The sequence below is a fragment of the Azorhizobium sp. AG788 genome, assembly GCF_943371865.1.
Lineage (GTDB): Bacteria > Pseudomonadota > Alphaproteobacteria > Rhizobiales > Xanthobacteraceae > Azorhizobium.
This window is the reverse complement of record NZ_CALRWL010000017.1, coordinates 56,298-105,156: the sequence shown is the minus strand read 5'-3', so window position 1 is coordinate 105,156 and position 48,859 is coordinate 56,298. Positions and strand designations below refer to the sequence as shown.

The following is a 48,859-nucleotide window of genomic DNA, read 5'->3' as shown; positions in this document are numbered from 1 at the left end:
ACCACCGGGGTCGCGGATTCGAGCACATCGGCCTCGAAGCTCTGATCGGACACTTTTTCGACGGCCATGGCACACCTCGTGGGAAATCGTGGAAGGATCCACTGGATCTTGGTGCCAACGTAAGAACCCCCTCCCCCCCGCGTCAAGGCGCGTCACGCCACCGTGACGCTGGAGAGCACCTCCGCCAACACCTGCGCGAGGCGATCGGGCGGCACCACGTGCACCACCGGCCCGCGCGTGTAGACCAGGCGCGCCTCCAGAGTGCGCCCGGGAAACACCTTGGCCAGCACCGCGCTATACAAAGCCAATTGCGCCAGATAGCCCTCGCCAATGCGATCAAGGCCCCGCGGCGGGGTGTGATCGGTTTTGAAGTCGGCGAGAATCAAGCGATCGGGCAGCACCGCCAGCCGATCCAGCCGGCCATTCACCGCCAGCAGACGACCGTCGGAGGCCGCGATCCGGCCCACCACCGGAACCTCACTTGCGCTATGGGCGCCGAACAGACCTGCCAGCGGCGCATGGCGCAGCACACCTAAAACTTCGTCCAGCACCTCGGCCCGGATCACCTCCGGCAGGCTGTGCGCCACATGGTCCAGCAGCCGGGTTCCGGCCGCCGCCTGCTGTCCCGGCTCCAACTGGCCCAGACCGGCCAGAAGCCGATGCACCAGATCGCCGCGCACAAGCGGGTCCAGACCCGCGGGATCAGCCGCGCCGGTGCGCGTGGGGACGGAATCCACCCGGGACGGCCGCACCGCTCGGGGCGGGGCAGCAAGCGCCACCAGAGGCGGCAGCAGCAGGGGCATGCGCGGCACGGCTTTCGCCGGCGCCGCTCCCGGCATGTCCGCATGGCCCAGGGTGGCGCCGCCTTTGCTCCAACGCAGCACCTCCCCCTCCCAGCCCAGGGCCGGAACCCAGGTGGCATCGGGGAACAAGGCCGCATGCACCAGTTCGTACCAGCAGCCCTGCGGCCGGGCGTGATCCTTGTCCTTGCCGGCGGGGCGGGTCTCCGCGCCGCAGACGATCAGCGCATCCTCCGCCCGGGTCAAAGCCACGTAGAGCAGGCGGCGATATTCCTCCAGTTCGCGGGCGGTGGCCGCGGCGCGTGCGGTGGCCAGGGCTTCGGGGTCTTCCGGCTTGCGCGGCGCCAGCACCGGAATGATCGCCCCATCGGGCGCGGTGACGGAGAGAAGACCGCCCGACGTGCGGGCCTTGGGGAGATCCACCGTGTCCGCCAGGATCACGATGGGCGCTTCCAGCCCCTTGGCGCCGTGGACGGTCATCACCCGCACCTCGTCGCGGCCGCTCTCCATGTCGCGCTTGGTCTCCGCGCCGCCCCGCCGCAGGAAGGCCAGGAAGCCTGGCAAGGTGGCAGCCTCCAGGCTCTCATAGGTGCGGGCGAGCGCCATGAATTCGTCCAGCACGTCGGCCGCCTCGGGTCCGAGGCGCGCCAGCATGGCCCGGCGGCCGCCATCGCGGCCCAGCACGCGGGCATAGAAATCGAACGGACGCAGGCTGCGCGCCTCATCCCGCCACAAATCCAGCCGCGACGCTGCCGCGCCGTCGCCATGGGTCGCCAGCGCGGTGAAGAGCCGCCCCTCGCGGCCGGGGCACAGCGCCAGCAGATCGTCATCGGTGAGGCCGAACAGCGGGCTCTTGAGCACGCAGGCCAAGGCCAGATCGTCGTCGGGCGAGAGCAAGGCATCGCCCAGCGCCATCAGGTCGAGGGCCGCGATGTGCTGCGCCACAACCAGCCGGTCCGCGCCGGCCACATCCACGCCGCCGCCCGCCTCTTTCAGCGCCCGGATCACCGCCTCGAACAGGCGCCCCCGCCGCCTTACCAGCACCAGCACATCGCCCGCCCGCATGGGCCGCCCGCCCTTGGCGGGAATGGCGATCCGGGCGGCGATGCCGGCGCGGACGAAGCCGGCGATGCGCTCGGCCATGCGGTTGATGGGATCGTCGCCGGGCACCTCGTCCAGGGGCTTGCGCCAATCATCCACCTTGGGGCGGACCAAAGGTGTGGTGGTGGGCCAGATCTCCACCAAAGCAGGGGCATCGGCGCGGATGGCGGCATGGGGCGGCGCCACATTGTCGATGGTGAGCCCGGCGCTGGCCTCGTCGCGGGCAAAGATGGCATCCACTGCTTCCAGCACCCCCGGCGCCGAGCGGAAGGAATGGGGCAGTCGGATCTCGCGGAAATCCTCCGCGCCCGCAGCGGAGGCGAACGCCGCGCGCATATGGCCGAATTCGCGCGGGTCGGCGCCCTGGAACGAGAAGATGGACTGCTTCTCGTCGCCCACCACGAACAAGGTACGCTTCACCCCTTCGCGGGCGCCCTCGCCGGCGAAAAAGTCCGAGACCAACCCCTGCACCACCCGCCATTGATCGGGGCTGGTGTCCTGGGCCTCGTCCACCAGCACATGATCGATGCCGCGATCCAGCTTGTAATGCACGAAGGAGGCCGGCACCCGGCCCAGCAGATCGGCGGTGCGGGCGATGAGATCGTCGAAATCCAGCAGGCCCCGGTCGGCCTTCTCGGTGGTGTAGCGTCGGCAGGCTTCCGCCCCCAGCGTCAGCGCCGCCTGGGTGCGCTCGAGCGCCCGCACCGCGCGCAAGGTGTCCTGCAAGTCGGCGAGGCGCTCGCGTTCCGCTTCCAGATTGGACGCCAGTTCCGGATATTGCTGACGCAGGCCCTTGGTGAGCAGATCCTTGTCGCTGCGCGGATCGCCATCGGCCTTGAAGAACAGGTCGCGATAGGCTGCCAGCTTGCCCTGGGGCTCGGGCGCGGACATGGCCGCCCGCAGCGCCGCCGCCCGCTTGAGATCGTTGGCCTTGTCGGAGGTGAGGAACACCGCCTCCACATCGGCCCAATGCTCGGGCCGTACATAAGGACTATCCAGCATCTGCGCCTCGATGCCGGCGCGGGTCGCCTCCGGCGGCACCCGCAGGATCGCCGCCACCCGCGCCCGCCGCGCCGCCGCATCGCCGCCCAAGGCGGTGATGGCCGTGCGCGCGGCCACCGAGGCCTCCAGCAGATCGTCGATGCCGGCATCGGAGATTTCCTCCATCAGCCGCGCCAGTGCCTGGCCGAGCGGACTGTCCGGACGGCTGGTGGCCTCCACCACCAGAGCGGTGCGGATGCGCGACATCAGTTCGATGCGCCCGACCTCATCCAGTTCGCGGAAACCAGCGGCCACCCCGGCCTCGAACGGAAACCGATGCAGCAGGCCGCCGCAAAAGGCATGGATGGTCTGGATCTTCAACCCGCCGGGGGTCTCCAGCGCCGCAGCGAACAGCCGCCGCGCCTGGATGCGCAGGACCGGCGTGGGCGCCACCGTATCCGTACGCTGGAGCTCCGCATCCAGGGCCGGATCGTCCAGGGACGCCCAGCGGCTGAGGATGGAGAGCACGCGGTTGGCCATGTTGGCCGCTGCAGCCTTGGTATACGTCAAGCACAGGATGCGACCCGGCGCGGTGCCGTTGAGCAGCAGGCGGATCACCCGCTGCGCCAGCACATGGGTCTTGCCGGAACCTGCATTGGCCGACACCCAGGCGGACGTCTGCGGCGAGGAGGCTTCGCCCTGCCGGCGCGTGGCTTCCGCCTTGGCGCTGGAATTCTGCGGACCGCTCATTCCCCGCCCTCCTCTGCGCCCAAGGCCCATTCGCGCACCCGCGCCAGATGGTCATAGGCGCCGAACCGCCCCCGCCATTGCGGCGCCGCCAGGGAACGGTAGCCCTGCGCCTCATCATCGAAGGCGGTCAGCAGATCCTTGAGACGCTCCAGCGCCTCGTCGGCCATGGCGGTGGCGGTGGTCTTTTCATCCACGCCGGGCTTTTCGCGGCCGGGTTCGGCGCCGCCCTTCAATTCCACATAGGCAAAGTCCGCCACCGGGGCGGCCGGCACATTCGCGAACGCCCCCCGCGCCGCCATGGCCGCCTCCAGAGGCAGTTGCGGCGAGAAGGTCGCGCCCTGCTTGGTGGAGGGCGCGGTGCCGGTCTTGTAGTCCAGGATCGCCAGTTGGCCATCGGTGCGCAGCTCGATGCGGTCGGCGCGCCCGGTGAGATAGAACGGACCGCCGGGCAGGTGCAGTTCCAGCCGCCCGCCGGTCTCGGCCACCACCTTGCGCAGACTGGCGCGGCGCTCGCGCTCGAACTCCACCACAAAGCCGGCCACCCGCTCGAACCGCGCCCACCACACCGCGTGCTCGGCGGGGAACACCTCCAGCTTGGCAAAGGCCGTGCGCCCGAACGCCAGCAATTGCCCCAGCGCGTCCTCCGGCAGGTCTTCCGGGAAGGCGATGGCAAACGCCCCCAGCGCATCATGCAGCGCGCTGCCGCGCTCGGCGCCACCGGGCATGGCATCAAGCGGATCGAGGGGCTGGAGGTTCAGGACGTGGCGAGCGAAAATGGAATAGGGATCGCGCAGGAAGGTCTCGATCTCCGTCACCGACAATTTCCGCGGCCGTAGTGCCAGCGGCGGCTTCGGCGCCGGCTGGGTGAAGCGGGCAACGCGGGGACCGGCGTCCAGATCCGCCGCCGCCAGACGCCACGCCTCCCCGCGGGCTTTCGCCGCCGTCCATTCGGCTTCGCCCGCCACGGTGGCGAGGCGTTGCAGGAAGCGGGAGGGCACGCTCTGGGTGCCGCCCACCTTGCCCGGATAGGTCAGGACCACCTCGCGGGCGCCGAACGCCTGCACGAAGTCGTGGGCGGACAGGCCGATGCGGCGCTCGGGCTGGTCGAGCCCCAGTTCCGCCCGCATGGGCCGGCTCAGCCAGGGATCGGTGCGAGTCTCCGGCGGCCAGGAGCCCTCCACCAGACCGCCCAGCACCACCAGATCCAACGCCACGAGCCGCGCTTCCAGCGGCCCGAGAATGCGCACCCGCTCTTCCGCCTGCGCCCGGGGCCGCACCATCCGGTCCGCGAACAGAGCGGAGATGGCGTCGGCATAGGCATCCAGCGTCAGCGGCGGTCCGGCCGCGGCGCCGCTGGCGATCTCGGTGAAGGCCACCGCCAGAGCGGCGGCGGCGGGGTCGTCCGCGTCGGGATCGAGAGGGCCGGACAGGGCCTCGAAGGCGGCCTTGTGGCCCTCCACCAATTCATCCAGCGGCACCGCCGCGCCATCCGGCCACGCGCTCAAGGGTGCAAGAGCATCATCGAGGCGCGCCACCAGATCCGCCGCGGCGTCCAGCGCCTCGTCCGACAGGCGGCGGCGCGGGTCGCGTCCGTGCAGATCCTCGCGGCGAAAGGCGGCCACGGCCTCCGACAAGCCTTGCACCCCGGTGCGCGGGCGCGGACCGCGCAGAGCCACCAATTCCAACGCCGCCACCGCCTCCCGCAGCGCCTCCGGCTCCAGGCCGAGATGCACGTCCGGATGGGTCAGAAGCGCGAACACCGGCACTGGCGCACACCCCTCCCCCACCGCCTTGGCCAAGAGCCGCGCCAAGCGTCCCGGCGCGGTCTCGGCCAGGGGTTCGCCGGCGGAATCGTCAATGGCGATCCCGAAGCGCAGCAGTTCCGCCGCCACCCGCCGCGCCAGATCCCGATCTGGCGTGATCAGCGCCGCGCGCCGGTCCGCATGGCCCAGACTGGCGCGCAATTCCAAGGCGATGGCCAACGCCTCTTCACGGGGATCCTGGGCCGCGATTACCCGGATGTTGGCGAAAGCGGCTTGCTTGCGCGCTGGGGGCAAGCGGGTCGCCAGGGTCGCCCAGAGCTCGGCGGTTTCCGACTGGCGCAGCGCCTCGCTCAGCAACAGCTCGCGGCCATGCGGCGCGCGGACGCCGATCTCGACCACATCCCGACGCTCCAGTTCCAGCGTGCCCAGCAGGCGGGCGAGGCCGAATTGCGGGTGATCCGGCGCGCTGGTCGCCTCCGCCGTCAGCAAAGCGAAGGCGGTATCCTCCATGTCCAGATCCAGGCCGGGCAGCACCACCGCGCCTTGCGGCAGGCGGGCGATGGCCTTGAGCAGGCGCGCGGTGGCGGGCAGCGAGCCGGTGGAGCCGGCGGCGATCACCGGGCCGGCCTCTGGGCCTAAAGCCGCAAGACGGCGGACTTCCGCATCCACCAGGCTGTCGCGCCGGGCAGCAGGGTCGACGGCGCCCTCCTCCACCAGATGGGCATCCCAGGCCCGCCGGGCGATGCGCAGAAAATCCAGGCTGATCTCGAAATAGGCGTCGTGTTCCTCCGGCACGAGGCCATCGAGCCGCGCCCAATCCACGCCCGCCGTACTCATCTGGTCGAACAAGGCGCCCAGTTCATCTGCCAAGGCGATGGTGGCGGCGGGGCCGGCGGCCACCATCGCCTGGCCCTCGCCGGCGGCCAGCGCATCGCGCCAGCGGGCCACCAGCCCGGCCAAGGCGATGCGCCGATGCACGCCGGTCACGGCGCGGGGCGGCGCCAGCAGAGCGGCATCCTCGGAAAAGGCGAGCGCGTCCTCATCCACATCGCCGAGAGGGACGATGTGCGGCAGCAGCAGCGCCTCGCCGCCGCTGGCCTCCAGCAGCGCCTGGGCGAACAGGCGCCCGGCACGGCGGGTGGGCAGATAGATGGTGGCGGCGGCCAGCGCCAGCGGATCGCCGCGCGGCGCAAAGCCCGGAACGAGGTCGCCGTCCAGCAGCGCATGCGCTAGCGTCGCCAGGAACGGCGCGGAGGACGGGATCGAGAAGGCCCGCGTCATGGCATCCGCCTCCGCATCAAGTGGTGCTCAAGGGCGAGACGGCGCGGAGCTGCCCGACGGGTCGTCCCGTGCGACACCCCACCTCTCGAAATCGTGTTCAGTCGCTGGACCGGCGGATGGCCTCTTCCGCAGCGGGAATGGCCTCCGGCGTGCCCACATGCATCCATACCCCTTCCAGCCGGATGCCGAACAGGCGACCGGCGGCGATGGAGGCGTCGAAAATGCGCGTCAGCGAGAACGGTCCATCGGGCATATCGGCGAACAGGCTGGGCTTGAGCACGCAGGCACCCGCATAGACGAACGGCGTGATCAGTCGCTCGCCGCGGCGCTCCAACCGGCCGTAAGGATCCATTGAGAAATCGCCGCGGCCGTCGTAGCCCACCGAGGTGGCGGTGCCGGCCACCAGCAGCAGGGCATCCATGGTCTGCGGATCGAAATTTTCCGCCAGCCGCAGCAGGTTGGGGCGCACCCCCTCGATCCAGATGGTGTCGGCGTTGATGGCGAAGAACGGCTCATCATGAAAGAAATGCAGCGCCTTCTTCGTGCCGCCGCCGGTCTCCAGCAAGCCGCCGCGCTCGTCGGAGATATGGAGGCGGGGCGGCGCCGAGCGGCGGGCGAGATGCGCTTCCAACGCATCGGCATGGTGGTGCACATTCACCACCGCCTCGTCCACGCCCACCGCCTCCAGGCGGTCCAGCACATGGTCGATGAGCACCTTGCCTTCCACCTCCACCAAGGGTTTGGGGCGGGTATCGGTCAAAGGGCGCATGCGGGTGCCCATGCCGGCAGATAGCACCATGGCGCGATGAAGCGTCGTCACGTGTGAAAATCCCTCGATGGCAGCACTGCCTCGTACCACATCCGCAGCGATCCAAGCTCAGGATGGGACAGGCACCGGGCGAGATACCGCCTAATACGGGGAAGATGCCGGAGATAGTGCGGTTTGCCGTCGCGGGCATTCAGCCGGGCGAAAATACCCAGGATCTTGGTCGCCCGCTGCGCGCCCATCAGCGCGTAGAGATGGCCGAAGCGCATGGCATCGAAGGTGGGCTCCGCCTCCTCCCGAAGCCGCACATAATGCGACAGCAACTGGGCCTCGAGCGTTTCGGAGACATCCACCCGCGCATCCTGCGCCAGGGAGGCCACGTCATAGGCGGCGGGCCCCAGCACCGCGTCCTGGAAATCGATCAGCCCCACCTTGGCAAGACCCTCGCGGTCCTTCAGCCAGATCAGGTTGGGGGAATGAAAATCCCGCAGCACCCAGGTCTGAGGCGCGTTGAGCACGGCACTGAGGGCGCTGCGCCACAGCAGCAGGAATTCCTCCCGCACGATATTGTCCACCTGCGCCCCACGGAACGGCAGATACCAGTCCAGCAACAGTTCCAGCTCGATCAGGAAGGCTTCCAGCGTATAGGTGGGCAGCACATATTCCACCTGCGGCGCGATATGCAGCACGCTGGGCAGGGAGCGCCCGTGCAACGCCGCCAGCACCTCGATGGCCGCCTCATAACGCTCGCGGATCGGCTCCGGCGGCGTGCCGGAGACGACACCGTCCGCCCCCAGATCCTCGAGCACCAGCAGACCGCGCTCCAGATCGGCCGCATAGATCTCCGGCGCGGACAGGCCCTCGGCGCGCAAGGCGCGGGCCATGGCCACGAACGGGCGCACATCCTCGGCCAGATGGGCGAGGCGGCTATAGGGCAGCCCCCGCCGCACCGGCGGTCCATCGGGGCGGCGCGGCGCATTCATCAGCACCGCCGAACGCGAGCCGCGCACCAGGCGGGCATAGGAGCGGCTGGACGCGTCCCCCTGGAGATAATGCCGATCGGCACCGGCAAACCCGCTGGTCTCGATGAGAAACTCGGAAATGTGCAGACGGTCCAGCCGCTCCACGAAGGCGCCCGAACCCACCAGAACCGCCCGCCGTGCATCGGGGCCAAGATCCGGGGCCAGTTCCAGCGCGATATCCAGCCGATCGGCGGGCATCCGCTCTTCGGCGCGATCGGGCCATTCCACCAGGAGAATGGCGTCCTCGCTCAACTCGTCCCAGCCGATTTCTTCCAGTTCGTCGGGATCCTGCAAACGGTAGAGATCCGCATGGGCCACCTTGCCGCGACCGAACTCGTAGCCGATGACCAGCGAAAAGGTGGGACTGGGCACCTCCAGCGCCGGATCGCCGGACAGGGCTCGCACCAAGGCGCGGGCGAGCGCGGTCTTGCCGGCACCGAGATCGCCGGACAGGGCCACCACATCACCGGTGGAAAGCCAGGGGGCCAGCATGGCGGCCAGTTGTTCGGTCGCCGCAAGGTCCTGCAGGACCAGCTTGAATGCCGGCACGGCCCCGGGAATGCGCTCCAGCACCAGGCTCATTGCGAGGCCTCGCTTTCAGGTCGGTCTACCGGGAAGCGGCAGGTGGCGATCGTTCCTCCCCCGGTGGCGGGCGACAGGGTGACCGAACCACCGTGCAGTTCCATGAACGAGCGCACGATGGACAGGCCGAGGCCAACCCCGCGATGACGGGTGCCGCTGACCTCGAAGCGTTGGAACACATGCTCCAGCATCTCCGGCGCGACGCCCGGGCCATGATCGCGCACGGTGAGCACCAGCGCATCCGGACCGCGCTCGGCCCGCAGCATTACCGCGCTGCCGGTGGGTGCAGCGGCGATGGCATTGGACAACAGGTTGAACAAGATCTGGCGCACACGCCGGCCATCGGCGACGAAGCTGCCGGCGTCTCCGTCCGCCTCGATATGAAGCGTGACCCCGGCCTCTTCCAGCAGGTCCCGCACCGCCTCATGGGCCGCCTCCAGGGTGGCGCGGACATCCACGTCCGCCAGATCGAGGGTCATCGCCCCGGCATCGATGGTCGCCAGATCGAGGATGTCGTCGATCAACGCCCGCAAGGCATCGGAGGACTGGCTGACATGGGCGAGGAACTCGCTCTGCCGCGGGTTCAGCGCACCGGCGGTGCCCTCCGCCAGCATGTGCGCGTAGCCGATCAGCGTGTTGAGCGGCGTGCGCAGATGGTAGGAGACGTGCCCCACGAACGCATTCTTCAGCGCGTCCGCGGCCTCAAGGGCCTCGTTGCGCTCGATCAACGCGCGCTCCACCTTCACGCTGTCGGTGATGTCGCGGAAGGTCACCATGGTGCCGCCGTCCGGCAGCGGTTGGGCGGCCCCGTCGAGAATGCGCTTGTCGGCGCGCTCCAGGCGCAATGCCACCCCTTCCCGATGATCCAGGGCGGTGACCACATTGCGGATGCGCGCCCATGTGCCGCTCTCGCCGTGGTTGGGCCGGCACATGGCCGCCACCGCATCGATATGGGGACGATCCCCCAGGGACTGCGCGCTGAGCGACCACAGTTGCAGGAAGGCCTCGTTATAGAGGCGCAGCCGACCGTCCGATCCGAACACCGCCACCGCTTCGGCCAGCCCATCCAGGGTCTCGCCCTGGATGCGGATCAGGCTGTTGTAGCGGCTCTCCAGTGCCATGCGCTCGGAGAGGTCGTCGAACAGATAGGTGACGCCGCCTTCCGCATTGGGGGTCGCGACCACCCGCAGCATCTGCCCGCCCGGCAGGTGCCACCAGTCGTGCACGGGCTCCAGCGCGCGATAGGCCTCGCGCAATTGCTCGCGCCAGGCGCGAAAATCCGCCTGCTCCGGCACCTTGCGACGGGCGCGCAGGCTTTCCAGCACTTCGCTTTCGCTGGGACCCTTGTCGAGAAAGGCCGGGTCGAGGCCGAACAGACGCTCATAGGCGGAATTGTGGAACACCAGCCGCTCATCGCTGCCGAAGATCACCACGGCGGTGTTGAGCTGGTCCAGGGTGCGGCGGTGGGCGGCAATCCCGCGCTCATGCTCCGTGCGCCCCGCCTCCGCATCGGTCACATCAATGGCAAGACCCGCCGCGCCGAACGGCCCGGCTGCTTCCGCCACATCCAACAGCCGGCGCTTGCCCCCGGCCACCACTCGCACGCGAGCGGCATAGGGCTGGCCGGCGCGATGGGCGGCAGAGGCCGCCTCCCGCGCCGCCTGATCCAGCAGTTCCGCCGCCATGGCGGCATCCACTCCTTGCCCATCCGGCTGAACGGCGCGGACAAAGGCGGCATTTACGGCCACCAGACTTCCGCCCGCGCCCCGTCGCCACATGGGCACCGGGGCGAGATCGAACAGTGCTCGCAGGGCCTGCGCCTCGCCGTCGGCGGCGACGGCATCTGCCGCAGGCTCTCGCTCCCCGCCAATCGCATCCGGCACCCGGCGGACCACGAGGGTTCGAACGCCGGCCGCGGCCCGCGCCTCGACGTCCACGGGCGCGCCCTGGCTATCGCCGGTGCGCAACGTGAACGGCACGCCTCTCGCCTGAAAGGCCTCGAGCGATGGCGCAAGCGCCGTGGCAGCCTCCGACCCCAGCCACGATGCGACGCCACGGGAGAGCACGGAATCTCCGCCCGTCTCCGACAGCGGGAATGGGTGGAGGGCAGCCTCGCCAAAGAGGTCAGGGGCCTGGCCTTCCCGCCACAGCACCATGCCTCTGGCGGTTGCGCCCAGCAGCGCCTTGAGCGCCTGGAGATCGGCACGCATCTCAGCTGAACTGAGGGCCGCGAGTGTCTTCGCCTGCTGGGAGCGCGCCGCAGTCCAACTCGCAGCGCCCAGGGCGGCCAGCGCCACCACCGACGCCCCGGCGGTCAGACCGACCAGAACATTGAACGACAATGGAGCGTCCCAAGCCGCCGCGTGCGCGGTGCTGGAATAAACAAAAACCCCCACAGCGGGAAGGCGGGCGAAACGGCGCCAGTTGGGCCGCGTCAGGCGATGGATCGCACCAAGGGGAAAGAGATACGAAGCGCCGCCGGGCCCCCTCTCGCCGCCACGTGCGGGAAACAGGCGCCCGTCGCATTTCCGCGGCATGCCGATGCTCCGGCTCCGATCGGCCATGCGCCCCTGTTCCCTTCCCTTCGCAGAACCGCTCCTCATGAGCGCCGCGCCGCCTCTGCGAATCAGCGTTCGATCCTACTGGAGGCGATCGGGGGTTAGAAGCCCAGGCCACCCATTGCCACGCACGCAGCGCCGCGGCCATCGCGCAGACAAGACAAGGCCGCGGACGCTCAGGGATGCTGCGACCGCCTCATTTTCCGTAATAATCCTGCACGGTTTCCCAGGCGACGGTCTGGAGCAGGCGGACGGTGGGCTCGTCCAGCCCAGCACGATAGGCATTGCCCACGGGCGAGCGCCCGGTGAGGGCGGCAAAAATGACGTTGGCGGCCAGATAGCTCCCGGCGGGACTGGGATGGCGCTTATCGGGCGCATAGAGATTGAGGTCGGGCTGGCGCGCCCGCAGTCGCGCGAAGGCAAGGCCGGCGGGGATCACCAAGGCGTCATTGGCATTGCCCACAGTGGTATAAGCCTCGGCCAGCTCCGCCGTCATCTCCGGCTTGTCCGCATAGGCCCAGGACATGAACAGCACCGGGCGCGCCTCGTTCTGCCGCACAATGGCGCTGTCCTTCTTCACCTCGGTGGCGAAGGCGGTTTTGAGCTGGGGATGGATCGGGCACTGGCTGCAATCCATCATCACCGCGACGTCGAACATCCGTCCCGGCTTGTTGAAGACGACGTTGTTCTGATCATCGAAGGTATAGGCGCCGATGCCGCCCGGGCGGAAATAGCTGGCCACATCGTGCCAATCCAGGCCGGAGCCGCCGATGGTCACCATGGTGGCGCGATAGGCGGCCTTGTTGTCCGGATCGGCCGCGCGCTCCAGCGCCAGAACCTGACTGTGAATGCCGTTGTTGTAATAAAAGAAACTGTTGCCGATGAAAATCGCGCTCTTGGGGAAGTCCGGCCCCAGCGTGGTGACCTTCGGCCGGGTCTGGGCTGATACCGCCGGGGCGGGCGCCGCTTGCGGCGACTGGGGCGCGGATTGCGCCAGCGCAGCGGTTCCCCAGAGTTGCGTCCCCAGAACAAGCGTCGCCAGCGCGGCGATCAAGCGCCTCGTTTGAACCATCGGTCTTCCTCCCATGTCGCCGGCCTCTATGGGTCCGGTCGCATTGACGGGGAGGATACTGGCGGCTCAGGGCCCTTGGAGCAACCGACGCGGCCGCGCGGCGGCGAACGAGACACCGGCGCCAGAGCCGCGAGAGGGGCAGGCCCCTCCCGCGGGGGATCTCAAAGGCCTTCGAACAGGGCGGTGGAAAGATAGCGCTCGGCAAAGGAGGGCACGATCACCACGATATTCTTGCCGGCATTCTCCGGGCGGGCGCCAATTTCCAGCGCCGCGGCCACCGCCGCGCCAGAGGAGATGCCGCCGGGTATGCCCTCGTAACGGGCCAAAGCGCGCGCGGTATCGAATGCGGTCTGGTTGCCCACCGTCACCACTTCATCGATGACGCTGCGATCCAGAACATCCGGCACGAACCCGGCGCCGATGCCCTGGATCTTGTGCGGGCCGGGCTGGCCGCCGGACAGAACCGGGCTGTCTTCCGGCTCCACCGCCACCATGCGCAGGGAGGCCTTGCGGGGCTTCAGCACCTGGCCGATGCCGGTGATCGTGCCGCCGGTGCCGACGCCGGAGACCACGATGTCCACGGTGCCGTCGGTGTCGTTCCAGATTTCTTCCGCCGTGGTGCCGCGATGAGCGGCGGGATTGGCCTTATTCTTGAACTGCTGCGGCATCACCGCCTTGGGCAGTTCGCGGATCAGTTCCTCGGCACGGGTCACCGCGCCCTTCATGCCCAGATTGGCGGGGGTGAGGACCAGTTCAGCGCCCAGAAGCGCCAGCATCTTGCGCCGCTCCACCGACATGCTTTCCGGCATTACCAGGATCAGCCGCAGGCCGCGGGCCGCCGCCACGAAGGCCAAGGCGATGCCGGTATTTCCGGAGGTCGGCTCCACCATCACCGTGTCCGCATCCAGCACGCCAGCCTCCACCATGGCATCCACCATGGCGACGCCGATGCGGTCCTTGACGCTGGCGATGGGATTGAAGAACTCCAGCTTGGCAAGGATGTTGGCCTTCACGCCGCGCAGCTCGGGCAGGCGATGCAGGCGCACCAGCGGGGTATCGCCGACGGTCTCGGTGATGGAGCCGTAGATCCGCCCGCGACCGGGCCGATGGGCGGCCTGCGGGCCGGCTTTGGCAGCGCTGTGCGCCATGGAGCAGTCTCCTTGGATGTGCACCGGGCGCGCGGTCAGGGCCGGCGCCGGTCAGATGGTAAAATCGATGCGATCGTTGTCCGAGCCGTGGCCCTTGGTATCGGCGGCGCGGCACAGGTCCTCGAGGGTGACGGTGTCGAGAGCGGCGTCGAAGGTCTGCTCGGCGGCGGCAACCGCCGGCTGCACCACGTCCAGCACCAGAGGCGGGAGGATGATTTCTTTCTCCTCCTCGGCCCCTTCCACCACGCGGACGATCTCGGCGACGGAAACCCGGCGGCGTTCGCGGGCAAGTTCATAGCCCCCGCGCGGTCCACGGACCCCCTTCAGGACCCCCGCATGCACCAGGGCCTGCAGCACAGGCTCCAGCCGGCGCGGCGGCAATCCATGACGGGCAGCAAGGGATTTGGCGGCCACGGGCGCGCCGCGGGCATGGACGGCGACGTCCACCACGGCGGCAATGGCGAGCAGACTTTTATCGGATAAACGCGGCATGGGGCTGTGGCTATCTCGATCCAGGCGCGCCGTCGAGCCCTGTCGAGCCAAAACCACCGACGCCACGTGCAGTTTCACCTAATTTTCCGTTTTCTACCAGCTTTATTTGGTGAACCGCACCGACCACAAGCTGCGCGACACGTAGCCCGCGTGTGACGGTGAATTGCTCCGTGCCGTGGTTCACCAGCAGCACCTGCACCTCGCCCCGATAGTCCGCATCGATGGTACCGGGGGCATTGAGCACGGTCACGCCGAACTTCAACGCGAGACCCGAGCGCGGGCGCACCTGGCCTTCAAACCCCTCTGGCAGTTCCAGGCAGAGCCCCGTCGGCACCAGGGCGCGGGCGCCGGGGGCCAGCGCGAGCGGCGCATCCTCGGGCACGGCGGCGATCAGGTCGAGCCCGGCAGAGGCCGAGGTGGCGTAAGCCGGCAGCGGCAAGCCTTCGCCATGGGGCAACCGGACCACCGGAACATCCACCGGTAGCGGCACAGTCTCTTCGCAGGTCAAATCATCGTCTCCAGAAATCATCGCAACTGTAGCGTCGCTCACGGCGCCTCGCCGGTCAGGGCACCGGCAATCCGAACCACCAGGCGACGGGCAACTTCGGCCTTGCTGGCGGAGGGCCAATCCTCCACCCCGTCGGCGGTGACCAGATGCACCGTATTGGCATCCCCGCCCATGATGCCGGTGCCCGGTGACACGTCATTGGCCACGATCCAGTCGCAGCCTTTGCGCAGCCGCTTGTCCTTGGCATGGGCGACCACATGCTCGGTCTCGGCGGCAAAGCCCACCACCAGGCGCGGACGCAGGGTGGAATGGTGGGCGATGGACGCCAGGATATCGGGGTTCTCCAGCAGGGAGAGGTGCGGCGCGCCACCCTCGCCCTTCTTGATCTTCTGTTCGGAGGCATCCGCCACCCGCCAGTCGGCCACGGCGGCGGCGAAAATGGCCGCATCCATGGGCAGGTTCTCCTCCACCGCCGCCATCATCTCCTGCGCGGTCTCCACACGGACGACACGGACGCCGCGCGGATCGGCCACCTGCACCGGGCCGGAGACCAGCACCACCTCGGCACCAGCGGCGGCAGCGGCGGCGGCAATGGCATGGCCCTGCTTGCCGGACGACCGATTGGCGATGTAGCGCACCGGATCGATCGGCTCCACCGTGGGACCGGAGGTCACCAGAACCCGCCGCCCCTTGAGCAGCGGTACCGGGGCCTCGAACCGCGCCTCGATGGCGGCGAGGATCTCCAGGGGCTCGGCCATGCGGCCTTCACCGAATTCGCCCCGCTCCGCCATGGCGCCGGAATTGGGGCCGACGATGGCCGCGCCGTCTTGCTTCAGCAGCGCCAGATTGCGGCGGGTGGCCGGATGCATCCACATCCGCGGGTTCATGGCCGGGGCAAACAGCACCGGCTTGTCGGTGGCCAGCAAGGCGGTAGAGGCCAGATCGTCCGCGAAACCATTTGCGGCCTTGGCCATCAGGTCGGCGGTGGCCGGCGCCACCACCACCAGATCGGCCTCCCGCGACAGGCGGATATGGCCGATGTCATGCTCGGCGGTGAGGTCGAACAGATCGGTGAAGACCCGCTCCCCGGTGAGCGCCCCAACGGACAGCGGCGTCACGAAGTGCTGCGCGGCGCCGGTCAGGATCGCGCGCACGGTGGCGCCGCGTTCCTTCAGCCGTCGGATGAGATCCAGGCACTTATAGGCGGCGATGCCGCCGCCGATGATGAGAAGGATGCGTCGCTCGTGCAGCATGGCGGGTCTCCCTGCGGCGATGGACTAGAGCCGGATGCGTCCGGACGCAATGCGCCGTCCTTCTGGCGGGACGGATCCACCGGTGGACTTTAGCCTGTGCGCCCGCAATCGCCGGGGAAATTATTCGCAAGCAAGGCGAGCGTCCCGCCGCGAATTTTGGTGCAGCGCGACACCAGCGAATGCGACAGCGCCAGTGAGACATGCCAACATAAGCTCAACGGGACCAAAGCATAAGCTCCCACTGTAATGGCGTACCGGGAGTGCGACGTGAACCGAAGGACGGCGATATTGGGCGCGGCGGCCACCCTCGCAGGCACCGCCGCCATCGTTGCCGGAGACCGCCTCTGGGACAGCCACGAGGCCGGGGAGTGGCGAGAGGAAGCGCATCGGTTGCGTCGGCCTCCAACGCCGGGGCTCGCCGGTGCCGAGGCACGCACGGCCCTGATCCAAAGCGCGACGCTCGCCGCCACCAGCCACAACACCCAGGCGTGGCGCTTTGCCGGCGATGATGGCGGCATCACCCTGCTGCCCGACTTCACGCGCCGCACCCCCATCGTCGACCCGGACGACCACCATCTGTTCGTCAGCCTCGGTGCTGCAGCGGAGAACATGGTCCATGCGGCGCCGACGGTCGGGCTGATCGCCGATCCGCGCTTCGAAACAACCGGAGAGGGGCGGATCCGGGTGGCGCTGCGGCCGGGGAAAGTCGCGGTGACGGACCTCGGCACGGCAATTCCCCGCCGGCAATGTACGCGTGGCATCTATGACGGCCGCGCGGTGCCTGCGGCGGAACTGGCGGCACTGGTCGCAGCAGGCACCCGGCCCGGCGTTTCCGTGCGCCTGATCACCGAACGCCCGGCCATGACGGCGCTCACCGCATTGATCCTGGAGGCCAATAACCGCCAGTTGAACGATGCCGCCTTCCGGGCCGAGCTGAAGCGCTGGGTGCGCTTCAGTTATGCGGAAGCAATGGACACCGCCGATGGCTTGTTTGCGCCGCTCACCGGCAATCCGGAACTGCCGGAGGCCATCGGGCGGGTGCTGTTCGATCTGGTGCTGACCACCGACGCAGAGAAGGCCAAGGCGAAGGTGCAGGTGGAAAGCGCGGCAGGCCTGGCGGTGTTCATCTCAGATCAGAACGACCCCGCCCATTGGGTGGCGGTCGGTCGCGCCTATCAGCGCTTCGCCCTGCAGGCCACGGCGCTGGGCATCAAGCACGCCTTCCTCAACCAGGCGGTGGAGGTGCCGGAGGTGCGGCGGCAGGTGGCCGCCCATCTCGGTGTGGGCGCGCGACGGCCCGATCTCATCCTGCGCTTCGGCTACGGCAATCCGATGCCCTGGTCGCTGCGCCGCCCGGTGGCGGACGTTCTGGCCTGAGGGGTTAGCGCAGGGCGATGATCAGCAGGGCGACGGCAATCACCCACAAGGCGGCATTGCCCCAGAACGCCCGTTTGGCTTCGGCGCGGCCGATGCCTTCCAGGGTTCCCGGCGAGAGCTTGAATCCGTCGCGGGTGGCCTCGTCCATCTGCGTCAGCACGCGACCGGCGCGGGTGAGCAGAGCGGGCGCGTCCAGCACGAAGCGACCCACTTCACTGACGCCCGCGCCGGCCTGCTGCAACCGGCCCACGGGGCCGAGATTCTGCGCGATCCAGTCTTCCACCACCGGGCCGGCGGTGGTCCACATGTTCAGCTTCGGATCGAGCGAACGGGCGACCCCCTCCACCACCACCATGGTCTTCTGCAACAACAGCAGTTCTGGCCGGGTGGTCATGTCGAACAGCGCAGTGACTTCCAGCAGCAGTGACAACAGGCGGGCCATGGAAATCTGGTCGGCAGCACGGGAGTGGATGGGCTCGCCGATGGCGCGGATGGCCTGGGCAAAATCATCCACCGAATGGTGCGCCGGCACATAGCCCGCCTCGAAATGCACTTCCGCGGTGCGCTTCCAGTTGCGGGTGATGAAGCCATAGAGGATTTCCGCCAGGAAGCGGCGCTCCTTGACGCCCAGCCGGCCCATGATGCCGCAATCCACCACCACCAGCCGGCCCTGGGCGTCCACGAACAGATTGCCCGGATGCATGTCGGCGTGGAAGAAGCCGTCGCGCATGGCCTGACGCAGGAAGGACTGCATCACGATGCGGGCCAGAGCCTGCAAATCGTGGCCGGCAGCCTCCAGGGCCGCGCGGTCACTGAGCTTGATGCCGTCGATCCATTGGGTGGTCAGCACTTCACGGGCGGAGCGATCCCAATCCACCGCCGGAACGTGGATCTCGGCATCGTTCTGCACATTCTCGGCCAGTTCCGCATAAGCGGCGGCCTCCAGGCGCAGGTCCATCTCCATGGAGACCGAGCGCGCCAACGTATCCACCACGGTTTCCAGCCGCAGGCGGCGGGCTTCGGGCGAGACACGCTCGGCAAATGCCGCCACGCGGCGGAAGGTCTTCATGTCGGCGCCGAAGCGCCGCTCGATGCCGGGCCGCAGCACCTTTACCGCCACGGTGCGGCGGCTGCCGTCCGCATCCAGCACCACGGACTTGTGCACTTCGGCGATGGACGCCGCCGCCACGGCCGGGCCGAAGCTCTCGAACGCGTCCGCCAGCGGGCGGTCCAGCGCCCCGATGACGGTGGCCTCCGCAATGGCCTGTCCGAACGGCGGCATGCGGTCCTGCAAAATCTCCAGATCGCGGGCGACCGAGGGCCCCACCACATCCGGCCGGGTGGCGAGGAATTGCCCCAGCTTGATATAGGACGGCCCCAGCCGGCTGAGCGCCGCCGACAGGCGCGCTGCGCGGGTGCCCGCGTCCGGCCGCGCGATCATCTGCGCGATGCGCAGGCCGGGGCGCGCCAAAGGCGGCACCAAGGCGGGGTTCACCAGGGAGAGCACGCCTTCGCGTGCCAGCACATAGCCGGCACGGGCGAGACGGGCGGCATCGATCAGAACAAGAATCACGCGGATGCCCCTCGGCGACCGAACAGGACGGCCATCAGATGCGATAGCCCGAATGCAGCACGACCACGCCGCCGGTGAACGGGGTCGCCGTCACCCGGGCGAAGCCGGCGGTGCGCATCATCTGCGCGAACACCTCGGGGGGCGGAAAGCGGCGGATGGATTCCACCAGATATTGGTACGGCTCCGCATCGCCGGTGACTTGGCGACCGAGGGCCGGAATGACCCGAAACGAATAGAATTCGTAGATCTTGTCCAGCAGCGGCACATCCACCTGGGAGAATTCCAGCACCAAGGCCCGTCCGCCCGGCTTCAGCACCCGGCGCATTTCGCTGAGGGCGAGGGGAATGCGCGGCACATTGCGGATGCCGAAGGCGATGGTCACCGCATCGAACGACCCGTCCGGAAACGGCAGCGCTTCGGCATTGGCCTCGGTGAACTCCACGCGCTCGGACAACCCACGCTTTTCCGCCCGCTCGCGGCCCACCGCCAGCATTTCCGTATTGATATCCGCCACCACCGCCCGCGTTCCGGCGCCACCGGCGGACACGGTGCGGAAGGCCACATCCCCGGTGCCGCCCGCCAGATCCAGCAGGCGGAAGGGGCGATCGCCCTGGGGCGGGCGCAGCTTGGCGACCAGGTCGTTCTTCCACGCCCGGTGCAGGCCGCCGGACATGAGGTCGTTCATGATGTCGTAGCGCCGCGCCACCTTGTGGAACACGTCGTCCACCAGCGTCTGCTTTTCGCCCAGGGGGACGGTGCGGTAGCCGAAATGGGTATCGGCCGCGTCGGTGTCGGAGCGGAGCGTTGCGTCGCGTGGCATGGCGGGGTCCCGGCGGATCGTTTCGGCGCGACCTTATCGGACCTTGCCGGAAGACGCCACGCGGCGCGGCGGAGTGGCGCGGGGGCCTCCATGGGCTTGCCTAGTCCCCGAGCGCCATGAGGGCAAAAATCAGAGCGACGGAAATGGCGTGGTGAATCACGTGGGCCGCCACCGAAGCGCGAACGCTGCCGCAGTAATGGCGCACCAGGGAGAATGCGAGGGTGGAGGGGATCAGGGCCACAAGATAACGCCATTGGGCGTCGGGATGGAGCAACCAGAACGGCAAGGCTGTTGCCGCAATGACCACCGGAACCGACCAGACACGGCGGAGTGTCACCCACAACCACCCACGTAAGAACAACTCGTCTCCCAGCGGAACCAGGATCACCAGGATCACGGCATTGCAGACCGGCAGCAGCCATGGCCAGGCCGGCGCCACGTCAGCCCCTGCGCTTTCAAGCACGCCGGTCAGGTTCAGCGGGTCGGTGGCCCCCAATAGACTCGCCGTCGCCCAGGTCATGACGGTGGCGGAAAGGGCGAGGCCCAGCATGAGACCGGGGCGCTGAATCGGCACGTTGCCCAATCCGGCGCGACGGTCGCCCTCGCCCACCACGAACCCCATATGCAGGCTGGCGAGGATCAAGGTGATGGCGGAGATGGCAAGGGCGTTGGTCACGACCCACGGATAGTCGAACCCCAAGGATCGCACGTCATCGGGGTCCGCCTGCATGACCACCAATCCCGCCACCGTGCCCAGCACGACGGCCACAGCGGACACCAGCAGCCACCCGACCATGACCACCAGCGCGTGGAACGGGCCGCGCCGCGTGAAGGGCAACCGCGCCGGGCGCTCCGCGGGGACTGCGTCGTTCACACTCATGGCCATACCCACAGGGACGAAGGATGGGAGATGGTAGCGGCTCGCACGGCGATGGGCGGCGTGAGGCACTCAATCCAGATAGGCATAGGCGAACGCGCCGGCATTATAGAGCACATGGCACAGCAGCGACGCCCGCACGCTGCCGTCCATAGCGCGGACGAAGGACAGCCCGACCGCCCCCGGCACGGCGCATACCAGGATGACAAAGCCTCCCATACCATGGGCGAGAAGAAACAGCAGGCCGGTGGCGAGCGCTACGGCTGGGCGCCCCCAGCTCCGGCGCAGCTCCTCCCAAAGCCAGCCGCGGAAGAACAGTTCCTCGGCGACCGGGGCGACGATGATTGTTACAAGTCCAAGGCAAACCGGAAACAGCCAGCGCCGGATGGGCACGCCCCAAATCTCGGGATGCTCGAACAGCAAATGGTGCAAGGCGCGGGTTTCAGACCGCTCGAACAGCCAGGTGACGGCCTCAGCGGCGACCATCATGGCCACGGTAATTGCCAGTATCAGCCAGGGACGTCGCAGGTTTTTTTGGCCAAGCGCCGCTGCGGCGTCACCGTTTCCGAGCACCCGCGCCATATGCAGGCTGACGCCGAGCAGGACGAGGCTGAAGACCACCAAGCTGACCAGATACAGCCAGGGAGAGGACACCCCCTCGTTGAAGCGGTCGCCCGCAAGCTGGCGCAGAAAGAAGGTGGCAGTGGCGCTGATGGTCGCCAGCATGAAGGCAACGATGAGCCAGATCAGTGCCAGACCGAGCGCATGGATCGGGCCACGACGCGCGAATGCAATCCGCGCGGGAGAGTTCAGCGCCAGCCCCTCATTCGCGCTCATGGCCGGACAGGCACGGAACAGCGGGCGGTCGGGCCCTGCAAACAGGGGATCAGGTTCTGAAATCCGGTGGCCCGCGGGTTGCTGCACCGGCGAAAGCTGGGACGATGCGAACATGCGCCGCCCCGCGCGACATCCGCCACAGGCAGTCGGATTAGCCCCCAACAGCCAAGACGTTCAATGCTCGGTACGGCGAAATGATAACCGCATAGAGAAGCAGATATTTGCATGAGCCCCCGGCCACGCATCAGCCCAATACGGTTATAATTATTCACATCGGCCGAATTGACAATATCACTTGAATAAAGAAACGCGAAAATCGACCTCTTACATCGAACGCTTGCGATGTTTCTTTACGGGACGCCGAACACCTTCCAGTTCGTCCAGCGGCAGCATTTCCATTTCCAGGAAGCCGGCGGCATCGCGGGTCCGGCGCGTATCGCCCTTCGGCAGGCCCGGCAGCGCGAACAGGAAGCAAAGCCCTTTGCGGGCCTTACGGGCTTCGATTTCCTTCCGCATCGGAAAGACCGGCACATTAATGGTAAATGTCATGGCCATCTCCGCAAAAGTTAACGACCCGTTTAATGGCGTCGAAAGTCTCTGGTCTTCTTGGCGCGATCCAATGATGAAGCTTCGAAGACAGCCCCTCATCGCGCAGGTTCAATAAAGCCTGCGGAACGGGGCACGAATGGGGCGAGGAAGCGGAGGAAGCAGGATCATCCAAAGGCAATGTTCCACCTGTGTGGAACAGGCGGGAATATGGGGATGACCCCACTATTCCGCGGCGTTGCGCGACAATCGCGATTGCGCCAGCAGCGCGCGCAAGGCCGCCGGTTTCAGCGGCTTGTGCAACACGGTCATTTCCGCCGCCCGCGCCGCATCGCGCACCTTCCGGCTGCGGTCGGCGGTGATGAGCGCGGCGGGCAGCCGGCCCAGCTTCCAGCGCAAGGCCATCACCGCCTCGATGCCGTGGCCGGCATCCAGATGATAGTCCACCAGCACGAAATCCGGCTGAACCTTGGCGGCATGCACGCCCTCCAGCGCGGACGCCACATCGGCGGCCTTGATGACCCGGCAGCCCCAGCCGGACAGCAGCAGTTCCATCCCGTCCAGGATCGCCGGCTCATTGTCGATGGCCAGGATGGTGAGGCCCACCAGCGGGGCGAGGCTGCGCGGCGGCGCCGCCGGCTGCGTGCTTTCCTGCGGCAAGGGAACGGCGACCGGAAGCTCCACCGCGAACACTGAGCCCCGCCCGGCGGCGGAGCGCAGCGTCACCGGATGTTCCAGCACCCGGGCGATGCGCTCCACGATGGACAGGCCAAGGCCCAGCCCCCGCGCCTCCCGTGCCCCCTGGTCCAGGCGCTGGAACTCCTGAAACACCACCTTGTGCTTGGAGCGGGGAATGCCGACGCCGGTGTCGATCACCTCCACCATCACTTTGCCGCGGTGCCGGCGGCAGCCCACCAGAACGCGGCCCTTAGGGGTGTATTTCACCGCATTGGAGATCAGGTTCTGCAACAGCCGGCGCAGCAGCCGCCGGTCCGAGCGCACGGTCAGGCCACAGGGCACGAAGCGCAGGTCGAGCTTCTTCTCCTGTGCCAGAGGCGCAAACTCCAATTCCAGCTGCTTGAGCACCTCATCCAGCCGGAACGGGGCGACCTCCGGGCGCAGCACGCCGCTGTCCAGCCGCGAGATGTCCAGCAGGGCCACCAGAATCTCTTCCACCGCCTCCAGGGACGCATCGATATTGCCCGCCAGACGCGCGCCATCGGCCCCCTGGGCGCGTTCCACCAGGCTGGTCACATAGAGGCGGGCGGCATTGAGCGGCTGGAGAATGTCGTGGCTGGCGGCGGCCAGGAAGCGGGTCTTGGAGAGATTGGCCTCCTCGGCGTCCGCGCGGGCCTTTTCCAGGGCGCGGTTGAGGCGCTCCAATTCTTCGGTGCGCTCGCGCACCCGCCGCTCCAGGGTCTCATTGGCCCGCTCCAGCGCGGTCTCGGCCTCCACCGAGGCGGTGATGTCGGTGTAGGTCACCACCGAGCCGCCGTCGGGCATGGGATCGGAGCGCACTTCGATCACCGCGCCGCGCTGGCTGAGCCGCTCCAGCACCGCACCGCTGGCCGCGGTATAGCGGGCGGCACGGGCGGCATTGTCGAGGTCGGAGGGCGCATCCGGCGGCGCATTCGCCAGGATATCCGCCAGGGGAATGCCGAGGGCATAGCACTCCGGCGGCAGGTCCAGCATGGCACCGAAGCTGCGGTTCCAGCACACCAGCCGCGCTTCCTTGTCGAACACCGCAATGCCTTGGCCCACATGGTCGATGGCATTTTGCAGCAGGTCGCGATTGTATTGGATGGCGGCGGACGCATCATCCAGCAGTTGCAACGCCGCCTTGGTGGAGACCGTGCGCTTGCGCAGCAGCAGGGAAAGCACCAGCCGCGAGGAGGCAGCTCCAATGGCCGAGGCCAGGAGATGTTCCGCGAACCGCACCAGATGGGCGTCCGCCTCCCGCAGCGGGTCGAGCCGGATGCCCTCCGCCGCCGCGAACGCGGTAAAGGCGGTCCGCGCCCGCTCGTCGCCCAGATAGCGCGCCACGGTGACGATCAGTTCTTCCGTACTGACCGACGAGCGCCACCGCCGGAACGCCGGGCGCACCATGGCCTGATCGGTCGCCACGAACAGGCTCGCCTGCACCCGCTCGATGTCGCTGGGACGGGTCAGGAAGGACACCACCAGGAGGCTGAGGGTATTGAGGCCCAGACTCCAGGCCACCCCATGGGCGAGCGGCCCGGCCTCCAGGCCGAACAGTCCCTCCGGCCGCAGCCAGCTCAACCCGAATGGACCCGCCAGCAGGAAGTCCTGCGATACCAGCCCGGCGTCCGCCAGGCTCGGCACCATCAAGGTGTAGGCCCAGACCGCAACGCCCACCAGGATGCCGGTCACCGCCCCCTTGGCCGTCGCCCGCTGCCACAGCAGACCGGCGGCGAATGCCGGCCCCACCTGGGCAATGGCGGCGAAGGACAACAGGCCGATCTGCGCCAACTGCACCTCACCCGTGGTGCGATAGTACAGATAAGCCAGCAGCATGATGACGAAGATGGCCACCCGGCGCACCAGCAGCAGGGTTTCCGACATGTCGTGCAAGGTGGTGGGGCCATCGGCGGGCTGGCGGGCCCGGCGCCGCAGCAGCATGGGCACCACCAGGTCATTCGAAACCATGATGGCCAGCGCCACGGATTCCACGATCACCATGGCGGTCGCCGCCGACAGGCCGCCGATGAAGGCCAGCAACGCGAAGCTTTCGAAACCGGCCGCCAGCGGCACGGCCAGCACATAGACATCGCTGTCGACGGTGGAGAGCGGGAACAACGTCATGCCCGCCAGGGCCAGCGGCACCACGAACAGATTGATGAGGATGAGATAGAGCGGGAACAGCCAGCGGGCCCGGCGGATTTCCGCCTCGCTCTTGTTCTCCACCACCGCCACATGGAACTGACGCGGCAACAACACGAAGGCGCCCGCCGAGAGCACGGTCATGGTCACCCAGTTTTCCAGGCTGATCCCGCGCTCGAACGGCTTGGTGACGCCGGCCTCCTGCGCCGCATGCCAGAGGGAGACCGGGCCGTCGAAGATGATGAAGGTGACGAGGGCGCCCACGGTCAGGAACGCCACCAGCTTGACCAGGGACTCGGTCGCGACCGCCAGCATCAGGCCGTTCTGGTGCTCGGTGGCGTCCGTGTGCCGGGTGCCGAACAGCACCGCGAACACCGCCATGGCAAACGCCACGAACAGGGCCATGTCCCCGCCCACCGGCAATTGCACCGGCTCGCCCGCCAGATGGCCCAGCACCGCCAGCAGGGACGCGGACACGGCCTTCAATTGCAGTGAGATGTAGGGGATCGACCCCACCACAGCCACCAGCGCCACCAGCGCGGCGATGCCCTGGTGCTTGCCGTAGCGGGCGGCGATGAAATCGGCGATGGAGGTGATGTTATGGGCTTTGGCCAGCCGCACCACGCGCATGAGCACGGGCGTCCCCACGGCAATGACGATCACCGGGCCGAGATAGATAGTGAGAAAGTCGAAGCCCTGCGCCGTGGACAGGCCCACCGAGCCGTAGAAGGTCCAGGAGGTGCAATAGACCGCCAGCGAGAGCGAGTAGATGAGCGGACGCGAGGCGGACAGCGTCCGGCCCAGGCGCAAACGATCCCCGAAGCTCGCCACGGCAAACAGGGAGCCGATATAGGCGAACGCAAGGATGATGACGACCCAAGCTTGAAGCATGTCCTCCCTTCCGCCCGTTCTGTCTGCCGTGGCAACCGGCATGCGCGGGCGCATCTGTGGGATGCAAGCTCAACAGGGACCAGGCGCCTTGTCCAGCATTGGGTGCGGACGAACCGCTCATCCCTTGTACGAAGCGGGCCTTTGCCCGTGCCGCGTCAACCCGCTGCCGCGGCCGCGTCGCCCCTGGCCGCCACCTTCTCCCGCCGGCGCTGCACCGACGAGGGGATGTTCATGCTCTCGCGATACTTCGCCACCGTGCGGCGGGCGATGTCGACGCCGTCTTCCTTCAACTTCTGCACCAAAGTGTCGTCGGACAGCACGTCGTCCACGGTCTCCGCCTCGATGAGGGTCTTGATGCGATGACGCACGGCCTCCGCCGCATGGGCCTCGCCGCCCCCGGATGAGGCAATGGAGGAGGAGAAGAAGAACTTCATCTCCAGCACGCCGCGGGGGGTGGAGATGTATTTGTTGGAGGTGACGCGGGAGACGGTGGATTCATGCATGCCGATGGCGTCGGCCACGGTGCGCAGATTCAGCGGCCGCAGGTGGCGCACCCCATGCACCAGGAACGCATCCTGCTGCCGCACGATCTCGCTGGCCACCTTCAGGATGGTGCGCGCGCGCTGGTCCAGGGAGCGGGTGAGCCATGACGCGGACTGCATGCAGTCCGCCAGGAAGGTCTTCTCCTGCGGCGAGCGCACCGCCTTGGCGACCGTGGCGTGGTACATCTGGTTCACCAGCACCCGCGGCAGCGTGTCCGAGTTCAGCTCCACCAGCCAGGAGCCATCCGAGGCCTCCCGCACAAAGACGTCCGGCACCAGGGGATGAATGACGCCGCCGCCATAGGCGAGGCCGGGCTTGGGATCGAGCCGGCGGATCTCGGCGATCATGTCCGCCAGGTCTTCCGCATCCACGCCGCAGATGCGGCGCAGGGCATTGCGGTCATGGCGGGCGAGCAGTTCCAGATTGTCCAGCAGGGCCTGCATCGCCGGATCGCAACGGTTGCGATCACGCAATTGCAGCGCCAAGCATTCCGACAGCGAGCGCGCGCCCACGCCGGAGGGCTCGAAGGTCTGGATCACCCGCAGCACATCCTCCACCTGCGCCCGGGTGGTCCCGAGCTGGGCGGCCACCGCGTCAAGATCGCCGGAGAAATAGCCGGTCTCGTCAATGAGGCCGATGAGGTTGAGCCCGATCAGACGCCGCACCGGATCCGGCTCGGCCACCGCCAACTGGGCCTCCAGATGATCGGCCAGCGTGGTTTCGGCGGCGAGAAAGGCTTCGGGATTATAGTCTTCGCCGCGATCGCCACCGCCGCCCCACTCCGCCGTGGAGCCGCCGCCGGTCTGGCCCGGCGTGTTCAGGCGCTCGGCCGGTCCTTCATCGGGAAAGACGTTGCCGAGATCGGTGTCGAGCCGGGTCTCGATGGCTTCGCGGGTGGGTGCGAGGTCGGTCTCCAGCCAGTCGCCCGACACCGGCGCGCCGGTGTCGATGGGCGCGGGCGGCTCGTCATGGGGGCTGGGCAGATCATGCTCGGCGCTGTCCGGCTCGCTGGCGCGCTCCAGCAGCGGATTGCGCTCCAGCTCGGCCTCCACATAGGCCACCAGCTCCAGATTGGAGAGCTGCAGCAGCTTGATGGCCTGCATCAGCTGCGGGGTCATCACCAGAGACTGGCTCTGGCGAAACTCCATCTTTGGGCTCATCGCCATGGCGAAAACCCTCCTGCGCGCCCACTCCGCGTCGCCCAAAGGGACGGAAAGCGGCGCGCCTCTGTCACAGCCGGAACTCTTCGCCGAGATACAGCCGCCGCACATCGGGGCTGGCCACAATGGATTCGGGATCGCCTTCCATCAGCACCGTGCCGGAATGGATGATGTAGGCCCGGTCGATGAGCCCCAGGGTCTCGCGCACATTGTGGTCGGTGATCAGCACGCCGATGCCGCGGGTGGTCAGGTGACGCACCAGCGACTGGATGTCCCCCACCGCGATGGGGTCGATGCCGGCGAAGGGCTCGTCCAGCAGCATGTAGGCCGGACGGCTCGCCAAGGCGCGGGCGATCTCCACCCGCCGCCGCTCACCGCCGGACAGGGCGATGGAGGGCGACTTGCGCACATGGGTGATCTTGAACTCTTCCAGCAGCGCGTCCATTTCCTCCAAGCGCCGCTTCTTGTTGGGCTCGCGGATTTCCAGCACCGCCAGGAGGTTGTCCTCCACCGACAGGCCGCGAAAAATGGAGGCTTCCTGCGGCAGGTAGCCGATGCCGAGGCGGGCGCGGCGATACATGGGCATGGGGGTCACGTCGTGCCCCTCCAGCTCGATGCGGCCCTGGTCCGCCTTCACCAAGCCGGTGATCATATAGAAGACGGTGGTCTTGCCGGCGCCGTTGGGGCCGAGCAGGCCGACGGCTTCGCCACGGCGCACATCAATGCTTACGTCCCGGACCACCTTGCGGCCGCCATAGGACTTGGCGAGCCCGAAGGCCGCCAGCGCACCCTCGCCGGTGGCCGGCTGGTGGTCTCCGGCGTCATCCCAGGCATCGTCCCCGTCCTCTTCGTAGCCGCGCACGTCAGCGGGTACAGGAGAGGCGGATTGCGTACGTGTGGTGTTTCTACCGAACATGGACAGGACGTTCATCCCGGGCTCCGGTTCGCAGCCCCCAGCTTTGGTTTAGTCCTTCCAAATCGCTGATGCAATGCAACATGCAAAAAATGGGCCGCAACCAAAGTATCAGCGACGCTCAAGCTGCCGCACGGGCCGGTTCGGCCCGCGCGTGACCGCTGGGCCAATGGCCTCAGCGGCGGGGCGCGGCCGGAGCTGCGGCAGGGTCCTGCTTCATGCTGCCAGGAACGATCAGGCTTTCCACGCGGCCGCCCTCGAATTTCGAGACGCCCGACGTCAGGTCCACCACCAGCCGCTGGCCACGGATGACGTTCGGCCCCTGGGTCAGAACGACGGGCTTGCCGGTCATGGTCACCGTGTTGGTCTTCATCTCGAAGACGCCGGTGTCGCCGGTGGCGGTCTGGTCCTTTGTCTGGACCACGACACCCCCTGTCGCTTCCAGCTTGCGGATCTTGCTGGATTCCGACGGCGCACCCGTCTGCACGGCGGCCACGTCGCCGTCGTAATAGACGAACAATTGCGGGCTGCGCAGGGTGGTGTCGCCCTGGGTGACCACCACATTGCCGGCGAACACCGCGATCTTTTCCTTGTCCCGCACTTCCAGGGTGTTGGAATTGATGCGGATCGGCTCGTCGCGATTGCGGGCAAAGCCCTGCAGCGCATTGGGCGGGCCGCTGGGCGCGGCAGCGGGGGCGGCCGCCGGCGGTGCGGCGAGCGCCTGGAGACCAAGCGCGGCAAGCAGAGCGGCGGCGGCAAAGCCGGTGGAAAGACGCCTCATGGCTTCACAATAGGTTGGGGCGCCGGGGCGGCCGGGGCTTCTGGCTTGGGAACGTTTGCGAGGCGGAAGTCCAATTGTACGTTCCCCTCAAACAGCGCACGGCTGCCACGATCGGTGATCCGCATGCGGTCCGCCACCAGGCGACCGTCCATATAGGTCAGGACCGCGTGATGATCGGTGGTGACCGTGCCGGCCTTCACATCCACATCCGCATCCTGCAGCTTGCCGGCATAACCGCCATTGGTCGCAAGGTCTACCCCGTCGGAAAGGGTAATGAACTGGGTCTTGGTGTCCAACGTGCCGGAGTGGGACTTCACCGTCGCCCAGCCCTTGTTGGCCAGTTCCAGCCGCGCGAACACCTCGGTCAGACCAATGATGTCCGGTCGCGTCACATCCTGGGTCGCGGTTTCCGCAGTGATGTTGTAGGCGCGATTATCATCGGTAAAGCCGGACAGCTTCGGCGCTTCCATGGTCAGGCGCGTCCCGCTGAGGCTCAAGGTGCCGAGGCTGAACGGCAGCTCCATCTTCATGGTCAGCTTGCCCACCAGGGGAATGGCGATCATCAGCACCAGGGCGATGACGAGGGCAGCCGGAAGCAGGCGCTTGATCAGGCGCACGCGAGCGCTGTGCCGGTTGGCGCGCTGGAAATCCGGCGCCGCATGGGACGCGAAGCCCGCGGCCTCCCGGCGATCCATATCTTGTGGGGACACGTGTGTGTTCATCGCTCACTGTTCGGGAACAGGCGCACGCGCCACGGCCCCCCTCTCGGCCCGATTTCCGCCGCGTCGCGTCCGCCCCCGTACGACACCGGCGATTTATCACTTTGGTGCACGGCACCAATATGTCCGAGCATCACCGAAACGCATATGGCGCGCAAGTCGCCCGGTGCAAGTCGCACGGTGTAAGTCGCCCGGTGCCAATCACTGGCCGTACCCGGGCGGGAAACCATCCCGCAGAGCGGAGTGGCAGCCCCCCGACCGATTGGCGCTGCCCGTCCCGCCACGCCGGCCGCCAGCGCACGCCGTCCTCACGAATGCGCGAAGATGTCTTCCTCGGACCAGCCGGCGAGGTCCAACGCCGCCCGTGCCGGCAGGAACCCGAAGCATTGCGCCGCCAGGGCGGTCCGCCCCTCGCGGGCCAGCATGGCCTCCAGCTTGTCCTTGCATCCGTGCAAATAGAGCACGTCGGAGGCGGCATAAGCGAGCTGAGCCTCCGTGAGGTCGGTCGCCGCCCAATCGGAGCTCTGCTGCTGCTTGGACAGGTCCACGCCGAGCAATTCGCGCACCAGATCCTTGAGGCCGTGCCGGTCGGTATAGGTGCGCACCAGCCGCGAGGCGATCTTGGTGCAGAACACCGGCGCGGTGGTGACGCCGAAGGTGTGTTGCAGGACGGCGATGTCAAACCGCCCGAAATGAAACAGCTTCACCACCGCCGGATCGCTGAGCAGGCGCACCAGATTGGGCGCGCTGGCGGCCGTGGCCCCGGCCGGAATCTGCACCAGTTCCGCATTGCCGTCGCCATTGGACAGTTGCACCAGGCACAGCCGGTCGCGGTGAGGCCGCAGGCCGAGGGTCTCGGTATCGATCGCCACCACGGAGGCGGGGCGGAAATCGTCCGGCAAATCGCCGCGGTGCAAACGGATGGTCATGGGCCGGCTTGATCCTGGAAGGCGGAAAGAGTGTCTTGCCGGCTTCTAGAGCAAGTCCAGGCAAAGTTGAAGCGCCCGCAGCCACGCAAGGGAACTCTCGACGCCACGTCGGAGCCCATCGCCGGTGCTGGACGCGGTGCCTTACCGATCGCACGTCCCGGGATCAAAGGCGCCCCGCCGTGTCCCACACGCCTTTGTCTGCGAAATCGCCGGGGCGCTGCTCTCAGTGCAGGCCGGCCGGCGCCAGCACCCGACGCATGCGCGCCGCCGCATCCTCGGGATCGCGCAGGCAGCGGGCCGCATCCGCAAGGCGGAAAAGTTCCGCCAGATGCTGCATGGACCGCGCGCTCTGCTGCCCGCCGATCATGGTAAAATGATCCTGCAGGCCGTTGAGATAGGCCAGAAATACGACACCGGTTTTGTAGAAGCGCGTCGGCGCCTTGAAGATGTGCCGGGACAGCGGCACGGTCGGCGCCAGAAGCGCATCGAAGGCGGCGGCGTCGCCCTGCGCCAGCTTGCTCAAAGCCAGCGAGGCCACCGGCGCGATGGCGTCGAAGATCCCCAGCAGTGCGTCGGAATAGCCCTGCGCGTCGCCGGCGATGAGTTCGGCATAGTTGAAATCGTCGCCCGTATACATGCGCACCCCCTGCGCCAGGCGACGGCGCATGGAGACCTCCTTCTCCTTGGACAGGAGGGAAATCTTGACCCCGTCCACCTTGTCCGCATGGCTGGCGAGGATGTCGAGGCAGGTGTCCATCGCCGCGTCCGTGTCCGCATGGCCCCAATAGCCCGCGAGCGCCGGATCGAACATGTCGCCGAGCCAATGGATGATCACCGGCGCGCGCACCTGGGAGAGGATGCGGTCATAGACCCTGGCATAGTCGTCCGGCCCGGTCGCCGCCTTGGCGAGGGCGCGGCTGGCCATCAGGATGATGCGCCCGCCTTGCCCTTCCACGAACGCCACCTGCTCCTCATAAGCGCGGATGACGTCATCGACGGTCACATCCGGCCCCGGAGCCAGTTGCTCCGTCCCCGCCCCCGAGGCCACCAGGGCGCCCGGGCGGGTCTTGGCGTCCGCCAGCACCCGGCGGATCAGATCCTGCGCCGCCGGCCAATCCAGGCCCATGCCGCGCTGTGCGGTATCCATGGCCTCGGCCACTCCAAAGCCGAGATCCCACAAATGATGGCGGAAGGCCAGGGTCCGATCCCAGTCGATGGCTGCATCCAGCCACGGATCATTGTCCGCCAGCGGGTCTGCCACCACATGGGCCGCCGCATAAGCGATGCGGTTGAAGACCGGAGGCGCCGTGCCGGACGCCGGCCACAGCGGGGCGCCCCGCAGCGTATAGGGCGCTAGCCCCCCAGGCACGGGCAGCGACAGGGTGGTCATGGCGTTTTCTCCCAGCATCCGTAGCAAGGCACCGGACGGCGAAACCCTTTCGGTCACGCCCATCGCCGCGCCTCGCCCGGCTTTTAAGTAACCAGTTGGTTAAAACTGGCCAAGCCCTGGTGGAAAGTCAATGGCCGCGCGCCGGCCCGCTGCACATCAGCATCTCCCCCCTCCACCGGCAGCTATGCCGCACCACTGCCCCATTTGAGGCCGACCCCTTGCGCTGGCAGACCATGCCGCCACAGGGATGACAGGATACGTGCCCAGCCCCTTCAAGAGTTTTGGTGCCGCGCCGAAGGGCGCCCGTCTCGAACGCATGCTGCGATCTCCCCACTTCCGCGATGCGGCGTTCCAGAACCCCATTCCCACGCAATTGCTGACACCGGGCTCCACGTCGCGAATCCTGCGCGGACGCCTGGGCAACACCGCCGCCCGCCGGCCAGCCGGCCCGGTGCCGCTCTATGGCGACACAGCCGCCAGCCTGCGGCTCCCCGCCCCCTCGGGCCTGCGGGCCACATGGCTTGGCCATGCCACCACCCTGCTGGAGATGGGCACCCAGCGCTTTCTCCTGGACCCGGTCTGGTCGGAGCGGGTGTCGCCCTTCTCCGGCGTCGGCCCCCGCCGGTTCCATGCCCCGCCCTTGGCCATGGCCGACCTGCCGCCGCTGGACGCCATCGTGCTGTCCCACGACCACTATGATCATCTTGATGCCCCGACCATCGCCGCTTTGGTGGCGGACACCCGGCAAGCGCGCGCGGTGTTCATCGCCCCGCTGGGCGTCGGCGCGCATCTGGAGCGATTCGGCGTGCCTGCGGCCCGCATTCTGGAGCTGGATCTGCACGAGGCCGCGCAGGTCGGCGCGGTGCGGCTCACCGCCACGCCCGCGCGGCATTTCTCCCGCCGCGGGCTGCGGGGCAACGGCACCTTGTGGTGCTCCTATGTGCTCGCCAGCCCCGGACATCGGGTGTTTTTCAGCGGCGACAGCGGATTCTTCCCCGGCTTTGCCGATATCGGCGCCACCTATGGGCCGTTCGATCTCTCGCTGATCGCCATCGGCGCCTATAGCGACGACTGGCCGGACGTCCACCTCACGCCGGAGGAAGCCCTGGAGGCGCACGCTTTGCTCAGGGGCGGGGTTTTGCTGCCACTGCACTGGGCGACCTTCGACCTGGCGCCCCACCCCTGGGCCGAGCCGCCCGAACGCCTGCTGGCGGCCCGCCCGGCGTCCGTCCCTGTGGCCCTGCCCCGTCCCGGAGAACCGCTGGACCTGCGGCAGATGCAGCCGATGCAGCCGTGGTGGCACGGCGGCTCCTGAGGCGTGCGCCCGACCTCGATGCGAAAGATGATGTGATTCGCGCGTACGTCTCTGCTCCGCGGCGATGGCGGTGAGGCCGGGCGGTGCGCCCGGCCGCGAATCGCAACACGATGGCAGAGAGAGGGTCGCCGATGCGTCCAAGCTGCCGCGCCGCGCCCGACTCACCCTGAAAACAAAAACGGCTCCCTGGGGGAGCCGTTCAGGTCGTCAGTGGATGACGAAAAAGAGAAATGGTGGAGCCAGACGGAATCGAACCGACGACCTCTTCAATGCCATTGAAGCGCTCTCCCAACTGAGCTATGGCCCCACCGGGCCGCGGGCTGTGGGGGATATCGGCAGAGAAATCATTGGCTTAACGCCAACCCCGCTCCTTCGACATCAACCACCGGGACGTCCCGCGACGGTTGCCAGGGACGCTTGTGTCCCCAGCCACGCAATCCTTGGCCGAAACCAGTGACCGCAATACTGTTCCGCCAAGTGGCGGATCGACCGGGCCGGCTGCCGAAAGGACGGCGACCGATGCCTTAGCCGACTACAAACTGAGAAGTGGTGGAGCCAGACGGAATCGAACCGACGACCTCTTCAATGCCATTGAAGCGCTCTCCCAACTGAGCTATGGCCCCACCGGGTCGCGGGCTACGGGCTGTGTCGCCACGAAGATCAATGAAAAATCATTGACTTCTTCCGACATCTGCCCGCCGGGAAGTCCCGCGACGGTTGCTCGGGACTGGTGTGCCCCGAGCGAGAGCGGCCTTTAAGCACAAGCCGCTGATCGCATCAAGCCTCTTCGTCGTCTTCGATGCCATCTCCGATCAAATCGGCGACGTCATCCTCATCATCTTCGTCTTCTTCGAGGAAGGTATCGTCGTCGGCTTCGGCGTCGATTTCCTCGTCCACGTCAACGTCTTCGGCCCCCGGCAGGACCTTGGCGCCCGTGGTTTCCTCTTCGGCTTCCTCAAGGCTGATGATTTCCACATCAGCCACGTCATCCACTTCCGCCTCTGCGGCGGGAGCGGCACGGGCCGCCTCGGCGCGGCTTCCAGCGCGCGGGGCGGGTTCGAAGTAGGAACGCGGGTACGTTTCACCGGTGAACGGGGAAACGACGGGGTCCTTGTTCAGATCGTAGAACTTGCGGCCCGTAACCGGACAGACGCGCTTGGTTCCGAGTTCAGGCTTCGCCACGGCAAAGATCCTCGGGGGCTCATTGTAAAAGGAGGGTGCTCCATTGGCCAAAGCCTATGGCCCTGTCAAGGCGGAATTCAAATTCGCTCCGTGGCGAGGCCGGTTGCGCTGTGTTAGAGGGGCGCTTCGATTCACGAATTTGCGCGCCCCATCGCCACGCGAGTCCCGGTGCGTGTGAGAGGCCGCGCCATGTCCGCCATCGAAAATCCCGCCGCCTCGCCCGCCTCCGGTCACGGCGCCAACCCGCGCCCGGCCACCGGGCTGCCGTCGCCGGCCCTGAATGGCAAGGTGCGCGTGCCTGGGGATAAGTCGGTGTCCCACCGCGCTTTGATCTTCGGCGCCCTCGCCCGCGGCGAGACCCGCATCACCGGCCTGTTGGAAGGCGAGGACGTGCTGAACACCGCCAAGGCCTGCGCTGCCTTGGGGGCGCAGGTGGAGCGGCTGGGCAATGGCGAATGGCGGGTTGAGGGCGTCGGCGTCGGCCAGTTCCGCGCCCCCGATGCGCCGCTGGATTTTGGCAATTCCGGCACCGGCGTGCGGCTGATGATGGGCGCGGTGGCCGGCAATCCCATCGCCGCCACCTTCGATGGCGATGCCAGCCTGCGCAAGCGGCCCATGAAGCGGGTGCTGGATCCCCTGGTCGCCATGGGCGTCGAAGTGGTGGAGGAAGCCCAAGGCGGCCGCCTGCCGCTGCGCCTCCAGGGCCTCAGCGATCTGAAGGCCTTCACCTACGAGACCCCCGTCGCCTCGGCGCAGGTGAAATCGGCCGTGCTGCTGGCCGGCCTTGCCGCCAGCGGCGAGACCGTGGTGGTGGAGAAAGAAGCCACCCGCGATCACACCGAACGCATGCTGGCCCATTTCGGCGCCGACGTGCGCGTGGAGCCCCATGGCCCCCACGGCCGCCGCATCACCCTCACCGGCCGCCCCACCCTGGTGGCGGCGCCGGTGGACGTGCCCTCCGATCCCTCCTCCGCCGCCTTCCCGCTGGTGGCGGCGCTGATCGTGCCCGGCTCGGACATCGTGCTGTCGGCGGTGATGATGAACCCGCTGCGCATCGGCCTCATCATCACGCTCAAGGAGATGGGCGCCAGCATCGAGACCCTGGCCGAGCGCACCGAGGGCGGCGAGACCGTCGCCGATCTGCGCGTGCGCTATTCCCGCCTCACCGGCGTCGAAGTGCCGCCCGAGCGGGCACCGGCCATGATCGATGAATATCCCATCCTCGCCGTCGCCGCCGCTTTCGCCCAGGGCGAGACGCGGATGCAGGGCCTCGCCGAACTGCGGGTGAAGGAAAGCGACCGCCTCGCCGCCGTGGCGGACGGCCTCGCCGCCTGCGGCATCACCCACCGCATCGAGGGAGACGACCTCATCGTCACCGGTGCCCCCGACGTGGAGGGCGGCGGGCCGGTGGCCACCCACATGGACCACCGCATCGCCATGGCCTTCCTGGTGCTGGGCCTCGCCAGCCTCAAGGGGGTGCAGGTGGACGACATGAGCTTCATCGCCACCTCCTTCCCCACCTTCATGCCCATGATGGCCGGCCTCGGCGCCATCCTGACCGAAGGCGCGTGATGATCATCGCCATCGACGGGCCGGCCGCCTCCGGCAAGGGCACGCTGGGCAAGCGCATCGCCGGGCACCTGGGCCTGCCGCATCTGGACACCGGCCTGCTCTACCGGGCGGTGGGCGCGCACTGCCTCGCCTCCGGCACCCTGGACGACATCGCCGCCTCGGCGGAAGCGGCGCGCGCCCTGGATGTGAGCGCGCTCGATCCTGAAAGCCTGCGCACCGGTGCTCTGGGCGAAGCCGCCTCCGTGGTGGCCGCCCGACCGGAGGTGCGCGCGGCGCTGGTGGATCTCCAGCGCCGCTTTGCCGCCCAGCCCGGCGGCGCGGTGCTGGACGGGCGCGACATCGGCACCGTCATCTGCCCCGATGCCACCGTGAAGCTGTTCGTCACCGCCTCGCCGGAAGTGCGCGCCGACCGGCGCTTCCGCGAACTGGCCGCCCGCGACCCGCTCGCCTCCTATGAGGCGGTGCTGGCCGACATCCACAAGCGCGATGCCCGCGACAGCAACCGCGCCGCCGCCCCGCTGCTGAAGGCGGACGACGCGGTGCTGCTGGACACCTCGGCGCTGGGCATCGAGGAAACATTTGCGGCGGCGCTGGCCATCATCGAAGCGGCGCGCGCCCGCGCCGGTTGAGAGCCGGTTCATTGACATCCCGGCCCCCCGGCCCTTTAGTGGCGCCATCGATGGTCCCGGTCGCGTGAGCGTTTCGCGTCGCCGGGTGAAAAGGGAATGCGGACTGGATCTGATCCATCAACCGCAGCTGCCCCCGCAACTGTAGGCGGTGAGCCCGTGCCACAAGCCACTGGACGCCCGGATGTTCCGGGCTCCGGGAAGGCGGCACACGGTCACGACCCGCCAGCCAGGAGACCTGCCATCGATGAGGAGTGCGCCGGGCGGGGTGCCCTGGCAAAGCGCCCTTTTGGCCCGCGTGCGGGCCTGCTGCACCCGTGGACCTGCGCGCCTTGCAGCAGCACGATCTGATCGACCCGCGTGATTCGGCCCTACCGCAGGACAGCGCGTCCTTGCGCGACGATGCGGCCCAGCCGAGCGCGGCTTTGATGTCCGCCGCCGACGCACCGCAAGCCGCGGCAACGCAGGCCCCGGCCATCGAGATCCCCCCGGTCACCCTGTTCGTCTGCACCACCTGCAAGGTGGCCGACGCCGCACCTGACATGCCCCCCGCCGGTTCGGATCTGTTCGAGGCGCTTCAGGCGCTCGCCACCGGTGACGCCACGCTGGATCAGGTGGCCGTGCAGCCGGTCAAATGCCTGGGCAATTGCAAGCGTGGTCTCAGCGCAGCGCTGATCCATCGTGATGGCTGGACCTATGTGTTCGGCGACCTCGCCCCCACCTCCGGTGAGGATCTCCTCACCGGCGCCCGCCTGTTCCTCACCTCCACCGACGGCATCCTGCCCTGGCGCGGACGGCCCGACGTGCTCAAGCGCAACATGGTGGCGCGCGTTCCGCCGCTGGCGGTCTCGCCGCCCGCCTCCTGAATTCCCAATTTTCTCCCGGAGCTTTCATGACCTCTCCCGCCCCGTCCCTCGCCCGCATTCCCTGCACCATCGTCACCGGATTTCTGGGGGCGGGGAAGACCACGCTGATCCGCCACCTGCTGGAAAATGCCAACGGCAAGCGCCTGGCGGTGATCGTCAATGAGTTCGGCGATGTGGGCATCGATGGCGAGATCCTCAAAGGTTGCGGCATCGAGGCCTGCCCGGAGGACAATATCGTCGAACTGTCCAACGGCTGCCTGTGCTGCACGGTCGCCGACGACTTTGTGCCGGCGCTGGATCTCATCCTGTCCCGCGGCGTCGACCACATCCTGATCGAGACCTCGGGCCTCGCGCTGCCCAAGCCCCTCGTGCAGGCCTTCCAGTGGCCCGCCATCAAGAGCCGGGTGACCGTGGACGGCGTGGTGGCGGTGGTGGACGGCCCGGCGCTGGCCGCCGGCCGCGTCGCCCATGACCTCGACGCCTTGGCCGCCCAGCGCGCCGCCGATGACAGCCTGGACCATGACGATCCCGTGGAAGAGGTGTTCGAGGACCAGATCGCCTGCGCCGATCTCGTCATCATCTCCAAGTCCGACCTGATGGATGCCGCCGCCGCCGACAAGGCCGGCACCATGGTCGCCGCCGCTTTGCCCCGCGCGGTGAGCGTGATCCGCGCCACCGGCGGCAAGGTGGATGCCAGCGTCATGCTCGGCCTCGGCGTCGGCACCGAGGACCAGATCGACGCCCGCAAGACCCATCATGACGACGAACTGGACCACGACCACGACGATTTCGACAGCTTTGTCGTGACCTTGCCCGAGATCGCCGACCCGGTGGCGCTGGCCGCCCGCGTCTCCGCCGCCGCCGAGGCGCCCGACGTGCTGCGGGTGAAGGGCTTTGCCGCCGTCTCCGGCAAGCCGCTGCGGCTGCTGGTGCAGGGCGTCGGCCCCCGCGTCTCGCACCATTTCGACCGCCCCTGGCGCTCGGACGAAACCCGCGCCGGCGCGCTGGTGGTGATCGGGCTGAAGGGCTTCGACCGCGCCGCCGTGGAACGGGCCTTGCTGGGCTGATCCATGCACATTCTCGCCAGCACATCGGCCACCATCGAGGATCTGGCGGAGCCCATCGATCTCCGCCTGCCTCCGGCTGACGTGCTGGTGCTGTCCTTCACCGACAGCGATCTCCTGTCGCTTGCCGCAGCGTGGCGGCAGGGGTCGGCGCAGTTCCCGAGCTTGCGCCTGGTTCGACTGAAAGACCTGCGCCATCCCATGTCGGTGGATTTGTGGATCGACCGCTCGGCGCGCAACGCCAAGGTGATCCTGGTGCGGATGCTCGGCGGGCTGGAGTGGTGGCGCTATGGCGCCGAGCGTCTCGCGGACATGGCCCGGCAGGAGGGCCTGAAGCTCGCGCTGCTGCCGGGCGAGGACCAGGACGATCCCCGCCTCGCCGATCTCTCCACCCTGCCTACGGACGAATTGGCCGCCCTGCTGAGCTATTTCCGCCAAGGCGGACCGGACAATATGGGCGCCCTGCTGCGGCATGTGGCGCGGCTGGCGGGCCGCGATGCGGGCGACCCCGCGCCGCCCGCCCCGGTGCCGCCTGCCGCCTTCTATCGGCCTGGCACCGGCGCGGTGGATCGCGCGGCGGTGCTGCGGGCACCGGATGGGGCGCATGGCGTTTCTCGGGCCGGTGCCAGCCGGCTTGCCACCAACGGCGCGGGATCCGCTGCCGCCTGCCCCCAGTCTCAGAACAGGACCGCGCCTGCGGACACAGAGAACGCGACCGGATCAAACCCGGTCCGAATCGCTGCCCAAGCCGAAACCACCGTCTGTTCTCTCGCCCCGGGCGAGACGCCGGACGCCCTCCCATCGCCTGCCGCGTCGGATGCGTGCCCCGTGTCCCAGAACGGGACCGGCCCTGCGGACGTGGAGAACGTGACCGGATCAAACCCGGCCCGAATCACTGCCGACGCTGAAGCCACGGTCTGTTCTCCCCCGTCCGCCGCGACGATGGAGGCCATCGCATCGGAGGCGACCTCGGAGGCGTGCCCCCTGTCCCAGGATGGGACCGCGCCTCCGGACGCGGAGAACGCGGCCGGATCAAACCCGGCCCGAATCGCTGCCCAGGCTGAAACCACGGTCTGTTCTCCCGCGCCTAGCGCGACTGCGGACACCGCTCCCACACCCCCGCGCGGCACGCCCCCTCTCCCGCTTGCGGGGGAGGGTTGGGGAGGGGGCAGAGCGCCCGCCACCGACGCACCATCCGCCAATGTCGCGCCCGCCCCCGCGCTGCGCGCGGCGCCCCCTCCCTGCCCTCCCCCGCAGGCGGGAGAGGGTGAAATCGGGGAGCGCGGCGCGCGCGATTCGTCGGGCGCAGCTGCATTGATCGGCGCAGAAGAGCCTGCCCTCTCCACCCCACGCCACGCGCCCCCTCCCTCCTTGCGGGGGAGGGCTGGGGAGGGGGGTGAAACGCCCACCAACCCACACCACGCCCCTTCTCCTGTTTCCATTGCAGCACCCAGCCGCCCCCGCGCCTTGCTGCTGTTCTACCGCTCCATGTGGCTGGCGGGCGATGTGGCGCCCATCGATGCCCTCTGCGGCGCCCTGTGCGCCCAGGGGCTGACCCCGGTGCCGATCTTCCTCACCAGCCTGAAGGATCCCGCCTCGCGGGGCTTTGTGCGCGCGGCCATCGCCGACATCGCCCCCGACATCATCCTCACCGCCACCGCCTTCGCGGCCGGAGACGGCGACGATCTGTTCGCCCCCGGCGGTCCGCCGGTGCTGCAAGTGGTGCCCGCCACCACCGCGCATGCCGCCTGGAGCGAGAATGCGCGGGGCTTGGCGGCTGCGGATCTGGCCATGCATGTGGTGCTGCCCGAACTGGACGGGCGGGTGCTGGCGGGCGCGATCTCGTTCAAGGACTTGGCGCCGCTGGATGCGGAGCTGGCCTTCAGCGCCGCCTTCAACCGTCCCGAGGCGGACGGCATCGCCCAGGTGGCGGCGCGCGCGGCGGCTTTGGTGCGCCTGGCCCGCACGCCCAAGGCGGAACGCCGGCTGGCGATATTGATGCCGGACTATCCCGGTGCCCCCGGCCGCACCGGCTATGCGGTGGGCCTCGACGTGCCCGAGAGCGTGCGCACCCTGCTGGAGACCCTGGCGAGCGAGGGCTATGCCGTGCCCCAGGCCCCCGCCGATGCGCGCGACCTCCTGGAGTGCCTGGATACAGAAACCGCCATCTATCCGCTGGCGGCCTATCGCGCCGCCCTCGCCACCTTGCCCGAAGCAACCCAAGCCGCCATCCACGCCGCCTGGGGGCCGCCGGAGGCCGACACGCAACTTCAGGACGGCGCCTTCGTCTTCCGCGCCACCCGCTTCGGCAACGCTTTGGTGGCGCTGGCGCCGGAGCGGGGCGCGGCGCTGGACCGGCGCGCCGATTATCACGACCCCGCCTTGCCGCCGCGCCACGCTCTGCTGGCGTTCGGCTTCTGGCTCAGGCAGGCGTTCGATGCCCATGCTCTTGTGCATATGGGCGCCCACGGCACCCTGGAATGGCTGCCGGGCAAGACCGTGGCGCTGACCCCCGCCTGCTTCCCGCAGGCGGTGCTGGGGGCGCTGCCGGTGATCTATCCCTTCATCGTCTCCAATCCGGGCGAAGCCGCCCAGGCCAAGCGCCGCATCGCGGCGGTCACCTTGGGCCATCTGCCGCCGCCTTTGGCCGGCGCCGGCCTCAGCGAAGCCGAGCAGCGCCTGGAGCGGCTGGTGGATGAATATGCCCAGGCCGACGGCCTCGACCGCCGCCGACGCGAGCGCCTCGCCCGGCTGATCGTCGACACCGCCGCCGAGACCGGCCTTGCCACCGTGGCGGGCGTTCCCGCCGATGCGGACCCCGACCAGGCCCTGCGCCGCATCGATGCCTGGCTCTGCGATGTCAAGGACATGGCGGTGAAGGACGGCCTGCACATTTATGGCGCTGCCGACAGTGGCGACGCCATGCGCCGCCTCAGCGGCGAAGCCGAGCGCGCGGCCCTGCTCAGCGCTTTGGACGGCCGCCACATTCCCGCCGGTCCCGCCGGGGCGCCCGCCCGGGGGCGGCGGGACGTGCTGCCCACGGGCCGCAATTTGTTCACCGCCGACCCCCGCGCCATCCCCACCCCCACAGCGCTGGATCTGGGGCGCCTCGCCGCCGACGAAGTGATCCGCAGCTATCTCCAGGAGCATGGCGATTATCCCCGCGCCGTGGTGATCGATCTGTGGGGCAGCGCCACCTTGCGCACGGGGGGCGAGGAGATCGCCCAGGGGCTGAGCCTCATGGGCTGCCGACCGCAATGGGATCCATCCAGCGGCCGGGTGACGGGTATCGAGGTGTTGCCGCCGGCGGTTCTGGGGCGTCCCCGCGTGGATGTCACATGGCGCATTTCCGGCCTGTTCCGCGACATCTTCCCGGCGCAAGTGTCCCTTCTGGATGCGGCCACCCGCGCGGTCGCCGCCCGTCCCGATGAAGGCGACGACAACCCGCTCGCCCAGCGCCAGGAGGCGGACCCCGCCCGCATCTTCGGCGCCGCGCCGGGGGCCTATGGCTCCGGCATCGAGGACCATCTGGCGCGGGGCGCCTTCACCGAGCGCGCCACCCTCGGCCAGCTTTATCTCGACCATACCTCCCACAGCTATGGCGGCGCGGACGGGGCGGCGCGGCCCGCCCCCGGCGCCTTCGCCACGCGGGTCTCCACCGCCGATGCCCTGCTGCATGGGGCCGATGATCCCGCCCGCGACCTGCTGGACGGCGGCGCGGACAACGCCTTCATCGGCGGGTTCGCCGCGGCGGCTCAGGCGCTGGGCCGAAATGTGGACCTGATCGTGCTGGACACCAGCGATCCCGCCCGCCCCAAGGCGCGGGATCTGGCCACCGCTCTGGCGCGGATCGTCCATGGCCGGGTGTCCAAGGTGTTCATCGCCGGCCAGATGCGCCACGGGCCACGCGGCGCCTCGGAACTGCTGGAGACGGTGGACCGGCTGGTGGCGTTCGCCGAGACCACCGGGCGCGTGGACCCCTCGCTGCTGGATGCCCTCCATGCCGCCTATCTGGGCGATGAGGAAGTCCGCGCCTTCCTGATGGACCAGAACCCCAAGGCCGCCGCCGCCATGGCCGCCCGCTTCGCCGACGCCCGCCGGCGCGGCCTCTGGCATGCCCGGCGCAATGACATCGATGCGGATCTCGCCGCTCTGCGGGCGGAGGCGGCCGAATGACCGCCGTGGTGCCTCCTTCCCGTCGCGGCGCCTGCCCGGCACTGACCGCCCCCATGGCCACCGGCGACGGCCTGCTGGTGCGCCTGGTGCCGGTGGATGGCGCGCTGTCACCGGAGGCGTTGGTCGGCCTGTGCGATGCGGCGCTGGCGTTCGGCAACGGCATATTGGAAGTGACCGCCCGCGGCAGCCTGCAACTTCGCGGCCTGCGTGCGGAAACCGTCGGCCCGCTCAACGATGCCGTGAACCGGCTGGGCATTGCCGCCCGCGAGGGTGTGCCGCTGGATGTCTCGCCCTTGGCTGGGCTGGAAGCCGGCGCGGCGAGCGATGCGCGCCGGCTGGCAGCGGAGATTCGCGCGGCCATTTCCGGATTCGCGGTGCGGCTGGGGCCGAAGGTCTCTGTGGTGATCGATGATGGTGGGGCCATCTCTCTGGCCGCCCTCAAGGCCGACATCCGCCTGACGCGGTGGATTGCGGAGGCCGACGCCGCCTCGCCTCTCGGAGCAAGCGGCGGAGCCCCGAACGAGATAGCGCCGCCCGCCGAAACGTCTGAACCGGCCCGATGGGCCATCGCCCTCGCCGGAGATGCCGCCACCGCCCGCGCCCTCGGCAGCCTGCCGGAGGGGCGCCTCGTCGCCGTGGTGGCGGATTTGCTGGAGCAGCTGGCGCAGCTCGGTCCGACCGCGCGGATGACGGATGTCCTGCGCACCACCGACCTGCAGACGCTTCGGCATCAGCGTGCGATGGCGCCGCCGAACGGGGAAGAGACCGCCCCCCAGAGCGCGCCAGCCATATCCGCCACACCTTCCTCAAAGACAGCACCCGCGACCGCCCTGCCCCCCTCTGAGCCACACCCGGCCCCCGCCCCCATCGCCAGTTTCCCCCTGGCGGACGGCACGGTGGCCCTCGGCATCGGCCTGCCGTTCGGCCATGGGGATGCCGCCACGCTGAAAACCCTGGTGGCCGCGGCCCAGGCGGCGGGCGCCCGCGATCTGCGCCCCGCGCCGGGGCGGGTGCTGCTGGCGACCCATCTCACCCCGACCGGCGCGGCGGAGCTGCGTGCCGCCGCAGCCGCCCTCGGCTTCCTGACCGAGGCGGACGACCCCCGCCGGTTCGTCGCCGCCTGTGCCGGCGCCCCGGCCTGCGCCTCGGCTCATATCCCCGCCCGCACCCTGGCGCCGGAGGTGGCGGCCACCCTCGCACCCATCCTCGATGGCTCGCTGGAGGTGCATGTCTCCGGCTGCCCCAAGGGCTGCGCCCACCCCGCCACGGCGGCCCTGACCCTGGTGGGCGTTGCGCCCGATGCCATGGACAAGACGGTCGCGCTCGTGCGAGAGGGCAAAGCGGGCGACGCAACGCAGCCGATCCAGACGGTCGCCGCGCTGTTGCCCACCCTCGCCCGCTTCGCCGCGGCCCTCGCCGCCGCGCGGCGGCCCGGCGAGACCAGCGCCGAGGCCTTGACCCGTTTGTCGCCCCCGGATGCACCGGGGCCGGCGCTGTTGGAGTTCGCCGTGTTGGAGTCTGCCCCGTGAGCGCGCCTGTGTTCGATTATGTGCGCGACGGCACCGCCATCTATGAGCGCTCCTTCGCCATCATCCGCGCCGAGGCGGACCTGTCGCGCTTCTCCCCCGCCGAGGCGGATCTGGCGGTGCGCATGATCCATGCCTGCGGGCTGGTGGAGGCGGCCCGCGACTTCGTGTTCGGCCCCGGCTTCGTGGAGGCGGCCCGCGGCGCCCTGGAAGCGGGCGCGCCGATCCTGTGCGACGCGCAGATGGTGGCCCATGGCGTCACCCATGCCCGTCTTCCCGCCAAGAACCAGGTGATCTGCACCTTGCGCGATCCCCGCGTGCCGGAGCTGGCGGCGCAAACCGGCACCACACGCTCGGCCGCCGCCCTCGACTTGTGGCCCGAGCATCTGGCCGGCGCGGTGGTGGCCATCGGCAATGCGCCCACCGCTCTGTTCCATCTGCTGGAGATGCTGGATGCGGGCGCCCCGCGCCCCGCCGCCATCCTCGGCATGCCGGTGGGCTTCGTGGGCGCGGCGGAATCCAAGGATGCGCTGGCGGAGGATTCCCGCGGCATCCCGTTCGCCATCGTGCGTGGCCGGCTGGGCGGCAGCGCCATCACCGCCGCCGCCATCAATGCCTTGGCGAGGGCCGGCCTGTGAACGCCGCCATCGGACAGCTGATCGGCGTGGGCGTCGGGCCGGGCGACCCGGAACTGATGACCCTGAAAGCGGTGCGGGCGCTGGGCGCGGCGGACGTGATCGCCCACTTCGCCAAGGCCGGCAACAACAGCCATGCCCGCGGCATCGCCTGCGCCCACTTCCGCCCCGATGCGGAAGAACTGCCTTTGCTCTATCCGGTGACGACGGAAATCCATCGCCACGACGCCGCCTATCGCCTCGCCATCGGCGCCTTCTATGACGAATCCGCCGCGCGGGTGGCGGAGCATCTCATGGCCGGGCGCACTGTGGCGGTGCTGAGCGAAGGCGATCCTTTGTTCTATGGCTCCTACATGCATCTGCATGTGCGGCTCGCCCATCGGTTTCCCACCACGGTCATTCCCGGCGTCACCGGCATGTCCGGCTGCTGGTCGCAGGCCGGCGCGCCCATCGCCCAGGGCGACGACGTGCTGATGGTGCTGCCCGGCACACTCAGCGAAGAGGACCTCACCCGCCGCCTCGCCCAGGCGGATGCCGCCGTCATCATGAAGGTGGGCCGCAATCTGCCCAAGATCCGCCGCGCACTGGCCGCCGCCGGTCGCCTGCCCCGCGCCCTCTATGCGGAGCGCGGCACCATGAGCGACGGCTTCGTCATGCCTTTGGCCGACCGCCCCGACGACAAGGCGCCCTATTTCGCCATCGTGCTGGTGCCCGGCTGGGAGGGCACCGCGTGAGCGGGCGCTTGTGCGTGGTCGGCCTCGGCCCCGGCGCCGCAGCCCAGATGACGCCGCAGGCGCTGGACGCGCTGGCCGCCTGCGACGAGCTCTATGGCTACGGCCCCTATCTGGACCGGGTGCCGGTGCGCGCCGGCCAGGCCCGTTTTGCCTCCGACAATCGCGAGGAACTCGACCGGGCCAGCGCCGCCTTGGAGCGGGCGGTGGCGGGGGCCAAGGTGGGCGTCGTCTCCGGTGGCGATGCCGGCGTGTTCGCCATGGCCGCTGCCGTGTGCGAGGCCATGGAGAAGGGGCCGGACCCCTTCCGCACCGTGGATTTCGAAGTCATCCCCGGCATCACCGCGATGCTGGCGGTGGCAGCGCGCATCGGGGCGCCCTTGGGCCATGATTTCTGCGCGCTGTCGCTGTCCGACAATCTCAAGCCCTGGCCGCTGGTGGAAAAGCGCCTCACCGCCGCCGCCGAAGCGGGCTTCGTCATCGCGCTCTACAATCCCATCAGCCGGGCGCGGCCCTGGCAATTGGGCGCGGCGTTCGAGCTGTTGCGCCAGAGCTTGCCGGGCAGCGTGCCGGTGATCTTCGGCCGCGCCGCCGGGCGGGCGGACGAGCGCATCACTCTGGCGACCCTGGCCGATGCGGACGCCACCATCGCCGACATGGCCACCTGCGTGCTCATCGGCTCGGCGCAGACCCGGATGGTGGAACGGCCTGGCCTGCCGCCTCTGGTCTATTCGCCGCGATCCGCCCCGTGAGGCGCCGTGGCGGGCGACACCGGAAACAGCCCATCGACCCAGGTGGCGGCCGCCTCCGGCCCGTCCACGGCGGCGACATCGGGAAGCTGCGGCCGGCGCAGCAGGATGACGGTGATGCCCAGCTCCCGCGCCGCGGCGATCTTGCCATAGGTGGCCGCGCCGCCGCTGTTCTTGGCCACGATCATTTCGATGCCATGGGCCGCCAGCAGCGCCCGGTCATCCGCTTGGGTGAACGGGCCGCGCGCCAGCAGATAGTCCGCATGGGGCACGGCCAAGGGCGGCACGATGGGGTCCACGCTGCGCACCACATAATGGTGCTGGGGGGCGGCCTCGAAGGCGCGCACCTCGTTGCGGCCCAGAGCGAGGAACGCGCGGCGCGGGGTCGCACCCAGGGCCGCGACCGCTTCGGCCACGTTCGCCACCTCCTGCCAGAGATCACCGGGCACAGGGGACCAGGGCGGGCGCCGCAGCGCCAGCAATGGCACGCCCGCCGCTTGGCACGCCTCGACCGCATGGATGGACATCGCCGCCGCATAGGGGTGAGTGGCGTCGATCACCAGCGCGACGGCGCCGGTTTCCAGATACGCCCGCAAGCCCTCCACCCCGCCGAAGCCGCCGGAGCGCACCGGAACGGGCTGTGGAGCGGGGTTTTCCGTGCGTCCGGCAAGGGACACAATAAGCTCAAGATCCGGACGGTGCGCGAGTCGCGCGGCAAGGATGCGGGCGTCCCCGGTGCCCCCCAGGATGAGGATGCGGTGCGCGATGGTCGCGGCAGGCGGTTTGGCACGGGACGACAGGGGCTCTGACATGGCGCAGGACACTGCCGCAGCACGGCCCTGGCTGTCCATCGTCGGCATCGGCGAAGATGGCGCGGATGGCCTCTCCCCCGCCGCCTGCGCGCTCATCGGCGCCGCGGATCGGGTGTTCGGCGGCGCCCGCCATTTGGCGCTGGCCGGTCCGCTGATCACCGGCACCGCCACGCCCTGGCCGAGCCCGTTCGCCGACGGCATCGCCGCCGCGCTGGCGGCGCGCGGGCAGAAGGTCTGCGTGCTGGCCTCCGGCGATCCCTTCCTGCATGGGGTCGGTGCCACATTGGCGCGGCAGGTGCCGGCGGACGAGATGCACGTGATCCCGGCCCCCTCCGCCTTCAGCCTCGCCGCCGCGCGCCTGGGCTGGCCGCTGGCGGAGATCGCGCAGGTCTCGCTGCATGGCCGCGACATCGGCCGCATCCGCCCCGCGCTCCAGCCCGGTGCACGCATCCTCGCGCTGACCTCCGATGGCGACGGGCCGCGGCAGGTGGCGGCGCTGGTGAGCGCGCTCGGCTTCGGCGCGACCCGCCTCACCGTGCTGGAAGCCCTGGGCGGTCCGCGCGAGCGGGTGCGGGCGACGGTTGCGGCCCAGTTCGATCTGGATGACGTGGGCCCGCTGAATGTGGTCGCCCTGGAGGTGATCGCGGCCGCCGATGCGCCGGTGCTGCCGCTGACCTGCGGCCTGCCGGACGCCATGTTCGCCCATGACGGCCAGCTGACCAAGCGCGAGATCCGCGCCATGACCCTGTCCGCCCTCGCTCCCCGTCACGGCGAATTGCTGTGGGACGTGGGCGCGGGCGCCGGCTCGGTGGCCATCGAATGGCTGCTGACCCATCCCTCTTTGTCGGCCATCGCCATCGAGGGGCACCCCACCCGCGCCGAACGCATCGGCCAGAATGCGCAGGCGCTGGGGGTGCCGCACCTCGACATCGTGACGGGCACCGCCCCCGAAGCCTTTGCCGATCTGCCGCCTCCCGACGTTGTGTTCATTGGCGGCGGCGGCTCGGAGCCCGGCGTGCTGGAGGGCGCCCTGGCCGCCCTCAAGCCGGGCGGGCGGCTGGTGGCCAATGCGGTGACGCTGGAAACCGAGGCGGTGCTGCTGGCGTCCTACCAGCGCTGGGGCGGCAGTCTCAATCGCATTGCCCTGTCGCGCGCGGTGGCGGTGAAGGGCATGACCGGCTGGCGCCCCGCCATGCCGGTGACCCAATGGAGCATGGTCAAACCCGTGGAGAGCCAGGAACCCATGGAGAATCCCGCATGATCGTCGCCGGTGTGGGCAGCAAACGGGGCGTGAGCGCCGCCGATGTTCTCGCCGCCCTCGACGCCGCGCT

The 48,859-nt window shown here is 68.8% G+C and carries 37 protein-coding genes, 2 tRNA genes and 1 riboswitch (1 of these 40 running past the window's edge); of the genes, 13 read left to right on the top strand and 26 right to left on the bottom strand.

The window, feature by feature from the left end:
- Nucleotides 1–152: 152 nt before the first annotated feature.
- The 10 genes from addA to coaBC all read right to left on the bottom strand — a co-directional run bounded on the left by addA (nt 153) and on the right by coaBC (nt 16,077).
- Nucleotides 153–3,632: a double-strand break repair helicase AddA gene (addA, locus tag AAG816_RS12405; RefSeq protein WP_341989939.1), complete on the bottom strand. Its 3,480-nt coding sequence runs from the start codon at nt 3,630–3,632 to the stop codon at nt 153–155.
- Nucleotides 3,629–6,676, bottom strand: coding sequence for a double-strand break repair protein AddB (addB, locus tag AAG816_RS12400; RefSeq protein WP_341989938.1), 3,048 nt, complete (start codon nt 6,674–6,676; stop codon nt 3,629–3,631). Before addB ends, addA begins: the two co-directional genes overlap by 4 nt.
- Before the next feature lie 97 nt (nt 6,677–6,773).
- Nucleotides 6,774–7,475, bottom strand: a complete 702-nt coding sequence (locus AAG816_RS12395) for a nucleotidyltransferase family protein (RefSeq protein ID WP_341989943.1) — start codon at nt 7,473–7,475, stop codon at nt 6,774–6,776.
- Nucleotides 7,476–7,492: 17 nt separating this feature from the next.
- Complete coding sequence (gene tsaE, locus AAG816_RS12390; protein WP_341989937.1) at nt 7,493–9,046, bottom strand: tRNA (adenosine(37)-N6)-threonylcarbamoyltransferase complex ATPase subunit type 1 TsaE; 1,554 nt, start codon at nt 9,044–9,046, stop codon at nt 7,493–7,495.
- A complete protein-coding gene (locus AAG816_RS12385; RefSeq protein WP_341989936.1) occupies nt 9,043–11,388 on the bottom strand; it encodes a PAS-domain containing protein in 2,346 nt (781 codons plus the stop codon). Before AAG816_RS12385 ends, tsaE begins: the two co-directional genes overlap by 4 nt.
- Nucleotides 11,389–11,800: 412 nt before the next feature.
- On the bottom strand, nt 11,801–12,676 hold the full coding sequence (locus AAG816_RS12380) for a hypothetical protein (protein WP_341989935.1): 876 nt from the start codon (nt 12,674–12,676) through the stop codon (nt 11,801–11,803).
- Between the two features lie 161 nt (nt 12,677–12,837).
- On the bottom strand, nt 12,838–13,824 hold the full coding sequence (cysK, locus tag AAG816_RS12375; protein ID WP_341989934.1) for a cysteine synthase A: 987 nt from the start codon (nt 13,822–13,824) through the stop codon (nt 12,838–12,840).
- A 51-nt stretch (nt 13,825–13,875) separates the two neighbouring features.
- Complete coding sequence (locus AAG816_RS12370; RefSeq protein ID WP_341989933.1) at nt 13,876–14,316, bottom strand: Rrf2 family transcriptional regulator; 441 nt, start codon at nt 14,314–14,316, stop codon at nt 13,876–13,878.
- Between the two features lie 10 nt (nt 14,317–14,326).
- On the bottom strand, nt 14,327–14,845 hold the full coding sequence (dut, locus tag AAG816_RS12365; protein ID WP_341989942.1) for a dUTP diphosphatase: 519 nt from the start codon (nt 14,843–14,845) through the stop codon (nt 14,327–14,329).
- 17 nt (nt 14,846–14,862) lie between these two features.
- Entirely contained in the window at nt 14,863–16,077 is a 1,215-nt protein-coding gene (gene coaBC, locus AAG816_RS12360) for a bifunctional phosphopantothenoylcysteine decarboxylase/phosphopantothenate--cysteine ligase CoaBC (protein WP_341989932.1), read from the bottom strand.
- 267 nt (nt 16,078–16,344) lie between these two features.
- Between coaBC and AAG816_RS12355 the strand changes: the two genes are divergently transcribed.
- Entirely contained in the window at nt 16,345–17,454 is a 1,110-nt protein-coding gene (locus AAG816_RS12355) for a Tat pathway signal protein (protein ID WP_341989931.1), read from the top strand.
- A 4-nt stretch (nt 17,455–17,458) separates the two neighbouring features.
- Here AAG816_RS12355 and ubiB read toward each other — a convergent pair whose 3' ends face one another.
- The 12 genes from ubiB to AAG816_RS12295 all read right to left on the bottom strand — a co-directional run bounded on the left by ubiB (nt 17,459) and on the right by AAG816_RS12295 (nt 32,274).
- Nucleotides 17,459–19,027 (bottom strand): 2-polyprenylphenol 6-hydroxylase, encoded by a 1,569-nt coding sequence (gene ubiB, locus AAG816_RS12350; RefSeq protein ID WP_341989930.1) that lies wholly within the window; start codon nt 19,025–19,027, stop codon nt 17,459–17,461.
- 34 nt (nt 19,028–19,061) lie between these two features.
- Nucleotides 19,062–19,847, bottom strand: a complete 786-nt coding sequence (gene ubiE, locus AAG816_RS12345) for a bifunctional demethylmenaquinone methyltransferase/2-methoxy-6-polyprenyl-1,4-benzoquinol methylase UbiE (RefSeq protein ID WP_341989929.1) — start codon at nt 19,845–19,847, stop codon at nt 19,062–19,064.
- 100 nt (nt 19,848–19,947) lie between these two features.
- Nucleotides 19,948–20,727, bottom strand: a complete 780-nt coding sequence (locus tag AAG816_RS12340; RefSeq protein ID WP_341989928.1) for a CPBP family intramembrane glutamic endopeptidase — start codon at nt 20,725–20,727, stop codon at nt 19,948–19,950.
- A gap of 69 nt (nt 20,728–20,796) precedes the next feature.
- Nucleotides 20,797–21,675 (bottom strand): type II CAAX endopeptidase family protein, encoded by an 879-nt coding sequence (locus AAG816_RS12335; protein ID WP_341989927.1) that lies wholly within the window; start codon nt 21,673–21,675, stop codon nt 20,797–20,799.
- 210 nt (nt 21,676–21,885) lie between these two features.
- Complete coding sequence (locus AAG816_RS12330) at nt 21,886–22,110, bottom strand: hypothetical protein (RefSeq protein WP_341989926.1); 225 nt, start codon at nt 22,108–22,110, stop codon at nt 21,886–21,888.
- Between the two features lie 222 nt (nt 22,111–22,332).
- Nucleotides 22,333–25,839 (bottom strand): hybrid sensor histidine kinase/response regulator, encoded by a 3,507-nt coding sequence (locus AAG816_RS12325; RefSeq protein ID WP_341989925.1) that lies wholly within the window; start codon nt 25,837–25,839, stop codon nt 22,333–22,335.
- 155 nt (nt 25,840–25,994) lie between these two features.
- Nucleotides 25,995–27,548 carry an RNA polymerase factor sigma-54 gene (gene rpoN, locus AAG816_RS12320; RefSeq protein ID WP_341989924.1) on the bottom strand — a complete coding sequence of 518 codons (1,554 nt, stop codon included), beginning with the start codon at nt 27,546–27,548 and terminating at the stop codon, nt 25,995–25,997.
- 64 nt (nt 27,549–27,612) lie between these two features.
- Entirely contained in the window at nt 27,613–28,473 is an 861-nt protein-coding gene (gene lptB, locus AAG816_RS12315; RefSeq protein ID WP_341989923.1) for an LPS export ABC transporter ATP-binding protein, read from the bottom strand.
- Between the two features lie 157 nt (nt 28,474–28,630).
- Nucleotides 28,631–29,236, bottom strand: coding sequence for an LptA/OstA family protein (locus AAG816_RS12310; RefSeq protein ID WP_341989922.1), 606 nt, complete (start codon nt 29,234–29,236; stop codon nt 28,631–28,633).
- Nucleotides 29,233–29,946 carry a hypothetical protein gene (locus tag AAG816_RS12305; RefSeq protein ID WP_341989921.1) on the bottom strand — a complete coding sequence of 238 codons (714 nt, stop codon included), beginning with the start codon at nt 29,944–29,946 and terminating at the stop codon, nt 29,233–29,235. The genes AAG816_RS12310 and AAG816_RS12305 overlap by 4 nt, the downstream gene beginning before the upstream one ends.
- Before the next feature lie 317 nt (nt 29,947–30,263).
- Entirely contained in the window at nt 30,264–30,884 is a 621-nt protein-coding gene (locus AAG816_RS12300; RefSeq protein WP_341989920.1) for a ribonuclease D, read from the bottom strand.
- A 223-nt stretch (nt 30,885–31,107) separates the two neighbouring features.
- Entirely contained in the window at nt 31,108–32,274 is a 1,167-nt protein-coding gene (locus tag AAG816_RS12295; RefSeq protein ID WP_341989919.1) for a dihydrodipicolinate synthase family protein, read from the bottom strand.
- A 259-nt stretch (nt 32,275–32,533) separates the two neighbouring features.
- Here AAG816_RS12295 and AAG816_RS12290 point away from each other — a divergent pair, with 259 nt between their 5' ends.
- A complete protein-coding gene (locus tag AAG816_RS12290) occupies nt 32,534–33,589 on the top strand; it encodes an MBL fold metallo-hydrolase (protein WP_341989918.1) in 1,056 nt (351 codons plus the stop codon).
- A 231-nt stretch (nt 33,590–33,820) separates the two neighbouring features.
- On the opposite strand, the gene AAG816_RS12285 is transcribed toward AAG816_RS12290, so the two are convergent.
- The 3 genes from AAG816_RS12285 to AAG816_RS12275 form a co-directional block, all read right to left on the bottom strand.
- A tRNA-Ala gene (locus AAG816_RS12285) sits at nt 33,821–33,896 on the bottom strand.
- Between the two features lie 240 nt (nt 33,897–34,136).
- Nucleotides 34,137–34,212 (bottom strand) — tRNA-Ala (locus AAG816_RS12280).
- Nucleotides 34,213–34,366: 154 nt separating this feature from the next.
- Nucleotides 34,367–34,771 carry a TIGR02300 family protein gene (locus AAG816_RS12275; protein ID WP_341989917.1) on the bottom strand — a complete coding sequence of 135 codons (405 nt, stop codon included), beginning with the start codon at nt 34,769–34,771 and terminating at the stop codon, nt 34,367–34,369.
- 189 nt (nt 34,772–34,960) lie between these two features.
- Here AAG816_RS12275 and aroA point away from each other — a divergent pair, with 189 nt between their 5' ends.
- From aroA to AAG816_RS12230, 9 genes are all read left to right on the top strand, one after another.
- Nucleotides 34,961–36,343, top strand: coding sequence for a 3-phosphoshikimate 1-carboxyvinyltransferase (gene aroA / locus AAG816_RS12270; RefSeq protein ID WP_341989916.1), 1,383 nt, complete (start codon nt 34,961–34,963; stop codon nt 36,341–36,343).
- The gene (gene cmk / locus AAG816_RS12265) at nt 36,343–36,972 is read left to right on the top strand and encodes a (d)CMP kinase (protein ID WP_341989915.1); all 630 of its coding nucleotides are present in this window, start codon (nt 36,343–36,345) and stop codon (nt 36,970–36,972) included. Before aroA ends, cmk begins: the two co-directional genes overlap by 1 nt.
- Before the next feature lie 34 nt (nt 36,973–37,006).
- Nucleotides 37,007–37,230, top strand: a riboswitch (cobalamin riboswitch).
- 71 nt (nt 37,231–37,301) lie between these two features.
- Nucleotides 37,302–37,835 (top strand): DUF1636 domain-containing protein, encoded by a 534-nt coding sequence (locus tag AAG816_RS12260; RefSeq protein ID WP_341989914.1) that lies wholly within the window; start codon nt 37,302–37,304, stop codon nt 37,833–37,835.
- Between the two features lie 26 nt (nt 37,836–37,861).
- A complete protein-coding gene (gene cobW / locus AAG816_RS12255) occupies nt 37,862–38,902 on the top strand; it encodes a cobalamin biosynthesis protein CobW (RefSeq protein ID WP_341989913.1) in 1,041 nt (346 codons plus the stop codon).
- A gap of 3 nt (nt 38,903–38,905) precedes the next feature.
- Nucleotides 38,906–43,075, top strand: a complete 4,170-nt coding sequence (gene cobN, locus AAG816_RS12250) for a cobaltochelatase subunit CobN (RefSeq protein WP_341989912.1) — start codon at nt 38,906–38,908, stop codon at nt 43,073–43,075.
- Nucleotides 43,072–44,604, top strand: coding sequence for a precorrin-3B synthase (gene cobG, locus AAG816_RS12245; protein ID WP_341989911.1), 1,533 nt, complete (start codon nt 43,072–43,074; stop codon nt 44,602–44,604). Before cobN ends, cobG begins: the two co-directional genes overlap by 4 nt.
- On the top strand, nt 44,601–45,239 hold the full coding sequence (locus AAG816_RS12240) for a precorrin-8X methylmutase (protein WP_341989910.1): 639 nt from the start codon (nt 44,601–44,603) through the stop codon (nt 45,237–45,239). The genes cobG and AAG816_RS12240 overlap by 4 nt, the downstream gene beginning before the upstream one ends.
- Complete coding sequence (locus AAG816_RS12235; protein WP_341989909.1) at nt 45,236–45,970, top strand: precorrin-2 C(20)-methyltransferase; 735 nt, start codon at nt 45,236–45,238, stop codon at nt 45,968–45,970. The genes AAG816_RS12240 and AAG816_RS12235 overlap by 4 nt, the downstream gene beginning before the upstream one ends.
- The gene (locus tag AAG816_RS12230) at nt 45,967–46,719 is read left to right on the top strand and encodes a precorrin-3B C(17)-methyltransferase (protein WP_341989908.1); all 753 of its coding nucleotides are present in this window, start codon (nt 45,967–45,969) and stop codon (nt 46,717–46,719) included. The genes AAG816_RS12235 and AAG816_RS12230 overlap by 4 nt, the downstream gene beginning before the upstream one ends.
- On the opposite strand, the gene AAG816_RS12225 is transcribed toward AAG816_RS12230, so the two are convergent.
- Entirely contained in the window at nt 46,695–47,483 is a 789-nt protein-coding gene (locus AAG816_RS12225; protein WP_341989941.1) for a cobalt-precorrin-6A reductase, read from the bottom strand. The two genes, AAG816_RS12230 and AAG816_RS12225, sit on opposite strands and share 25 nt — an antisense overlap.
- A 43-nt stretch (nt 47,484–47,526) precedes the next feature.
- On the opposite strand from AAG816_RS12225, the gene cbiE reads away from it, so the two are divergent.
- Both cbiE and AAG816_RS12215 read left to right on the top strand, forming a co-directional pair.
- Nucleotides 47,527–48,789, top strand: a complete 1,263-nt coding sequence (gene cbiE / locus AAG816_RS12220; RefSeq protein ID WP_341989907.1) for a precorrin-6y C5,15-methyltransferase (decarboxylating) subunit CbiE — start codon at nt 47,527–47,529, stop codon at nt 48,787–48,789.
- Nucleotides 48,786–48,859, top strand: the start of a protein-coding gene (locus tag AAG816_RS12215; protein ID WP_341989906.1) for a cobalamin biosynthesis protein. It continues 313 nt past the right edge of the window; 74 of the gene's 387 nt are visible here — the first part of the coding sequence; the start codon lies at nt 48,786–48,788; its stop codon lies beyond the right edge, outside the window. Before cbiE ends, AAG816_RS12215 begins: the two co-directional genes overlap by 4 nt.

What these genes read in the sequence shown, in the direction of transcription:
- addA (WP_341989939.1), bottom strand. Translation starts at nt 3,632, where the DNA reads ATGAGCGGTCCGCAGAATTCCAGCGCCAAGGCGGAAGCCACGCGCCGG.
- addB (WP_341989938.1), bottom strand. Translation starts at nt 6,676, where the DNA reads ATGACGCGGGCCTTCTCGATCCCGTCCTCCGCGCCGTTCCTGGCGACG.
- AAG816_RS12395 (WP_341989943.1), bottom strand. Translation starts at nt 7,475, where the DNA reads ATGGTGCTATCTGCCGGCATGGGCACCCGCATGCGCCCTTTGACCGAT.
- tsaE (WP_341989937.1), bottom strand. Translation starts at nt 9,046, where the DNA reads ATGAGCCTGGTGCTGGAGCGCATTCCCGGGGCCGTGCCGGCATTCAAG.
- AAG816_RS12380 (WP_341989935.1), bottom strand. Translation starts at nt 12,676, where the DNA reads ATGGTTCAAACGAGGCGCTTGATCGCCGCGCTGGCGACGCTTGTTCTG.
- cysK (WP_341989934.1), bottom strand. Translation starts at nt 13,824, where the DNA reads ATGGCGCACAGCGCTGCCAAAGCCGGCCCGCAGGCCGCCCATCGGCCC.
- AAG816_RS12370 (WP_341989933.1), bottom strand. Translation starts at nt 14,316, where the DNA reads ATGCCGCGTTTATCCGATAAAAGTCTGCTCGCCATTGCCGCCGTGGTG.
- dut (WP_341989942.1), bottom strand. Translation starts at nt 14,845, where the DNA reads ATGATTTCTGGAGACGATGATTTGACCTGCGAAGAGACTGTGCCGCTA.
- coaBC (WP_341989932.1), bottom strand. Translation starts at nt 16,077, where the DNA reads ATGCTGCACGAGCGACGCATCCTTCTCATCATCGGCGGCGGCATCGCC.
- ubiE (WP_341989929.1), bottom strand. Translation starts at nt 19,847, where the DNA reads ATGCCACGCGACGCAACGCTCCGCTCCGACACCGACGCGGCCGATACC.
- AAG816_RS12340 (WP_341989928.1), bottom strand. Translation starts at nt 20,727, where the DNA reads ATGAGTGTGAACGACGCAGTCCCCGCGGAGCGCCCGGCGCGGTTGCCC.
- AAG816_RS12335 (WP_341989927.1), bottom strand. Translation starts at nt 21,675, where the DNA reads ATGTTCGCATCGTCCCAGCTTTCGCCGGTGCAGCAACCCGCGGGCCAC.
- AAG816_RS12330 (WP_341989926.1), bottom strand. Translation starts at nt 22,110, where the DNA reads ATGACATTTACCATTAATGTGCCGGTCTTTCCGATGCGGAAGGAAATC.
- AAG816_RS12325 (WP_341989925.1), bottom strand. Translation starts at nt 25,839, where the DNA reads ATGCTTCAAGCTTGGGTCGTCATCATCCTTGCGTTCGCCTATATCGGC.
- rpoN (WP_341989924.1), bottom strand. Translation starts at nt 27,548, where the DNA reads ATGGCGATGAGCCCAAAGATGGAGTTTCGCCAGAGCCAGTCTCTGGTG.
- lptB (WP_341989923.1), bottom strand. Translation starts at nt 28,473, where the DNA reads ATGAACGTCCTGTCCATGTTCGGTAGAAACACCACACGTACGCAATCC.
- AAG816_RS12310 (WP_341989922.1), bottom strand. Translation starts at nt 29,236, where the DNA reads ATGAGGCGTCTTTCCACCGGCTTTGCCGCCGCCGCTCTGCTTGCCGCG.
- AAG816_RS12300 (WP_341989920.1), bottom strand. Translation starts at nt 30,884, where the DNA reads ATGACCATCCGTTTGCACCGCGGCGATTTGCCGGACGATTTCCGCCCC.
- AAG816_RS12295 (WP_341989919.1), bottom strand. Translation starts at nt 32,274, where the DNA reads ATGACCACCCTGTCGCTGCCCGTGCCTGGGGGGCTAGCGCCCTATACG.
- aroA (WP_341989916.1), top strand. Translation starts at nt 34,961, where the DNA reads ATGTCCGCCATCGAAAATCCCGCCGCCTCGCCCGCCTCCGGTCACGGC.
- cmk (WP_341989915.1), top strand. Translation starts at nt 36,343, where the DNA reads ATGATCATCGCCATCGACGGGCCGGCCGCCTCCGGCAAGGGCACGCTG.
- cobW (WP_341989913.1), top strand. Translation starts at nt 37,862, where the DNA reads ATGACCTCTCCCGCCCCGTCCCTCGCCCGCATTCCCTGCACCATCGTC.
- cobN (WP_341989912.1), top strand. Translation starts at nt 38,906, where the DNA reads ATGCACATTCTCGCCAGCACATCGGCCACCATCGAGGATCTGGCGGAG.
- cobG (WP_341989911.1), top strand. Translation starts at nt 43,072, where the DNA reads ATGACCGCCGTGGTGCCTCCTTCCCGTCGCGGCGCCTGCCCGGCACTG.
- cbiE (WP_341989907.1), top strand. Translation starts at nt 47,527, where the DNA reads ATGGCGCAGGACACTGCCGCAGCACGGCCCTGGCTGTCCATCGTCGGC.